41 protein-coding genes, 2 tRNA genes and 1 pseudogene are annotated in these 43,661 nt (G+C 58.8%); 27 read left to right on the top strand and 17 right to left on the bottom strand.

Going from position 1 to position 43,661, the window contains the following annotated elements; all coding sequences use genetic code 11:
* Positions 1 to 135 (top strand): annotated as a pseudogene (locus OKC40_RS07395) (IS5/IS1182 family transposase); the annotation flags it as partial.
* A gap of 37 nt (positions 136 to 172) precedes the next feature.
* Here OKC40_RS07395 and OKC40_RS07390 read toward each other — a convergent pair.
* Both OKC40_RS07390 and OKC40_RS07385 read right to left on the bottom strand, forming a co-directional pair.
* On the bottom strand, positions 173 to 550 hold the full coding sequence (locus OKC40_RS07390) for a hypothetical protein (RefSeq protein ID WP_270794657.1): 378 nt from the start codon (positions 548 to 550) through the stop codon (positions 173 to 175).
* Between the two features lie 212 nt (positions 551 to 762).
* A complete protein-coding gene (locus tag OKC40_RS07385) occupies positions 763 to 1,869 on the bottom strand; it encodes a site-specific integrase (protein WP_182938274.1) in 1,107 nt (368 codons plus the stop codon).
* An 88-nt stretch (positions 1,870 to 1,957) separates the two neighbouring features.
* Between OKC40_RS07385 and dusA the strand changes: the two genes are divergently transcribed.
* Entirely contained in the window at positions 1,958 to 3,010 is a 1,053-nt protein-coding gene (dusA, locus tag OKC40_RS07380; RefSeq protein ID WP_182938273.1) for a tRNA dihydrouridine(20/20a) synthase DusA, read from the top strand.
* A 70-nt stretch (positions 3,011 to 3,080) separates the two neighbouring features.
* Here the strand turns inward: dusA and OKC40_RS07375 are convergent, their stop codons facing one another.
* Both OKC40_RS07375 and OKC40_RS07370 read right to left on the bottom strand, forming a co-directional pair.
* On the bottom strand, positions 3,081 to 3,392 hold the full coding sequence (locus OKC40_RS07375) for a hypothetical protein (RefSeq protein ID WP_182938272.1): 312 nt from the start codon (positions 3,390 to 3,392) through the stop codon (positions 3,081 to 3,083).
* A gap of 130 nt (positions 3,393 to 3,522) precedes the next feature.
* The gene (locus OKC40_RS07370; protein ID WP_182938271.1) at positions 3,523 to 5,127 is read right to left on the bottom strand and encodes a peptide ABC transporter substrate-binding protein; all 1,605 of its coding nucleotides are present in this window, start codon (positions 5,125 to 5,127) and stop codon (positions 3,523 to 3,525) included.
* Positions 5,128 to 5,311: 184 nt separating this feature from the next.
* On the opposite strand from OKC40_RS07370, the gene OKC40_RS07365 reads away from it, so the two are divergent.
* Positions 5,312 to 6,019, top strand: coding sequence for a ParB-like protein (locus tag OKC40_RS07365; RefSeq protein WP_182938270.1), 708 nt, complete (start codon positions 5,312 to 5,314; stop codon positions 6,017 to 6,019).
* Positions 6,020 to 6,120: 101 nt separating this feature from the next.
* Here the strand turns inward: OKC40_RS07365 and OKC40_RS07360 are convergent, their stop codons facing one another.
* A complete protein-coding gene (locus OKC40_RS07360; RefSeq protein WP_234602181.1) occupies positions 6,121 to 6,780 on the bottom strand; it encodes a CatB-related O-acetyltransferase in 660 nt (219 codons plus the stop codon).
* Positions 6,781 to 7,064: 284 nt separating this feature from the next.
* On the opposite strand from OKC40_RS07360, the gene OKC40_RS07355 reads away from it, so the two are divergent.
* Positions 7,065 to 7,493: a DUF2753 family protein gene (locus OKC40_RS07355; protein WP_005335785.1), complete on the top strand. Its 429-nt coding sequence runs from the start codon at positions 7,065 to 7,067 to the stop codon at positions 7,491 to 7,493.
* Between the two features lie 17 nt (positions 7,494 to 7,510).
* Here the strand turns inward: OKC40_RS07355 and OKC40_RS07350 are convergent, their stop codons facing one another.
* Entirely contained in the window at positions 7,511 to 8,260 is a 750-nt protein-coding gene (locus tag OKC40_RS07350) for an enoyl-CoA hydratase-related protein (RefSeq protein ID WP_182938268.1), read from the bottom strand.
* A 90-nt stretch (positions 8,261 to 8,350) separates the two neighbouring features.
* On the opposite strand from OKC40_RS07350, the gene OKC40_RS07345 reads away from it, so the two are divergent.
* The 3 genes from OKC40_RS07345 to OKC40_RS07335 all read left to right on the top strand — a co-directional run bounded on the left by OKC40_RS07345 (position 8,351) and on the right by OKC40_RS07335 (position 10,322).
* Entirely contained in the window at positions 8,351 to 8,800 is a 450-nt protein-coding gene (locus OKC40_RS07345; protein WP_182938267.1) for a copper chaperone PCu(A)C, read from the top strand.
* A gap of 94 nt (positions 8,801 to 8,894) precedes the next feature.
* On the top strand, positions 8,895 to 9,524 hold the full coding sequence (locus OKC40_RS07340; RefSeq protein WP_182938266.1) for a TIGR04219 family outer membrane beta-barrel protein: 630 nt from the start codon (positions 8,895 to 8,897) through the stop codon (positions 9,522 to 9,524).
* A gap of 117 nt (positions 9,525 to 9,641) precedes the next feature.
* Positions 9,642 to 10,322, top strand: a complete 681-nt coding sequence (locus OKC40_RS07335; protein WP_042019464.1) for an SDR family oxidoreductase — start codon at positions 9,642 to 9,644, stop codon at positions 10,320 to 10,322.
* Between the two features lie 94 nt (positions 10,323 to 10,416).
* On the opposite strand, the gene OKC40_RS07330 is transcribed toward OKC40_RS07335, so the two are convergent.
* Positions 10,417 to 12,141, bottom strand: coding sequence for a proline--tRNA ligase (locus OKC40_RS07330; protein ID WP_182938265.1), 1,725 nt, complete (start codon positions 12,139 to 12,141; stop codon positions 10,417 to 10,419).
* A gap of 274 nt (positions 12,142 to 12,415) precedes the next feature.
* On the opposite strand from OKC40_RS07330, the gene rlmD reads away from it, so the two are divergent.
* On the top strand, positions 12,416 to 13,768 hold the full coding sequence (rlmD, locus tag OKC40_RS07325; protein WP_058052278.1) for a 23S rRNA (uracil(1939)-C(5))-methyltransferase RlmD: 1,353 nt from the start codon (positions 12,416 to 12,418) through the stop codon (positions 13,766 to 13,768).
* Between the two features lie 265 nt (positions 13,769 to 14,033).
* On the opposite strand, the gene OKC40_RS07320 is transcribed toward rlmD, so the two are convergent.
* From OKC40_RS07320 to OKC40_RS07310, 3 genes are read right to left on the bottom strand one after another with little or no spacing between them, the layout of a single operon-like run.
* Entirely contained in the window at positions 14,034 to 14,603 is a 570-nt protein-coding gene (locus OKC40_RS07320) for a PqiC family protein (protein WP_182938264.1), read from the bottom strand.
* Complete coding sequence (gene pqiB / locus OKC40_RS07315) at positions 14,600 to 16,249, bottom strand: intermembrane transport protein PqiB (protein WP_182938263.1); 1,650 nt, start codon at positions 16,247 to 16,249, stop codon at positions 14,600 to 14,602. The genes OKC40_RS07320 and pqiB overlap by 4 nt, the downstream gene beginning before the upstream one ends.
* Positions 16,242 to 17,513, bottom strand: a complete 1,272-nt coding sequence (locus tag OKC40_RS07310; RefSeq protein WP_182938262.1) for a PqiA/YebS family transporter subunit — start codon at positions 17,511 to 17,513, stop codon at positions 16,242 to 16,244. Before OKC40_RS07310 ends, pqiB begins: the two co-directional genes overlap by 8 nt.
* A 176-nt stretch (positions 17,514 to 17,689) precedes the next feature.
* On the opposite strand from OKC40_RS07310, the gene hfq reads away from it, so the two are divergent.
* The gene (gene hfq, locus OKC40_RS07305; RefSeq protein ID WP_005335772.1) at positions 17,690 to 18,049 is read left to right on the top strand and encodes an RNA chaperone Hfq; all 360 of its coding nucleotides are present in this window, start codon (positions 17,690 to 17,692) and stop codon (positions 18,047 to 18,049) included.
* 132 nt (positions 18,050 to 18,181) lie between these two features.
* Here hfq and OKC40_RS07300 read toward each other — a convergent pair whose 3' ends face one another.
* The 6 genes from OKC40_RS07300 to OKC40_RS07275 all read right to left on the bottom strand — a co-directional run bounded on the left by OKC40_RS07300 (position 18,182) and on the right by OKC40_RS07275 (position 25,729).
* Positions 18,182 to 18,772, bottom strand: a complete 591-nt coding sequence (locus OKC40_RS07300) for an HAD family hydrolase (RefSeq protein ID WP_182938261.1) — start codon at positions 18,770 to 18,772, stop codon at positions 18,182 to 18,184.
* 66 nt (positions 18,773 to 18,838) lie between these two features.
* On the bottom strand, positions 18,839 to 19,942 hold the full coding sequence (locus tag OKC40_RS07295; protein WP_064335439.1) for an EAL and HDOD domain-containing protein: 1,104 nt from the start codon (positions 19,940 to 19,942) through the stop codon (positions 18,839 to 18,841).
* A 4-nt stretch (positions 19,943 to 19,946) separates the two neighbouring features.
* Complete coding sequence (locus OKC40_RS07290) at positions 19,947 to 21,587, bottom strand: sensor domain-containing diguanylate cyclase (protein WP_182938260.1); 1,641 nt, start codon at positions 21,585 to 21,587, stop codon at positions 19,947 to 19,949.
* Positions 21,588 to 21,843: 256 nt separating this feature from the next.
* Positions 21,844 to 23,880: an exoribonuclease II gene (locus OKC40_RS07285; RefSeq protein WP_182938259.1), complete on the bottom strand. Its 2,037-nt coding sequence runs from the start codon at positions 23,878 to 23,880 to the stop codon at positions 21,844 to 21,846.
* 100 nt (positions 23,881 to 23,980) lie between these two features.
* Positions 23,981 to 24,880 carry a LysR family transcriptional regulator ArgP gene (locus OKC40_RS07280; protein WP_042656383.1) on the bottom strand — a complete coding sequence of 300 codons (900 nt, stop codon included), beginning with the start codon at positions 24,878 to 24,880 and terminating at the stop codon, positions 23,981 to 23,983.
* A gap of 198 nt (positions 24,881 to 25,078) precedes the next feature.
* The gene (locus tag OKC40_RS07275) at positions 25,079 to 25,729 is read right to left on the bottom strand and encodes an acyl-homoserine-lactone synthase (protein ID WP_182938258.1); all 651 of its coding nucleotides are present in this window, start codon (positions 25,727 to 25,729) and stop codon (positions 25,079 to 25,081) included.
* A gap of 62 nt (positions 25,730 to 25,791) precedes the next feature.
* Between OKC40_RS07275 and OKC40_RS07270 the strand changes: the two genes are divergently transcribed.
* The 3 genes from OKC40_RS07270 to OKC40_RS07260 all read left to right on the top strand — a co-directional run bounded on the left by OKC40_RS07270 (position 25,792) and on the right by OKC40_RS07260 (position 29,499).
* Positions 25,792 to 26,574: a LuxR family transcriptional regulator gene (locus tag OKC40_RS07270; protein WP_075113182.1), complete on the top strand. Its 783-nt coding sequence runs from the start codon at positions 25,792 to 25,794 to the stop codon at positions 26,572 to 26,574.
* A gap of 205 nt (positions 26,575 to 26,779) precedes the next feature.
* Positions 26,780 to 27,391, top strand: coding sequence for an L-lysine exporter (gene lysE, locus OKC40_RS07265; RefSeq protein WP_232093575.1), 612 nt, complete (start codon positions 26,780 to 26,782; stop codon positions 27,389 to 27,391).
* Positions 27,392 to 27,525: 134 nt separating this feature from the next.
* Positions 27,526 to 29,499, top strand: coding sequence for a bifunctional 2',3'-cyclic-nucleotide 2'-phosphodiesterase/3'-nucleotidase (locus tag OKC40_RS07260; protein ID WP_182939792.1), 1,974 nt, complete (start codon positions 27,526 to 27,528; stop codon positions 29,497 to 29,499).
* 101 nt (positions 29,500 to 29,600) lie between these two features.
* Here OKC40_RS07260 and OKC40_RS07255 read toward each other — a convergent pair whose 3' ends face one another.
* A complete protein-coding gene (locus tag OKC40_RS07255; RefSeq protein WP_182938257.1) occupies positions 29,601 to 31,610 on the bottom strand; it encodes a methyl-accepting chemotaxis protein in 2,010 nt (669 codons plus the stop codon).
* 260 nt (positions 31,611 to 31,870) lie between these two features.
* Here OKC40_RS07255 and ruvA point away from each other — a divergent pair, with 260 nt between their 5' ends.
* The 15 genes from ruvA (at position 31,871) to OKC40_RS07180 (ending at position 43,661) form a co-directional block, all read left to right on the top strand.
* Positions 31,871 to 32,485 (top strand): Holliday junction branch migration protein RuvA, encoded by a 615-nt coding sequence (gene ruvA / locus OKC40_RS07250; protein ID WP_075113179.1) that lies wholly within the window; start codon positions 31,871 to 31,873, stop codon positions 32,483 to 32,485.
* Between the two features lie 8 nt (positions 32,486 to 32,493).
* Positions 32,494 to 33,504, top strand: a complete 1,011-nt coding sequence (gene ruvB / locus OKC40_RS07245) for a Holliday junction branch migration DNA helicase RuvB (RefSeq protein WP_042063596.1) — start codon at positions 32,494 to 32,496, stop codon at positions 33,502 to 33,504.
* A 935-nt stretch (positions 33,505 to 34,439) separates the two neighbouring features.
* Positions 34,440 to 35,996 (top strand): cytochrome ubiquinol oxidase subunit I, encoded by a 1,557-nt coding sequence (locus OKC40_RS07240; protein ID WP_042656377.1) that lies wholly within the window; start codon positions 34,440 to 34,442, stop codon positions 35,994 to 35,996.
* Positions 35,997 to 36,007: 11 nt separating this feature from the next.
* The gene (gene cydB / locus OKC40_RS07235; RefSeq protein WP_182938256.1) at positions 36,008 to 37,144 is read left to right on the top strand and encodes a cytochrome d ubiquinol oxidase subunit II; all 1,137 of its coding nucleotides are present in this window, start codon (positions 36,008 to 36,010) and stop codon (positions 37,142 to 37,144) included.
* Positions 37,145 to 37,158: 14 nt separating this feature from the next.
* Entirely contained in the window at positions 37,159 to 37,275 is a 117-nt protein-coding gene (gene cydX / locus OKC40_RS07230) for a cytochrome bd-I oxidase subunit CydX (RefSeq protein WP_005304933.1), read from the top strand.
* Entirely contained in the window at positions 37,262 to 37,573 is a 312-nt protein-coding gene (locus OKC40_RS07225; RefSeq protein ID WP_075113178.1) for a cyd operon YbgE family protein, read from the top strand. The genes cydX and OKC40_RS07225 overlap by 14 nt, the downstream gene beginning before the upstream one ends.
* Positions 37,574 to 37,678: 105 nt before the next feature.
* Positions 37,679 to 38,086, top strand: a complete 408-nt coding sequence (ybgC, locus tag OKC40_RS07220) for a tol-pal system-associated acyl-CoA thioesterase (RefSeq protein WP_042063599.1) — start codon at positions 37,679 to 37,681, stop codon at positions 38,084 to 38,086.
* Positions 38,076 to 38,765, top strand: a complete 690-nt coding sequence (tolQ, locus tag OKC40_RS07215) for a protein TolQ (RefSeq protein ID WP_042063600.1) — start codon at positions 38,076 to 38,078, stop codon at positions 38,763 to 38,765. The genes ybgC and tolQ overlap by 11 nt, the downstream gene beginning before the upstream one ends.
* Positions 38,765 to 39,211 (top strand): protein TolR, encoded by a 447-nt coding sequence (gene tolR / locus OKC40_RS07210; protein ID WP_005335733.1) that lies wholly within the window; start codon positions 38,765 to 38,767, stop codon positions 39,209 to 39,211. The genes tolQ and tolR overlap by 1 nt, the downstream gene beginning before the upstream one ends.
* 5 nt (positions 39,212 to 39,216) lie before the next feature.
* Complete coding sequence (gene tolA / locus OKC40_RS07205) at positions 39,217 to 40,350, top strand: cell envelope integrity protein TolA (RefSeq protein ID WP_042063601.1); 1,134 nt, start codon at positions 39,217 to 39,219, stop codon at positions 40,348 to 40,350.
* Positions 40,351 to 40,445: 95 nt separating this feature from the next.
* A complete protein-coding gene (gene tolB, locus OKC40_RS07200) occupies positions 40,446 to 41,771 on the top strand; it encodes a Tol-Pal system beta propeller repeat protein TolB (protein ID WP_033135654.1) in 1,326 nt (441 codons plus the stop codon).
* Between the two features lie 49 nt (positions 41,772 to 41,820).
* A complete protein-coding gene (pal, locus tag OKC40_RS07195; protein WP_005304908.1) occupies positions 41,821 to 42,345 on the top strand; it encodes a peptidoglycan-associated lipoprotein Pal in 525 nt (174 codons plus the stop codon).
* 158 nt (positions 42,346 to 42,503) lie between these two features.
* The gene (ybgF, locus tag OKC40_RS07190) at positions 42,504 to 43,307 is read left to right on the top strand and encodes a tol-pal system protein YbgF (RefSeq protein WP_042063603.1); all 804 of its coding nucleotides are present in this window, start codon (positions 42,504 to 42,506) and stop codon (positions 43,305 to 43,307) included.
* A 174-nt stretch (positions 43,308 to 43,481) separates the two neighbouring features.
* Positions 43,482 to 43,557, top strand: a tRNA-Lys gene (locus OKC40_RS07185).
* Between the two features lie 31 nt (positions 43,558 to 43,588).
* Positions 43,589 to 43,661 (top strand) — tRNA-Val (locus tag OKC40_RS07180).

The raw sequence follows: 43,661 nt of genomic DNA, 5'->3' as shown, positions 1-43,661 counted from the left end.
AAGCGACAGTTCGGCTTCGTGAAAGCCAGATACAAGGGGTTGCTGAAAAACGATAACCAACTGGCGATGTTATTCACGCTGGCCAACCTGTTTCGGGCGGACCAAATGATACGTCAGTGGGAGAGATCTCACTAAAAACTGGGGATAACGCCTTAAATGGCGAAGAAACGGTCTAAATAGGCTGATTCAAGGCATTTACGGGAGAAAAAATCGGCTCAAACATGAAGAAATGAAATGACTGCGTCAGCCGAGAAGAATTTCCCCGCTTATTCGCACCTTCCTTAGGCCAAATAAGCTGGATTGGGCTGCGTTCAGTGACAAAACCACAGCTTTCGAGTTCTGAAAGAAATGATACGAGCCCCTCAATATTGACGGGTATCAGTTTCTCGTTCAGCATCGATTTGAAATTCGTGAAGCCCATATGTTTAGCAAACAGATCACCACAAACATGATGCCGCAGGAATGGATTATGCTCTGGCTGAATTTTAGAAATGTCGTGGTAGAAAGAATTGAAGAAGTCGTTGAGATCGCGTTCTGAAGAAAATGGCATATAAACTCCAATAAAATTAGTGGTGAACTAAATCACTATTCAAGGATAATTTTATTGGATTGTTTGTTGCCATTGGCATTAAGCCTGAGGCGCAGTCCAGATAAAGTCTGTTAAGCAATGCGAAATTATCATCTGCCGATACACCTTGTCAGACTTTAATGCCCATGTCAACAGGATGATAAATTGCCACTCATCATCCCATTTTTCCCACTTTATCTGGATCTGGCCTCTTCCACCACCTTAGCCTGTTGTAGCCGTTCAAACTTGGCGTGTACCCGGTTGGGGTAGAGGTCGGTGTAGATCTGCCAGAGGATATTGATGTTTCTATGGCCGGTAACCTGGGCGACTTCATCTATGACGAAGCCAGCCTCAAACAGACGGCAGGCACCTTCGCGGCGGAGGTCGTGCCAGCGTAAGTCTTCAATACCAAGCTCTGTTCTGACTCGCTGAAAACCGGCAGTGACGCTCTTGCCGTTGTAGGGGAAGACACGATCGTCGGTTCTGGGTTGACGCTTGAGGATCTCCCAAGCCTCACCCAGCAAGGGCACCAGCATATGGTTCCCTATCTTCTTTCTAGGGTCTTTACGGTCTTCAACCAGCACGGCCCGGTTTTTCTCATCTACGCCAGACCACTTGATCTTGCACACTTCGCTTATCCGCATGCAACTCAGGATGGCGAAGTTGAGAAGGTCTGTGTAGGGTATCTTGGCCATACCGTGACTCTGCCGTTTTTCTAACCCTTGGATGATCCTTTCCAGTTCATTGCTTACTGGACGGCGTGTGCGCTTCTGGGCTTTTCCCACCAGTTTCAGGTTGTTGAGGGTCTTGCGTGCTTCCAGGATGAGCTTGTTGTCGACCGGGATATTGAAAACGGGGTTGGCGGCTGCAAAAACAGAACCAAGGTAGCTGATGTCGTGAGCAATGGTGGCTGGAGACGCCCCTGCATCTCTTCTGGCTTGGCAGTGATCGACCAGGTCTTTGATGGTGAGCTCGTCGGCATTGAGCTTGGCGATATCGCAATCGGCAACCAGGTCGAGGCAATAAGCCTTAGTTCTGCCTATGGTTGGGCTGATGGCTGGATGGGCACGGTAGAGCGAAATGAGTTCGCGGATGGTGGGGGCGGGTTGTACCAGTCCAGGCAAACCATCCCTCTCGATCATCGCAACCATCTGCATTCCCCAGCTCTTGGCGTCGGACTGTCTGCCAAAGGTTCGGGATTCTCGGTATACTACCTCTTCGCCTTTATGTTCCCTGACGGTACAGCGATAGCGTAACTCGCCTTTGCTGGTCTTACGTTTTTCTATTGTGTAGCCGGCCATAGATACCTCGTGGAGTACACCTGCCCCATGAAATGGTGGGGCAGATATGGGGCAGGTTCAATCAACAAATGTCTGGAAACACCCGCAAATGACTCAGAAACAAATCAGTGAAAACCCCGTTAAATCAGGCTCTGAGGCCATATCTGGCAAGCCTGCCCACCGCCAGACATTCTCGATTGCCCCCATGCTGGACTGGACTGATCGGCATTGCCGTTATTTTCATCGACTGATGAGTCGCCAGACCTTGCTCTATACCGAAATGGTGACCACTGGCGCCATCATCCACGGCAAAGGGGATTATCTGGGTTACAGCGAGCAGGAGCACCCCATCTCCCTGCAACTGGGTGGCAGCAATCCGGCCGATCTGGCGCGTTGTGCCAAGCTGGCCGAGGAGCGTGGCTATGACGAGGTGAACATCAACGTCGGCTGCCCCTCCGATCGGGTGCAGAACGGCCGTTTTGGTGCCTGCCTGATGGGTGAACCGGCGCTGGTGGCTGACTGCGTCAAGGCAATGCGCGATGTGGTCGATATTCCGGTGACGGTGAAGACCCGTATCGGTATCGACGATCAGGACTCCTACGAATTTCTGCAGGCCTTTATCGAACAGGTGCGCGATGCCGGTTGCGACACCTTTATCGTCCATGCCCGTAAGGCGTGGCTGAGTGGCCTTAGCCCCAAAGAGAACCGCGAGATCCCGCCGCTCGATTATCCCCGCGTCTATCGGGTCAAGCAGGATTACCCTGATCTCACCATCGCCCTCAACGGCGGCGTCACCTCCATGGAGCAGACTCTCGAGCACCTGCAACACGTGGATGGCGTGATGATGGGGCGTGAAGCCTATCAGAACCCCTACATTCTGGCGCAGGTGGACAATCTGGTGTTCGGCCAGAATAACGCCGTGCCGAGTCGCCACGAGGTGGTGCGGATGATGCTGCCCTATATCGAGCAGGAGTTGGCCAAGGGCAACTACCTCTCCCATATGACCCGCCACATTTTGGGGCTGTTCCAGAATATGCAGGGTGCCCGCGCCTGGCGCCGTCACCTGAGCGAAAATGCCTGCAAGCCGGGCGCCGGTATTCAGGTGGTGCTGGATGCCATGGCCAAGGTGCCGGAGTTTGCCAGCCGCGAGACGGCCGAATAAGCCGCTGTGCCAGGGCAAGAACCACAAAAAGCGCGTCAGTTGACGCGCTTTTTCATTTCTGGGGTCCGGCTCAGCCAGATGTTTTGTCTGGCGCTGTGAAGTTGTGGATCTCCCCCGACCGAGGGCTAAAACGCGGATCGCCATCTTTGTAGCTGCGCACCAGCTGCATGGTCTTGCAGAAGCTGGCCTGCTTGTCGTACTCCTCTCGGGCCAGATCGATGGCTCGCTCGGCCCGGCGCCGCTCCATCTTGTCAGACTTGCGATCGCTGAACTGTTGCTGCTGTTGCAGCATCCAGCCGACAAACTCTTGCTGGCATTGGGATTCGCTATTGGCCTGCGCAGGCAGGGTCCACAACAGGGGGAGCAGTAACAGATAACGCATGTTCAACCGATAATAAAAGGGGGAGTTCACTAGAAGGGCGGCATTTTATGCCTAAAACTTGAGCATGAACAGTATCAATAAGAGGGCCGCCCGCAGGCGGCCCTCTTCGGTTTCAGCGTTGACGGCCAGTTCAGTGTTTGACGAGATAGAGCTGGCGGCTGTAGGCCACATCTTCCGGGTTGTTGATGGGATAGCCCTTGAGCCATGGCTTGATGAGACGGGCATTGGTGTACTGGTAGATGGGGGCGATGGGGGCCTGCTCCAGCAGGATTGCCTCCGCCTCGCCAAACAGCTTGCTGCGGCTGGCGGCATCCCGAGTGCTGGCCGCCTCTGCCAGTAGCTGGTCATAACGGGCATTGGCAAAGCCCGCCATATTGCCGCTGTGACGGGAGCCCCACAGGCCGAGGAATGCTGACGGGTCGTTGTAGTCCGCCACCCAGGAGGAGCGGATCACCTCGAACTGACCGCTCTGGCGGCTGTCGAGATAGGTTTTCCACTCCTGATTGGTCAAATCGACCTCGGCGCCCAGCTTCTGCTTCCACATGCTGGCAATCGCCAGTGCCATCTTCTTGTGAATTTCCGCGGTGTTGTAGAGCAGGGTCAGCTTGAGCGGCTTGCCCGGGCCGTAACCGGCCTCCTTGAGCAGGGCCTTGGCCTTGCTGTCCAGCACTGGCTGGCTGCTGGTGGAGAGCAGGTTGGCGGCCGGGGTGAAACTGGCGGTCACATCCGGGGTGAAGTGGTAGGCCGGTTTCTCGCCGGTGCCGAGCACCTTGTCGGCGATCAGGGCGCGATCGATGGTGTAGGAGAGCGCTTTGCGCACCCGCACATCGTCGAGCGGCGCCTGCTTGGTATTGAAGGCGTAGTAGTAGGTGCCGAGCTGATCCGGGGTGTAGACCTCATCCGGGATCTGCCGCTTCAGCTTGTCGTACTGCTCCTTGGGGAAGGATTCGGTGATATGCAGATCGCCCGCCAGATAGCGGTTGGTGGCCGCACTCTCCTGATTGATCGGCATGAAGATCACCTTGGTTAATACGGTATGGGCCCGATCCCAGTAATAAGGGTTGGGGATCAGCTCCAGCTTCTCGTTGACTACCCGGTTGTTCAGCACAAAGGCACCGTTGCCCACCAGCTTGCCGGGCTGGGTCCACTGGTTGCCGTACTGCTCGATGCTGGCCTGATGGAGCGGCGACAGGCTGGGGTGGCTCAGCAGGTTCAGGAAGTAGGGCACCGGCTGGGAGAGGGTCACCTGCAGGGTGTGGTCATCGAGGGCCTCGACCCCCAGCTCACTGGCAGGCAATTTGCCAGCGACTATCTCGTCCACCTTGTCGAAACGGGCCAGCTGGGCAAACCAGGCGAAGGTGGCCGCCTCTTTCGGGTCGACCAGCTTGCGCCAGCCGTAGACGAAGTCACTGGCCTTGACCGGATCGCCGTTGGACCAGCGCGCATCCGGGCGCAGATGGAAGGTAAAGAACTGGTTGCCCTTGTTCTCCCAGCTGGCCGCCACCCCGGCAACCGGTTTGCCATCCGCCCCCTGGGTCAGCAGCCCCTCGAACAGATCCCGCAGTACCTGCAACTCCGGCAGGCCGACCAGCTTGAGCGGGCTCAGGCTCGCAGGTTCATCCTTGAGGTGGCGAACGACAATCTGCTCGGCGGCGAGTTGTGTTCCGGCGGGAATATCGGCAGCCTGGACAGCAGCACAGCCCAGCAGGGCCAGCAAGGGGCTCCATCCTTTCATGGGTCGGATCCTTCAAATAGTGTGAAGCGGGGTGAAAACTCGGCGAGAAAATATCGCCGACAGATGGGAAATCATGATATCCCGTTTGCTGGTCTGACCGCCAGCATTCGACTCTCACGCCCAATCGGGGTAGCAGAGCGTTCTCGGCGTCTGTGCAGTTCAATGTGGTGAGGAGTGTCAAACGATGAAAGCATGGTTATTGCTGGCCTGTGTGTTGAGCCAGGGCGCCTGGGCGTTGGCCCCGTGCCAGAGCGACACTGCGGTAGGCAACTGGTGCGAGATCGGCATCGATGCCTTGCACCCGACGCAGGGGGGCGTCGGCCAGATCCAGGTCGATGAGACCCAGGCCACATTGGCGGGCATGAGCGCAAAGCAGCTCGACAAGTTGATGAAAAAGAAAGAGATCCCGGTGGTGATTGCGCCGGATGGTGGCTACTGGCTGGTGGACAGGCACCATCTCACCAAGGCGCTGTGGCAGCAAGGTATCACGGAGGCCCGGGTCAAGGTGATTGGCCGCCTGCAGGACAAGGCCAACTTCTGGAGCCAGATGCAGAACAACCACTGGGCCTGGCTCAAGGATGAGAAGGGACAGCCGCTGACCCCTGAGCAGTTGCCGACCCGTATCGACAAGTTGCCCGATTACCCTTATCGCACTCTGGCCGGACTGCTGCAGGATGCGGGCTATTTTCGCAAGGACAGACAGGTCTATTTCGTCGAATTTGCCTGGGCCAGCTGGCTCGGCAAGCAGATGCAGTGGATGCCTGTCGATAACTCCAATCTGGCCGCCCGGCTGCAACAGGCCAAACGGCTCGCCTGCGGCAGTGATGCCAGTGACCTGCCCGGTTATCCCGGCAAGCAGTGCAGCCTCAACCAGTCCAAAAGCGCACAGTGAGCGGATGGGCGATAACGGCATCCACAGCATGCCGGAGATAAAAGAGGGCGACCCCGGGGTCGCCCTCCTGCTGTCAGCTTGTTACTGCTGGTTGGCGGTGGTCACTCATGGCGCTCCGCCCAGCGGGCAGCCGCCTGCTCAAGCAGGGCGACTTCACCTTGCTGGATCAGCGGTAGCAAATCGTTGACCTGTTGATCCGGCCAATCCCACCAGGCGAGGGCCTGTAGCCGGGCAATCTCCTCCTCGCCAAAGCGCATCCGCATTACCTTCGCCGGGGTGCCCGCCACCATGGCATAGGGCGGCACATCCTGATTGACCAGCGAGCGGGCGGCGATGATGGCGCCATCGCCGATGGTGACGCCGGGCATGATCATTGCCTCCATGCCGATCCAGACATCGTTGCCGATGCGGGTATCGCCGGCGGGGCGGTAACTGCGCTTGAGCGCCGCCAGATCGGCGAACGGATAGGTGCTGATGAAGGCCGTGTTGTGGGTGTGGTTGCCCCCCATGATGATCTTCACCCCGGCGGCAAGCTGTACATAGTCGCCGATATGGAGCCGGTCGATATGCCAGAGTGGCTCCCAGCCGGTTTCCGGGCTGCGGCTAAAAGAATCGCCATGGAGGTAGCGCACCGCCACCTCTTCGAAGGGGCCATCCCAGGCGCCCGAGTAGTAGCTGTGCTGACCCTTGAGGCAGATATTGGGGTTGGTCACCGTCAGGTGCAGGTATTCGACCTGCGACCAGTGTTGGCAGGTGTTCATGTTGGTACTCCTTTGCTGAATGGATCGGATTGGTTGCGTTCGCGTGAGCGCAGCTAATAGATCCAGACCAGCATGCGGGGCACGCAGAGCAGGGAGCAGCCCAGCATCTGCGGGAGGCGTGGTCGCATTGTGGTGTGCTCCAAAGAAGGGGGAAGGGCACGATCATAAGGTCGGGCACTCGCTTTGCCAAGGTTGTGGAGAGATCCTGCACTAACCCTCTGGTTGATATTTATTCTCAATTAGCCATGATAACACTCCCACCATAACGGACTCGGGAGAGCGAGATGACACCGCAAAGTTGGCAACGATACATGCTGGAGGCGGAGCGAGCCTGGCAGGCCGGTTCGCTGGGGGCTGCGATCTGTTTTTATCAGCAGGCGCTGGGGGATGTTTACGAGATGACCCAGGTCGAATTGACCGAACTGGCCACAATGCGGGTCGCCACCTGTCACCGGCTGGCCGACTTCTGGCGGGCGATGGATGAGCCGACTTACGAGCTGCGCTACCTGAAGCTTGCCTCCGAGCTGGTGACTGCGCTGGTGCCACAATGCCCCAACCGGGAGTGCGAGGCACTGATCAGCGAGCTGGGTTGCTGTCGCGGTGCCCTGCTCGCGTTTCTCAAGCGCCACCCCAATCCGGAAATTGCCCGACTGATCCAGTTGCAGGACAAGGTGCAGGGCTGCGAGCTGATCGGCCGTTTTCGCCTCAACTGAGCGTATTTGGGCGCGGCTCAGCTCCGCCGTTTGAGTTTCTGGGCGATCCGTTGCTGCGCTTCTTCCCCTTGCAGCGCCTGCGCGAAGGCGCGCGCCTCCAGATCGATGACAAAGTGCACTGCCTGTTTAAGCTCCTGCTTGAGCAGTGCCTTGCTTTTTTGCAGCGCCCTGGGCGGCTTGGCCGCCAGCTTCAGCCCCTGCTCGCGGGCAAAGGAGAGCAATCTATCGGCCGCCACCACCTTGTTGGCCAGCCCGAGCCGCAGCGCCTCCTTGGCATCAATGGCTTCGGCCAGCAGCAACAGCTCGGCCGCCTTGAGGTGCCCCACCAGGCGCGGCAGCAGCAGGCTGGAGGCAAACTCCGGCACCAGCCCCAGCTCGACGAAGGGGAGCTGCAAGCGGGCGTTATCCGCCAGATAGACCAGATCGCAGTGCAGCAGAATGGTGGTGCCAATCCCCACCGCAGGGCCCGCAACGGCGGCGATCACAGGTTTGGGGAAATCGGCCAGGGTGTGGAGGAACTGCAGGATGGGGTCGTCGGGCTCCAGCGCGCTCTTGCCCATAAAGTCGGCCAGATCATTACCCGCGGTAAAGCAATCTTGCTGCCCCTGTAACAGCAGGACATGCACCTCCTCATCGGCCGCCGCCTCTCGCAGCGCCGCGACCAGTTGTTGATACAACTCGGTATTGAGGGCGTTGCGCTTGTCGGGGCGGTTGAGGGTCAGGGTGAGCAAGCCATCCTGCTGCTCAGCGATGAGAATGGGGGCCATGTCTAAATCCTTGTTATTGAAAGGTGCAAAAAAGGTTGCCGTTGGGGTAACCTCGGGGCCGTTTAACAACATCATAAAAGGATTTCAACCATGTTTAAACGTGCGTTTTATTCTCTGCTGGTTCTGGGTATGACGGCGCCGGCACTGGCCAAGGTCGAGGCCGTCGACGGCTATGTGCGCCTGCTGCCGCCGGGTTCCCCCAATACCGCCGCCTTTATGGTGCTCAAGAATGACGCCGACCAGCCGGTCAAGCTGGTGGCGGCCGCTTCTGCTGCGGCCGGGCGTGCCGAGCTGCACACTCACCTGCACGAAAATGGCGTGATGAAGATGCGTCAGGTCGAGAATATCGAGATCCCGGCCAAGGGCGAGGTGGTGCTGAAACCGGGCAGCCTGCACATCATGCTGTTCGAGGTGGGCACGCTCTCCGAGCAGACTCCTGTTCCGCTCACCCTCACCATGGACGATGGTCAGAAGCTGGATCTGTCGCTGCCGGTGAAGCCGATTGAGCCGATGGCAGAGATGGATCATATGAAGCACTGACATTTGTCGTCGCTTGTTCAGCATTCCCGCTGGGTATTTTGGCTGTGCCGAGTAAAATAGTGCCCTTTCCATGTATGCAAGAGGAAGTGAAGTGATGAAGAAGACACTGATTGCCGGTTTTGTGTTGGCTCTGTGCAGCCAGAGTGCCATGGCCGCTGACGACTGGCGTTTTGCCGCCGGTGCTGACGTATGGGCTTCTCAGGGCAGTGGTCAGGCATATGGCAAGAGTGCCAATCATTATGATGACAACTACAACTGGAACGGCTATCTGCAACTGGAACACGGCATCATCTTCCTGCCGAACGCCAAGTTTGAAGTCTCCGATTTCAGCACCTCCGGTGGTGCGTTCAAAAATGACCTGACCGCCTACGATCTGAGCCTCTACTACCGTCTGTTCAACAACGATCTGTTCAAGATCGATCTGGGTATGACCGGTCGTCACTACGATGGCGAGCAGGTTTACTGGGGCCGCCAGGGCTATAAAGAAGATACTCTGATGGCCTATGCCGGCAGCGAAGTTAAGATCCCAGGCACCGGTATCTCCTTCTTCGGCGACCTGCGTACCCACGATGCAGACAACTATGACTACCGTCTGGGTGGCGCATACAAGTTCTCCTCCATGCCGATCAAGCTGCGCGCTGGCTGGCGTGAAGCCAAAGTCGATTTCGACAATATCGATCAGTCAATCGACGGCTGGTTCATGGGTGGTGAATTCACTTTCTAATCTGACGGTGGTCTGACGACGCGTCATCAGCATCGAGCAGCGCATTGACGGTCGGCTGGTTTATGGATGGTGAGTTTACTGTCCAATCTGGCCATCAGCTGGCAACGAGGAGGGATAATGGGGCACATCATAGTCACTGGCGCCGGTTCCGGTCTGGGCCGGGCCCTGACCATAGGTCTGGTTGAGCGGGGCCATCAGGTTTCCATGATGGGGCGCCGTTATCAGCGACTGCAGGAGCAGGAGCAACTGCTCGGTAGCGCGGTGATCGGTATTGCTGCCGATCTGGCGCACCATGAAGAGGTCGATGTCGCCTTCGCCGCAGCGGTGGAGTGGGGCGGCTTGCCCGAGCTGGTGCTGCACTGCGCCGGGGTGGGCGAATTCGGCCCGGTCGGTGTCTACACCGCCGAGCAGATCCGCCGGGTGGTGGAGAGCAACCTCATCTCCACCATTCTGGTGGCCCAGCAGACGGTGCGGCTGATCGGCGAGAAAGGCGGAGTGCTGGCCAACGTGCTCTCCTCCGCCGCGCAGGTGGGCAAGGCCAACGAGAGCCTCTACTGCGCCTCCAAATGGGGGATGCGCGGCTTTCTTGAGTCGTTGCGTGCCGAGCTGAAAGGCTCGCCGCTGCGGCTGGTCAACCTCTACCCGAGCGGGATCCGCAGCGAATTCTGGGACAACTCGGATCATGTGGACCCGAGCGGTTTCATGACCCCGGAAGATGCGGCGGCCTATATGCTTGACGCACTGGAAGCCAGAAGCAGCTGCCACGTGACCGACCTCTTTATCGGTCGTAATCCTTGAGGCGAAGTCCGCCATCCGGTTGCCGTCGTCAGAACATACAGAAACAAAAAGCGCGCCAAATGGCGCGCTTTTCTATTCAGGCAAGGGGGCGGAATTAACGGCCCAGCTTGGCCTTGAGCATGGCGATGATGTCGCCAATGGCCACTTCCTGCTTCTCGCCGGAGCGGCGGCACTTGTACTCCACCACGCCGTTGTCCAGACCGCGATCGCCGATGACGATGGCGTGCGGGATGCCCAGCAGCTCCATGTCGGCGAACATCACGCCCGGGCGCTCTTTACGGTCGTCGAACAGCACATCGACACCTGCCGCTTTCAGCTCGGCGTAGAACTGCTGTGCCTGCTCGGCCACTCGCTCGGATTTGTGCATGTTCATCGGCACGATGGCCACTTCGAACGGAGCGATAGCATCCGGCCAGATGATACCGTACTGGTCGTTGTTCTGCTCGATGGCCGCAGCCACCAGACGGGAAACCCCGATACCGTAGCAACCCATCTCCATGGTGACGGATTTGCCGCCTTCGTTCAGCACGCTCGCCTTCATCGCTTCGGAGTACTTGGTACCCAGCTGGAAGATGTGGCCCACTTCGATACCGCGCTTGAGCAGCAGCTTGCCCTGGCCGCACGGGCTCGGGTCGCCTTCCACCACGTTGCGCAGGTCGGCAACTTCATAGGTAGCGATGTCACGATCCCAGTTGGCACCGGTCAGGTGGAAACCGGTCTCGTTGGCGCCGCAGACGAAGTCCGCCAGATGGGCAGCGCTGCGATCGACGATGATGCGACCGGCAAAGCCGACCGGGCCGATGGAGCCTGCATCGCAACCGGCGGCAGCTTTAATCTGCTCGTCGTTGGCGAAAGTCAGCGGGTTGGCCACGCCAGCCAGTTTCTCGGCCTTGATTTCGTTCAGCTCGTGGTCGCCACGCAGTACCAGCGCGATGACGGCCTGCTTGCCGTGTTCATCTTCCTCTGCCAGTACCAGCAGAGTCTTGGCGATGGCGGTCGGTGCCACGTTCAGGAAAGCGGCCACTTCGTCGATGGTGTGAACATTCGGGGTGGCAACCTTGGTCAGGGCCGCGCTGGCGGCAGCGCGTTCACCAGCCGGCGCCAGCGCTTCGGCCATCTCGATGTTGGCGGCGTAATCTGATGTATCGGAGAAGGCGATCAAGTCTTCACCGCTCTCGGCCAGTACCTGGAATTCGTGGGAACCGGTACCACCGATGGAGCCGGTATCGGCCTGCACCGGACGGAAGTTCAGACCCATGCGGGTGAACGCCTTGCAGTAGGCGGCGTGCATCTTCTCGTAGGTATCGACCAGAGACTCTTTGTCGATGTGGAAGGAGTAGGCATCCTTCATCAGGAATTCGCGGCCACGCATCACGCCGAAACGGGGGCGCACTTCATCGCGGAACTTGGTCTGGATCTGGTAGAGGTTGAGCGGCAGCTGTTTGTAGCTGTTCACTTCGTAACGTACCAGCGCGGTGATCACCTCTTCGTGGGTCGGGCCCAGCACGAAGGGACGGTTGTGGCGGTCGGTCAGACGGCACAGCTCGGGACCGTAGTCATCCCAGCGGCCGGACTCCTGCCACAGCTCGGCAGGCTGAACCACCGGCATGGAGACTTCGACGGCACCAGCATTGTTCATCTCTTCGCGAACAATGTTCTCGATTTTCTTCAGTACCCGCAGACCGGTTGGCAACCAGGCATACATGCCGGAGGCCAGTTTACGGATCATCCCGGCGCGCAGCATCAGCTGGTGGCTGACAACTTCAGCGTCGGAGGGGGTTTCCTTGAGAGTGGAAAGCAGATATTGGCTGGTACGCATCGCGGTAGACCTTAGCTAGAACGGGCGCGGGGCCCAGGATAATTTCAAGGGCGGAATTTTAACAGGCTGGGCGTTATGGCCCAAGGGCTAAATTTGCCGCAACCCGAAAGGTGGCAAGACCCGGCAGATGGCCAGGGGCAATGACCATTGTAATAAGCAGGCTTTTTATGCCTGCAATTTGGCCGGATCTCCGCTAAACTCTGCCACCTTTTCTCGATGGGCATGGCTTTGCCGCGTCCATCACCCCCATTTTTTAGTACTTTTGGAGCCGCTCATGCCGTTAGTGGGACATCAACACCAGATCGAGATCCTGGAACTGACCGACAAAGGAGATGGCAAAGGACGCCTGTTCGATCGCCCCCTGTTTGTCGAAGGTCTGCTGCCCGGTGAGCAGGCGCTGGTGGAGCTGACCGAGGTCAAGCCGAACTATCTGCACGGCAAGGTCGCCGAGCTGCTCCAGCCCTCTGCCGATCGGGTTGCCGATTTCTGCCCCAACACCGAGTGTGGTGGCTGTCAGGTGCGCCCGCTGGCCTATCCGGCCCAGCTCAAGCTCAAGCAGGCACTGGTGCAGAGCGCACTGGAGCAGGCCGGGCTGGGTGATACTCCGGTCAAGGATATCCTTGGCATGGAGAGCCCGTTTGCCTATCGCAACAAGGCGCAATATGCAGTGCGCAGTTGTGAAGCGGGTGCCGAGATCGGTTTTTATCGCAAGCACTCCCACGATCTCATCACCGCCGATGACTGCGCGGTGCAGGACTCACTGCACGTGGAGCTCAACGCCCGGGTACGCAACTGGATGCGCGAGCACGACATCGCGGCCTATGACGAAGTGAACCACACCGGCTGCGTGCGCAACCTGATGACCCGCAAGGGCTTCAAGAGCGGCGAGCTGATGGTGGTGCTGGTCACCCTGGGCGAGGAGCTGCCGTTCGAAGCCGAGCTGCTGGCGGCCCTGAGCGATCTGCCGGTCACTACCCTGGTACAGAACATCAACGATGAGCGCACCAACCGCATTCTGGGCGCTACCAACCGGGTGCTGCTGGGCGAAGGGGTGATCCGCGACAAGATCCACGAACTCGAGTTCGAGATCTCGCCGCTCTCCTTCTTCCAGAACAACCCGACCCAGACCGATGTGCTCTACTCCAGCGCCCTCGAGTATGCCGAACTGACCGGCAACGAGACGGTGTTCGACATCTATTGCGGTATCGGCACCATCTCCCTGTTCCTGGCAGGCAAGGCCGCCAAGGTCGTGGGGATCGAGTCGGTGGAGAGCGCCATCAGCGATGCCCGCCGCAACGCCGCCCTCAACGGCATCGAGCACACCGAATTCCACGTCGGCAAGGCCGAGCAGCTGATGCCCGAGCTGCACGCTCAGGGCGTGACCGCTGACGTGGTGGTCATGGATCCGCCGCGCAAGGGCTGTGACAAGGCGGTACTGCAGACCCTGGTCGCCATGGCGCCCCGTCGTCTGGTCTATGTCTCCTGCAACCCGCAGACCCTAGCTCGCGATCTTGCCTGGCTGGTCAAACAGGGCTTCGTGCTGGATGAGGTGCAGCCGGTCGATATGTTCCCGCACTCCATGCATGTGGAAGCGGTAGCCCGTCTGAGCCTACCAGCGAAAGCGTGATCGGACACTGGCGTGGAGGGATTTGCATGTTCCTCCTCCACGCCATGCATGTGGCAGCGGTTGCCCGTCTGAGCCTGCCAGCGAAAGCGTGATCGGATATTGGCGCGGAGCGATTGACATGTTCCTCCTCTACGCCATGCACGTCGAAGCGGTTGCTCGCCTGAGCCAGCCCGCTAAGGCGTGAGTCATCACCTGACACTCGCCCATAAAAAAACGACGCCAGCTGGCGTCGTTTTTTTATCTCTGCAATCGGGGGGATTGCCAGTTAGCTGGCGCTCTGGCGCACCTCGGCGGCGATCTGGTCGAGCAGCTGTTGCCAGCCCTGACCCAGTTCGTTCACCAGCGCGTTGTAGCCATCGGCCGGTAGCACCCGCTCCTGACGGAAGGGGGCATCGCGCAGCACGGTGCCATCTTCCGCCAGCAGGCGCCAGCGGCCGCTCAGCACGGCGCTGCCGTCATGACGGCCCTGAAAGCGCTCCACCAGAATGGTCAGCACCGGCCCCTTGCGGGCGCCATCCTGCCGCACCACCCAGCCCGGCAGGCGGGTGGAGAGGCCATTGAGGGTGAGCTGGTTGAGCTGATCGTCGAGCGCACCGGCCCAGCGATGGTACTCGGTGAAGTGCAGCTCTTGCCCTTCCAGTTGATAGACCAGACTGATCCGGTCGAGCTGGCTGGCCAGCGCCACCGATCGCAGCACCAGCTGGTGCTGCGGTTGGGCTGGGGCCGTTACGGGTTGCTGGCTGTCGGCATCGAGCGAGTAGTAGTGCAGGCTTGGCTGGCTGCTGCAACCCGCCAGCAGGCCCAGCAGGGCCAGCGTCAGGATCTCTTTTTTCATTGTTTGCCTCGCTTGGGCTCAGGGTCCGATGGATGCGCGCGATCGAAGATCAGCGAGCTGGGCTGCTCGTTGAGGGAGTGCACCAGCGGCTGCAGTTCGCGCATCAACTGATTGAGGGTCTGCACCGACTGACGCAGGTCCTGATTGGTCTGGGACTGGGCATCATAGGCCTGCAAGGTCTCCTGCAACTGCTTGAGGCTCTCGTTGAGCGAGGCCGGCAGCTGCTGGGTGGCGTCCTTGGCAGTGAGCTTGTTCAGGTTGGCGCTGACTGCACTGATGTTCTTCAGGGTGCCATCCAGAGTGGTGAGTGACCCGTTGACCTTGGTCAGGGTGGTCGCCATGTCCATGTCGACAAACTTGTCGAGGATGAGGTTCACCTTGCGCTCGATCTGATCCAGCCCGCCCTGCACGGTGGGGAAGACCTGATAACCGGCCAGCTTGGCCTGCTCGAAGCGCGGCGCGTCCGGATAGAAGTTGAGGTCGATGATCTTGCCGCCGGTCAGCAGGCTCGAGGTCTTGAGGCTGGCACGCAACCCCTCCTTGAACTGCTTGCCGAACAGGGCGCGCCACTGATCCTTCTCCGCCTTGGCATAGCGGTGGGAGAGGCGCTGCACTTCGATACGGGCCAGCACCGGGATCTGGCGGTTCTTGAAGATCTGCACTCCCTTGTCCTCGATGAGGTAGGGGGCGGAGATGACGGTACCGACCCGGATGCCGCGGTACTGCACGGCGGCGCCCGGGTGCAGGCCCCCCACGTTGTCATCGAACAGGAAGACGTAGTCGATGAACTGATCCAGGCTACCGGCCAGCACGCTCGCCTCATCCTGGAACAGGGTGAACCCTTCCATCTGTTTGACCGGGTCGCCAGGTGCCCAGCCGGGTGGCAGGCCCATGGTGATGCCGCCGTCGAGCAGGCTCTCCAGCGAATCCATCTTCACCTTCATCCCCTCGCTGCTCATGGAGACCTCGAAGCCCGGGGTCATCCAGAAGCGGGAGTTGCTGCTCACCAGAATGTCATAGGGGGCGTTGATGAAGATTTGATATTGCATCTCGCTCTTTTCTGGCAGGAACTTCGCCTCTTCCACCTGACCGATGGTGAAGCCCTGATAGTTGATGGGGGAGCCTTCCCCCAGCGCGCGGGTGTCGCGACTGCTGAGGGTGAGGCGCAGCCCCTTGGCATCCAGCGAGGCGAGCGGCGGCTTGTCCAGCATGGCGTACTCGTCCCGCGCCCGCCCTTTCTTGCCGGGAGCAAGCTCGATATAGGCGCCGGAGAGCAGGGTGCTTAGACCCGATACTCCTTCACGACCAACCCGGGGTTTTACCACCCAGAACTGGCTGTCACCGCGCAGCATACCGGAGGCGGCGTTGTTCAACCGCCCCTTCAGTACCGCGTGACTGTAGTCTTCGCTCAGCTCGACGGCCTCGATGCGGCCGACGTCCACTTCGCGGGAGCGGATTACTGTTTTGCCGGCAACGATGCCCTCGGCGGTGGCAACAGTCAGGGTGAAGCTCGGGCCCTGGGAGTACCAGTGCTGGAACAGCATCCAGATGCCAATGCACAGCGCCAGCAGGGGCACCATCCAGATTGCGGCGGCAGAGCTCAGAAAATCAGAGCCCGGTTTCCACCTTTTTTTACGCTCACTCACGTTCGCGTTCTCCTTGTTGTAAATCCCAGATCAGGCGGGAGTCGAAACTCATGGCGGCGACCATGGTGATCAGCACCACACCTGCAAATGCGACGGCCGCAGGGCCGGGGTAGATGGTCATCAGATTGTCGAGCCGGATCAGGCCCGCCAGAATGGCCACCACGAAGACGTCGATCATCGACCAGCGTCCGACAAATTCGGTCATGCGATAGAGTTTGAGCTTGCCGAGGGGGGAGGTGACATTGCCGCGCTGCACCATATAGCAAAGCCAGAATAGCGCGAGTATTTTCACCAGCGGCACCACCACACTGGCGAAAAAGATCACCGCCGCGATGGGGTAGGAGCCCATGGCCCACAGCAGCACCACGCCACCAAGGATGGTGGAGGGGCTGTCATCGCCGAGGAACACCGTATCCATGATGGGATAGAGGTTGGCGGGAACATAGAGAATGGCGGAGGTAAACAGCAGCGCCCAGGTACGGTTCAGGCCGCCCGGCTTGCGCGCATGCAGGTGACCGCCACAACGGGAGCAGCTGTGGCTGTCCACCTCGCAGAGGGCGCCACAGATGTGGCAGCCCACCAGACCGGATTCCAGTGCTCCCGCATCCGGATCGATCTCACGCGGTGCGGTGGGGCCGAACAGCCGCTGCCACAGCCACATCTGATCCAGCGAAGAGATCATCTTGATGAGCAGCACCGTGTAGCCGACGAAGGCCCAGAACGACAGCCCCATCTTGATGTCGGCCATCCCCATCAGTTTGACCAGCGAGATGAGTACCCCCACCAGAAAGACATCCACCATCAGCCAGGGTTTGATCCGGCAGAGCAGGCGGCCGAGGGAGCGCAGGGCATTGCTGTGCAGATCTTTATCGATCCGCCACAGCACCAGCATGATGGAGCCCATGTAGACCAGCGGCAGGCCGATCAGGGTCAGGCTCAGCACCGCGCCGAGAAACAGATAGCCCTCATCCACCAGGGTAGTGATGCTCTGCAGAAAGGTCATCTCCTGGCCTATCCCTTTGGCCGAGAAGGACATGAAGGTAAAGGCATTGGCGAGCACGAACATGATGAGTGCCGCGAAACCATAGGCGATCGGGCGCAACTCCTGCTGCGGCAGGTGGCGACTCAGGGTGTGTCCACAACGGGGACAGCAACTGGCCTGCCCCACCTCGAGCGGTGTGGCCGGTATCAGTAGATCACACTCTTCGCAGGCAGTGGCATCATGGACATAGGTGGTGTGGTGTTGGTGTGAAGCCGGATGCAAGATAAAACCCCAGATGAGGCCCGTGGTGGAGCCAGAGCTGGCGATTATCGCAGTTGTACTGGTCAGCGACCAGCCCCCGGAGGCCGCTATTGCTGGCGGGAGTGAGAATGACTTTGACAAGCCAGTGCCCATTTAGCACAATCAAACGCCACTTTTTTTCCGCGGGACAATAATTTATGACAACTGAATCCCCAAGCTACTCCACCATCGAGCAAGCCTTCTCCCTCGGGAACGGGCAAGATTCTGCCCTCAACTGGTTGCGCAAGAACCGCAGTCAGGTCGCTATTTTTCTGGTGAGCGGCATCAAGCTGGAAGGCACCATCAGCGGGTTCGACCAGTACAGCGTGCTGCTGACCGATGCTCATGGTAACCAGCAGCTGGTCTACAAGGCCAAGATCTCCACCATCGCCATGCACACCGGCCGTCCGCAGGTGAATATCCAGCGTGCTCGCAAGCCACGTGTCTCCATGGCGCCGCGCCCCCACGGTGCGCCGGGTCGTTATGACGACAATCAGGGCGGCGGCAACAACGAGTAATCGTCTGCCCCGCACTCCTCGTTGACGCGCCCTGCGTCAGCGGCTGACGGAACCTGCTCTCATTTTCATTCATGTCCCGTATGAGAGCCTGTTCCGGTTATCGCCCCTTGCAGGGCGATATTTTTTTCCGCACTACGCCGTTATGCCGACTGGTTGACCCTCTTTGACCATGCAGGTCTGCATACCCGCCGCTTTTCCGGCCTGTACCCCGATACCGGTATCTTCAAACACCAGACAGCCTGATGGCTCGACCCCCAGCTTGCTGGCGACCAGCAGGAAGGTGTCCGGATTGGGCTTGTGCTGCTCCACATCGTCTGCGGTGACCACCACAGAGAAGTAGCGATCCAGCCCGGTGTTGCGCAGCACCGCTTCGGCGTTGACGCGGGGCGAGCCGGTGCCAATCCCCATCGGGATGACACCATGATAGCGCTCGACCAGCGCCTGCATGGCCGGAAAGACGGTCGCCTTGTGCAGGTTGGCCACATAGTGGGCGGTCTTGCAGCGGGTGACTTCGAGAGGATCGAGGGGGATCTGCTGCTCCTGTGCGACCAGCAGGGCTATCTTGCGGCTCGGCATGCCACCCAGCTCATAGAACCAGTCGGCGTCGAAGTGAAAGCCAAACTCGCGGGCGGTATGTTCCCAAGCGGCGAGGTGCAGCGGCATGGAGTCGACCAGGGTGCCATCAAGGTCAAAGACCAGGCCTTGGAATCCGGAAAGAGTCATGGTGCGGGTGAGCCTCTGGCAAAAAGGGAGCCCATTCTAGCCAGTGACTCACCGTCCTGCCATCTCCTAACTGGTGAGAAACGCTTGCCCCCACATTTGTGACTGAAAATAGACGGGGGTGAGCTGGGCCGGATCGAGTTGATATTTGGGGGCAAGCTGTTCCAGCAGGGCCCAGTTGCCCTGTTCATAGGTGCTGACCAGCTGAAACAGATGAAAGAGTGGCCCTTCGTGCAGTTCGATGGCGCGCTGCACGCTCTTGGGCAGGTGGGCCATCAGCGGCTCCGACAGCAGGGAGCCATCGAGCACCAGGCCTACCAGAAAGGCCCAGCTGGCCTCCGCTTTACCGAGGGCGGTGAGGGCAATCAACTCGCAGAAGCGGCCGCGGGCGATGGCCATGCGGGTGCAGGCCTCCGGCATGTGCTGGCTCACCCGGGCCAGACCGTTGATCAGCACGAACTTGCGGATCTCCTGCTCCCCCAGATAGGAGAGGGCGCGGGGTACCGAGGTGATGGGGGCGGCATGATCGAAGCCGGGGGCGTTGACGTAGGTGAGCAGCAGGCCGGGCAGCCAGGCATCCTGCTCCAGCAGGCGAGCTACCTGGGCGAAGGAGAACTCCTCGTGGCAGATGAGCTGGAGGATCTGCTGTACCAGCGCCATATCGGGCTGGTTGGCCCGCTGATTGACCAGCTCGGGACGGGCGAGAAAGCCGCCGGCAAAGAAGTCGACCCCGGCCTCCCGCAGCGGGAGAAAATCCGCCCAGGTTTCGATGTTCAGCGCCATCCGCTTGTGTTCGGTGGGCTGGCAGATCCCCTCTTCCCCCATCCAGTACACCAGCAGGCGGCTGGCGCCGAGCCAGCGTGGATCCCGGTTGGCGCCATGTACCGCCAGTCTGCGCCGACTGTCGCGCCACTGCTCCAGCACCGGAAACGAGTTGGGCTGGCGTTCGCTGGAGGCTTCAACCAGCGGGATCGCGTCCTGATCCAGCAGCAGGGGACGCTGTTCATCGAGCTGTTCGTGGGTGAAGGGCACCAGATATTGACGCCCCTGCGCCAGCAGGCGGCAATGTTGCGCCAGTGAAGGCCATTCGGCCGGTGAGCTGAGCTGATAGTCGATGCCGTAGGCCACCAGAGCCAGGCGACGATTGAAGATAGGATAGCGACGCAACAGCATGGGATCACCGATAGGCCAGAGTGCGGGCCCTCCCTTGTGACTTGGCGTGGTAGAGCGCTTGGTCAGCCTGTTCGGTCAGGGTCTGCCATGCTCCGTCCTGGGAGGGAACCAGATAGCTAAAGCCTATGCTAACCGTAATGAAATCAGCAACCCGCGAGGCGGGATGGGGCATTTTCAAGCGGGCAAGACCATCGTGGATCCGCCCGGCCAGCTGTTCGGCCTCACCGGGTTGGGGGGCGCAGAGCAGAATGACGAACTCCTCGCCACCGTAACGGGCGACCAGATTGGTGCAGCGCCGCTCTGCATCCCGGAGCACATGGGCCACCTGTTGCAGGCAGAGATCCCCCTTGGCATGGCCGAAGTGGTCGTTGTAGGCCTTGAACTCGTCCACATCGATCATCAATACCGCCAGCAGGTTCTGGGTGCGTCGTGCCCACTCCCACTCCCGCTGCATGGTGATGTCCCACTGGCGCCGGTTGGCGATGCCGGTGAGGGGATCTTCCAGCGACAGCAGGGAGAGGCGGTGATTGGCCTCCTCCAGCGCCCGATTGGTCTCGGCCAGCTGCATGGTGCGTTCGGCGACCCGAGCCTCCAGCTGGCGGTTGAGGGTTTCCAGCTGCTCCTGGGTGCGCTGGCGGATCAGCAGTTGTGACAGAATGGCGGCGTACTGTTTGAAGATCTCGCTCTGATAGGCCTTGAGCGGACGGTGCCAGAGCAGGTTGTCAGCGGCGATCCAGCCGATAGGAGTGGTGCCATCCCATAGCGATACCATGGCGTTCCAGCCACGGCCTACCTGCTGCTTCTCGTAGTAGAGCGGGGTATCTTCCAGCACCAGCACGTAGTCTTTGCGTCTGAGCGCCTCCTGTACCGTGGGGTGATCCGGAATGGGGCTGATGAACCCATGTTCGTCGACCAGCTCGCCCTCTTCGCTGGTGCCCCAGGTGCCGCGCATGGTCTTGCCATCGGGCTCGATCAGGAAGATGGCGACCCGGTCGAACTGCAGCTCCTTGCGAGCCAGCAGCACGGCGTCCCGCAGCAGCTCGTTTTCGCTGCGGCTGCGGGAGAGGGTGACGCTGACCATGTGCAGTGCCTGCAGCATATTGAGGAAGGAGCCCTGCAGCGCCTGACTCTGCACCAGATCGGTCTGGGTATGGAGCCGTTGATCCCGCTCCTGATCCACCTGGCAAGAGAGCAGGTGATTGCTCAGTTCGGCAGTCAGATAGTGAATAAGCAGCTGGATGCCCTGACGCTGGCGAGAGGAGAGGCGGTCGATGCGGCGGTGGGTCTCCAGATAGATGACCCCTTCCAGTTTCATGTGCCGTTTGAGGGGGAAGCAGGCGCGCAGCCGCGGCTGGGCTGGCTCGACATTTTCACCGGAGTCTGGCGGCTGGTAGATCTGCTCGATCACCAGTTGCCCCTTGCCCATCGCCTTGTCGATCAGATGGTGGGGCAGGGTCAGCTGTTCGAGATGAGCGGGAGCCAGTCTGGTCAGCCCCTGATCGAGCTGAAAGCTGTAGAGTTGCGGTTCGGGGGCTTTCAGCCAGAGGTAAAGGCGTTCGGCATCGGTTTTTTCACGGATGGTGGCGAGGCTCACTTCGCATAACTGAGCGAAGTTGGTGAAGTGTTCCGGGTCCCATTCCTGCATACCAATATCCCTTGGGGTGTACCCAAGCGAGTATATAGTTATTTCTCTTTGATTAATATGTCAGAAAGGAGAGGTAGCGCACATAACGGTTGCATTCAGTGCGGCTCATAGAAACATTCACTGAGTTCTCCGCCCATCGCGGTGAAAACCGTGCCCCGTGGCGGTGGTTTTGGTCGCGGGTTGGGCAGAATGCGGAGCAAAAAAGAGAGCCCGCACGATGGCGGGCTCACGGGCAGATCAGATGACTCTGCGCGGCTTATTCTGCCTTGGTGGCCGCGTCCGCAGGCGTTTCACTGCTATCGGCTGGCGCACTCTCGGCCACCGGTGCTTCCGGTGCCGGGCCCGGTACCAGCGCGACCGCCGGCTTGGCGATGAGGGAGCGGGTCTCTTCCACCGCTTCGCTCAGCTTGACCTCGATGATCTGGCCCAGCTCATAGACCACTTCGGTCTTGTCCAGATAGACGCGGCCGTTGTCCCAGTTGCACTCCAGCCGATCCTTGTTGTCGAGGATATGACGGGCAGGCATGAAGACCACGGCGCCGTTCTCTTGCAGACGCAGCTTGAGACCGGCACGCATCACGTCGATGATCTCGGCGTTGAACAGCTGATCGGTGCCCGCGGCGGCTTTCAGGTAACGGACATAGAGCCAGTCACCGATGTCGCGCTCGACCATGCGGTGCAGGCGGCGGCAGGCGGTCAGATGCTCGGTGAGCTCTGTGCTCGGGCGCTCACCCGGGGTCTTGCCAGCGATGACCGCTTTGAGCAGACGATGGTTGACCATATCGCCGTATTTACGGATCGGGGAGGTCCAGGTGGCGTAGGCATCCAGACCCAGGCCGTAGTGGGCGCCCGGTTCGGAGGACATCAGCGCATAGCTCTGGAAGCGGCGGATCTTGCCATCCAGCCAGCGGGTATCGAGGTTGTCGATCCAGCGGCGTAGGGCGCAGAAGCCGGTCAGGCTGGCGATCTCGTCGCGCTCGAACGGGGCCTCGGCGCTTTTCAGCAGGTCGATGGCGCCGTCGAGGGACTCTTCGTCAAAGCCGGTGTGAACGTTGAAGATGCCGTAACCGACGCTCTTGCCCAGTACGCGACCGGCGCAGATGTTGGCGGCGATCATCGACTCTTCCACCATGCGGTTGGCGATGCGGCGCGGCTCGACGTGGATGGCAAGCACTTCGCCATTTTCGCCCAGCTCGAAGTCGTAGTCCGGGCGATCCGGGAATACCAGCGCGTGCTCGGTGCGCCATGCGATGCGCGCTTCGGTCATCGCCTTCATCAGCGGCAGCTGGGCCAGCACGCCAGCATCGATGGTCAGCGCTTTGCCATGCTCGGCCCAGTCGGAGACATCGTCATAGCTGAGGCGGGCGTGGGAGCAGATGCGGGCGGCGAAGAACTCGGTCTCCTCCATCAGCAGGCCATCTTCGGCGATGTGCAGACGGGCGCACAGGGTGTTGCGCTCCTCGCCCTCTTTCAGGGAGCAGAGTTCGTCGGAGAGGGTGCGCGGGATCATCGGCACGTTGCGGCCCGGCATGTAGACGGTAAAGGCGCGCTGGGCGGCCTCTTTGTCCAGCTCGCTCCCTTCGGCCACATAGGCGGTCGGGTCGGCGATGGCGACCAGCAGCTCCCAGCCGTTATCCAGCTTGCGGATTGCCAGGGCGTCATCCATGTCCTTGGTCTTGGCACCGTCGATGGTGAAGAAGGGGACATCGGTCAGATCTGTGCGTGGCAGCTCCTCTTCCTCGATGACCTTCCACTCCGGCAAGTCAGCCGGTTCGATCTGGGCCAGATTGTGGCGCGCCAGCACCACCCACCAGGGCACATTGTGATCTTCCTGGGCGGCGATCTTCTGGATGATCTCGGCAGAGAAGTTGCCGTCAACCAGCGCATGGCGCTTGAGGGTGGCCACCACCCAGTCCCCTTCCTTGAACTCTTTCTCATCTAGGCCCTTCTTGACGCGGGCCTTGATGGCATCCTTGATCAGCGGGTGATCGGCGACCACGTTGAGGCGGTCACGGAACATCTTGACCCGGGCCACGAAGCGGGTAACGGACTGCTCCAGCAGGGTATCCGGCTCGGCCACTTCCTTCTCTTTTTCGGTGCGGATCAGGGCGGTCACCCGGTCACCGTGCATCACCTTCTTCATGTAGGGAGGCGGCACGAAATAGCTGGTCTTCTCATCGACTTCCAGAAAGCCGAAGCCCCGGTCCGAGGCGCGGATCACACCCTCTTTCTTCGGAATGTTTTCGCGGATTTGTTGCTTGAGCTGGGCCAGCAGCGGATTGTCTTGGAACATAAGTGAGGAACCTGAAGTGGAAAACCTGGGTGGAGACCTGATGAAGGATCGCCCAGCACTATACGTTTTTACCCCTCCAAAGCCAAGGTGAATGGCCTGCTCAGCGTGGTTTCAACTGCGATCTGGCGTGGTCAATGAGCCGCAGGGAGAGCTGTTTGTGCACCCCTTTTTCCAGTACCCAGCGGTGCCAGTAGAGTCGTTCCATCAAGATGTGGTCGGGGCTGAGGTTGACCAGTGTTCCGGCTTGCAGCTGCGATCTGATCTGCAATTCGGGGATCAGACAGTAGGCCAGCCCCTGTTCGGCCATGGCGACGAAGGCTTCTGACGAGTGAACGGTATGACAGGGATAACCGCCGGGCTCCAGCCCGAAGTGACGGCGCATGAAGCTGATATGCATATCATCGCGCTGATCGAACGCCACCGCCGGTGTCCTGGCCAGCGCCTCCCGAGTCAGACCGTGGGGAAAGTGGCGCGCCACGAAGGCGGGGCTGGCGGTGAGCAGGTAGTTCATCTCCCCCAGCTCGTCGACGCAGCAACCCGCCAGCGGCCGGGGCTGCAGGCTGACCGCGCCAAAGGCCTGCCCCTCGCGCACCTTGTCGAGGGTACGGCTCTCGTCATCGACCAGCAGGTTGAGTTCGATGGGGTGCAGTTCCAGCAGCGGGGCGATGGCGGGCAGGAACCAGGTGGCCAGGCTATCAGCGTTGACGGCGATACTGATCCGGATCGGCCCCTGCGGCTCGTCGGGGGTCAGATCCCCCGCCAGTTCAAGCTCTAGCTGGTGTACCTGACGGTAGTGGGCCAGCAGTTTCTGGCCGAGCGGGGTGGCCTGCAGCGGCTGGCTGCGAATGAGCAGCGGCTCGGCAAATTGCTGCTCCAACTGCTTGATCCGTTGGGAGATGGCCGACTGGGTGATATGGAGCGACTTGGCCGCCCGATCGAAGTTCTGCTCCTGCAGCACTGCATCCAGTGCCCGCAGCAGTTTGTAATCCAGCTCTTTCATTGCGTCCCTCCCGTTGTATCAGGGCTGACTCTACGTCAGCCGGGCCGGGACAACAATGGTGGCTGAAACGGGGGCGGCGCTGTGATTTTTGACAGTAGTGGTCAGGTCACTGAGGGAGGATACTCTCTGGTGCCGTATGGGGTAGCCCTGCGGAATCATAGCGATCTGTTTATCCCGGGTCTGTTTTCCCGGGATTTTTTATGAGTGGACTGCCAGCGCCAGTGACGGCTGCTGCAGTGGATAATGACTGGTTTGATAATGGCCCAGCAGAGGTTGGGAGACCGCCTGCGCGAAGCGTTCATCCAGATGAAAGCGGATGCCAACGCCCCGCACCGCGCCCAGATCGACCGCCTGACGGTGGCCGAGTCGTTCGATGGGCAGGCCGAGGCGGCGGAAGATGCGCTCCACCGGCAGGCTGACGACGGCGACCAGCTCGCGGATCCCGTGGGCCTGGGCGAAGGCATGGACCTCGCGGAAGATGACGCAAGTGAGTTCGCTGACGCCGTTATTCATGCGCGGAGCGCGCTGGGCATCGATAGCCAGACGGGTCAGTTCCCAGACATCGGGGCTGCGTGGTGCGCGTTCACCGGCAAGGGCGGTGGGGAAGATGGTGGGCAGCATATAGGCATCGGCACAGTTGAGCAGCCGGATGCAGCCACACACGCCTTGCTCGTCTTCGATCAGCACCCAGTGGGTATCTGGCGTGTCAAAGTTGTCGCGCTCCAGGCCACGATGTGACTCCACATCCCAGCCGAGCCGGTCGGAAAAGACGCGATTTCGAAAGCGATAGAGTTCATTTTCCACCTCATTTCGTGGGTGTTCTCTCAATTTTCCTTTGAAAACCAACATTTTGGACCCTCTATCTTGCTATTCGCCGTTATAATCACATGTCTGGCCAAGGGGGCTTTCATATGAACAGAGACCAACTGCTTGAGTACCTCGAACATTTCACTTCGGTGACAGATGGCAATTGTCTGGCCGAACTGATTGGTCGCTTTACGCTCGGGATGGGCTACGACTACTACCGCTTTGCCCTGATCCTGCCGATGTCGATGCAAAGGCCCAAGGTGGTGCTGTTCAACCGCTGCCCCGACTCCTGGGTGCAGGCCTATACCGAGAACAACATGCTGGCGTGCGATCCGGTGATCCAGCTGGCGCGCAAGCAGACGCTGCCCATCTACTGGAATCGCCTCGATGAGCGAGCCAGCTTTCTGCAAGAGGGGAGCATGGATGTGATGGGGTTGGCAGCCGAGTTCGGCTTGCGCAACGGCATCTCCTTCCCCCTGCACGGCGCAGCCGGGGAGAACGGCATTCTCTCCTTCATCACGGCCGAGCGGGCCTCGAGCGATCTGCTGCTGGAGTCCTCGCCGATCCTCTCCTGGATGTCCAATTACATCTTTGATGCGGCCATTCGGGTGGTGCGGTTCAGCATGATGGACAGTGCGGGCAAAGAGCCCCTGACCGAGCGCGAGACCGAGTGCCTGTTCTGGGCAAGTGAAGGGAAGACCTCCAGCGAGATCGCCTGCATCCTCGGGATCACCGAGCGCACGGTCAATTACCACCTCAATCAGGTCACCCGCAAAACCGGCTCCATGAACCGCTATCAGGCCATTGCCAAGGGCGTTGGCACCGGGCTGTTGTTACCCAATCTGGAGCAGGTTGTGGTCACCAACTTCCCCAGCGTGCTGCAGTAGGTCGGAGCTCGACAGACACAACCGATTCTCCTGCCGCACTCCGAGGGTCACAATTGTCAGATCCGGTAATTGACAAGGGATTGAATAGCGGATTGCTGTGGCGGCCATCATTAGCAAAATGAATCAATCAGTAAATCAACGCATTTCTCTGGATGCTTCCCCCTCGCTATAGTGCCGTTCATTCATCACTTCGGACGGTACTCTCATGCTGCTCGCTACGACGTTGCAAGGCTTCACCATCGGCCTTGCCATGATCATCCCCATCGGTGCCCAGAATGCCTTTGTGCTGAGCCGGGGCATCCATCGCAATCACCATCTGCTGAGCGCCACGCTCTGCAGCGGCTGCGATCTCGTCCTGATTGCCATCGGCGTATTTGGCGGAGCCAATCTGCTGGCCGCCAGCCCCCTCGGCATGGCGCTGCTCACCTGGGGCGGGGTGCTGTTTCTCAGCTGGTTTGGCGGCCGCTCCCTGCTCAGCGCCTGGCGCGGTAAGGGGGAGGGATTGGCCGACTCAGCCCGGCGGATGGGGGCCAAGAGCGTGCTGGCGATGACGCTGGGGGTCACGCTGCTCAACCCGCACGTCTATCTCGATACCCTGATGCTGCTCGGCTCGCTGGGTAGTCAGGTAAATGAGTCCCTGCGCCCGGCTTTTGCGGCGGGGGCCATGTTGGCCTCGCTGGTGTGGTTCTACTCGCTGGCGCTGGGGGCGGCGGCACTGGCGCCCTGGTTGGCACGCAGCCGGGTGCAGCGGGGGATCGACCTGCTGGTCGGCATCATCATGCTGACGCTGGCACTGCAACTCGCCCTGGGGGGTTAGCAGGGGACCGGGCATTGTGCTGCCCGGTTTCATAAAAATTAATCAAGACGCCAGTTTGTGGCATATTCTCCGGTGAAATTTTCCATCCTTGTGACTTGCTAGATAAAAATAAGGAAAATCCAGTGAATAGAACCATGAAGCTGGGCGTCATTGCCTCCATCATGCTGCTGTCTGCCTGTGGCGCAGAAAAGCAGGATCAGCCCGGTGCCGTCTCGCTGCGGCTGATCCAGACCTCCGATATCCACTCCAATGTGCTGGGCTATGACTACTACCAGAACAAGGAGGATCGCAAATTCGGTCTCTCCCGTACCGCCTTGCTGATCCGCGCCGCCCGCGCCGAGAACCCCAACAACCTGCTGCTGGACAACGGTGACCTGATCCAGGGCTCGCCGCTGGCGGACTACATTTTCGAGCAATCGGGTGCCGGTTACCTCGACAAGCAGGCCCATCCCGCCATCAAGGCACTGAATGAGCTGGGTTATGACGTGGGCAACCTCGGCAACCACGAGTTCAACTACGGCCTCGATTATCTGGGCAAGATCCTTAAAGGGGCCAACTTCCCCTACGTCAACGCCAACGTGTTTGAGGGGGATGCCTTCAAGCGTGATAGCAATGGCAAGATCGACTGGAGCGGCAACAAGTTCACCCCCTATCTGCTGCTGGATCGTCAGGTGAAGGATGACAAGGGGCAGTCGCAGACCGTCAAGGTTGGTATTCTGGGGCTGACGCCGCCGCAGGTGCTGCAGTGGGACAAGCGTCATCTGGAAGGCAAGGTGGTGGTGGCCGACATGGTCGAAACCGCCAACCACTATGTGCCCGAACTGCGCGCCAAGGGGGCCGACGTGGTGGTGGTGGTCGCTCACTCCGGCATCAATGCCGGCAGCTATGAAGCCATGATGGAGAACGCGGCCTGGCATCTGGCCAAGGTCGAGGGGATCGATGCCCTGATGCTGGGCCATGCCCACAAGAACTTCCCCGGCGACTTCCCGGATCTGCCGTTGGTGGATAATCAGGCGGGCACCCTGAATGGGATTCCCACCGTGATGCCGGGCTTCTGGGGTAACCATCTGGGGATCATCGATCTCAAGCTGGAGCAGGTGGCTGGCAAGTGGCAGGTGAAGCAGAGCCAATCAGCCTTGCGCCAGATCGATTCCAGCGAAGGGAGCAAGGTAGACGAGCAGGTAGTGGCTCTGGTCAAGGCGGACCACGACGCGACCAACCAGTGGCTGGATCGCCCGCTCGGCAAGATCACCTCATCCATCCACAGCTTCTTTGCGTTGGTGCAGGATGACCCCTCGGTGCAGCTGGTGAGCGATGCCCAGCGCCAGCATGCCGAGCAGTTGCAAAAGGATGGCCTGCTCAAGGAGTCCTATCCGATCCTCTCTGCCGCCGCCCCGTTCCGTGGTGGTCGCAACGGCATTACCGATTTCACCTATGTGACGGCGGGGGATATCTCCCTGCGCAACGTCTCGGACCTCTACATCTACCCGAACACCCTGCAGGTGGTCGAGGTGAACGGCGCCACCGTCAAGGAGTGGCTGGAGATGAGTGCCGGTCAGTTCAACTGGGTTGACTCGGCCAAGGGCGAGGTGCAATGGCTGGTGAACGAGAAGTTCCCCACCTACAACTTCGATGTGATCGACGGAGTGAACTACGAGGTGGATATCACCCAGCCCGCCCGTTACAACAAGGAGGGGGAGAAGGTGAGCGAGGGTCAGCGGATCAGCAACCTGACCTTCAACGGCCAGCCCATCGATCCGGCCCAGAAGTTCTATGTGGTGACCAACAACTACCGCGCCAGCGGGGGCGGCCACTTCCCGGGTGTGGATGGCAGCAATATCGTGCATGAAGATCCCTTCGAGACGCGCGAGATCGTCGCCCAATATCTGAAATCCCGTTCCGCCAGCAATCCGCAAGGATTCAGCCCGGCCGCCGACAACAACTGGCACATGAAGGCGCTGCCTGCCGGGGTGGATGTCCGTCTCTACTCATCGCCCCGTGAAGAGGCCAAGGCGCTGGCAGGCAAGGATCTGGCCTATCAGTCCACCTTGCCGATGGATGACGAGAAGCACCCGGGCTACGCCATCTACCGTCTGGTTCGCCAGTAACTCGCCGATGGCCGGACGGTGTGTCCGGTCCGCAGAAAAGCAAATGCCAGTCCGTTCACGCGGACTGGCATTTTTTCTGCGCCGGGCTCGGCGGGAGATGGCTACACCCGGAACTGGGAGAGCAGGCGCTGCTGCAGCAGGCTGGCTTGATGGAGCGAGGAGGCGAGCTGCAGGCACTCCTGCGCCTCCTGTTCGCCGGTTCTGGCTTGCAGACTGATACCGGAGACCTTGTCGGAGGAGTGGCTCAGGGTGTGTGACAGCTGCCCGGTGGCATCGGCCACCTGCTGTACCATGTCGGCCAGCTGGTCGATGGCCCCTTCCACCTTGAACAGGATCTGCTTGGTGTTCTCGGAGTCCTGCATGCCGGACTCCACCGTCTTGAGGTTGCGTTGCATCATCAGGTAGGCGGTCTCGGTCTGCTGCTGGATGCTGCTGATCACCTGGCTGATCTCGGCGCTGGAGGTGGCGGTGCGATTGGCCAGGGTGCGCACCTCGTCAGCCACCACCGCAAAGCCGCGCCCCATTTCGCCCGCCCGGGCCGCTTCGATGGCCGCATTGAGGGCCAGCAGGTTGGTCTGCTCCGAGATGCCGCTGATGGTGGAGATGATCTGGCCAATCTGGCTCGCCTGCTCCTTGAGGGAGTTGATGGCGACGGCGCACTCGCCCACCTCCTGCACCACCCGCTGCATGCCCGCGCTGGCCGAGGCGACGTACTGGCTGCTCTCGGTGGTCAGCTGGCGCACCTCGTTGGCATTCTGGGCCGCCATGCTGCAGTTGTCCGATATGGTGGTCGCTACCTGCACCATCTGTTCGCTGTCGTGGTGCAGGGCCTGGGCGTGTTCGGCGGTCTGGCGGCTGCTCTGGCTGATCGCTTCCACCCGGTTGACCGAGGTGTGGACGTGTTCGCTGATGTGCTGATTGTTGTCCATGGTGGAGCTGATCATCTTCTGCAATTTTTCGATGAAGCGATCCACGCTGTTGGCCAGCGAACCGATCTCGTCATCCCGTTGCAGGTTGATGCGTGCGTTGAGATCCCCCTCGCCGGCGGCGATATCCTGCATCCGTTTGTCCACTTGCAGCAGCGGCGTCACCAGCTTGCGGGTCAGCCAGAAGCCGCAGAGAGTGACCATGATCAGGCTCAGCAACAGGCCACCGAGCAACAGGGCGCGGGTCTGGCTGATGATGCCGTTGAGTTGGGTGACCTGATCCTCGACGGTGGCATCACCGCTCGCCTCGATGGCAACCAGTTGTTGTTTCAGCTGGTCGGCACTGGCCTCATAGAGAGCCTGCTGGGCCTGATAGCTGCCGAGTGCCTCGATCCACTGCCCCATCAATTGCTGATGTCGGGTCTGCAGGGCGCGATACTCTGCCGACAGTGTCTTGCCAGCAAATTCGCCGGTTCCCTCGATATCGAACAGCCCGGTGCCGAGCATGCTGTCGATCGCTTCGTGGTAGAAATCGGTCGCCTCTTTCAGCTCGGCCTTGATCGCCGCCGTGACCCCCTGTCTGCGCATCTTCTCCAGCGCATAGAGCTGGCGCAAAAAGCCGATGTTGGACTCCATCCCCCCGTCGGCCGCTTCCCAGCGGGTAGAGAGGCCGCTGTTCCAGCTGATGGTCTGGTCGGGGGATTGGGTCAGCGCCTCTACCGCGCCATCGCCGATCACCTCCAGCTGGGTCGAGAGACGGGCCATCAGGTCGGCGTTCTGATGCAGCGCCTGATCCGCCTCGGTATAGGCCTGATAAAGCGCCAGCAGCTTCTCTTGCTGCTGTTGATAGCCCTGTTTCTGCTGATCCATGGTGGCAAGGGCCGCGCTATCGATCAGCTGGCCCTGGCTGACCCGGGCCAGCGCATCATCGGTTGCAGCCTTGGCAGCATCGAGTTCGGCCCGATTGAGCGGCGCGCCGTTTTGCATCTTCTGGATATAGAGCTGCTGATTGCCCAGCTCTATCGAACCCTCCATGGCGCCATCGGCGGTCTGCCAGGCGGCGCCCAGCACATAGGAGAGCAGGTCGGCAAGCCGCTGGCTGCCATACCAGCCCACGATCCCCATGCCCAGCGTGCAGCCGAGCAAGATGGCAAGACCCAGATTGGCGGTGGTAACAATTTTCATGTGATGGCCTTCCTTGGTATCGACATTGGCACCATGTTCGGTTCCGAACGGGTTTAGTGTAGTGGTTTATCCCCCGGTCAGGGTCCGCTGCGGTGTTGAAACATCCCGTGCACTGGCTGCACCCGATCAAGCATGGTGGCTAATTGAATAAAAAGCCTCTCTGACGACGCTCCTGTCACGGCCCTATGCTGGATACTTATCCAGTTATTCTTTATGCTATGAGCCAATTTACGAATAGCTGTATTGGTGAGGAGAGAGCCGTGATTGGTCGCTTGAGAGGCATTGTCATTGAAAAGCAGCCCCCCGAGGTCTTGCTGGAAGTGGGCGGGGTCGGCTACGAGGTGCAGATGCCGATGAGCTGCTTCTATGATTTGCCGGAGATCGGCAAGGAGGCGGCCATCCATACTCACTTCGTGGTGCGCGAAGATGCCCAGCTGCTTTATGGTTTCAACCACAAGCAGGAGCGGGCGCTGTTCCGCGAGCTGATCAAGACCAACGGGGTCGGCCCCAAGCTGGCGCTGGCCATTCTCTCCGGTATGACCGCTACCCAGTTCGTGCTGAGTGTCGAACGCGAAGAGATAAGCTCCCTGGTCAAACTGCCGGGTGTCGGCAAGAAGACCGCCGAGCGGCTGGTGGTGGAGATGAAAGATCGGCTCAAGGGCTGGGTCAGCCACGATCTCTTCTCTCCGGCCCTAGTCACCTTGCCAGCCAGTGAGCCCGAATTGCGTGCGCCGGATGTGACCGAAGAGGCGGCCAGTGCGCTGGTGGCTCTCGGTTACAAGCCGCAGCAGGCGAGCCAGATTGTCAGCAAGATCGCCAAAGAGGGGATGTCGGTGGAAGAGATCATCCGTGAATCCCTGCGTAGCCTGGTGTGAGGTAGTTGATGATTGAAGCAGACCGTCTTATCTCATCAAGCGCCGCGCGCGAGGATGAGATTATCGATCGGGCCATCCGCCCCAAGAAGCTGGCTGACTACACCGGTCAGGATACCGTCTGCGAGCAGATGGAGATCTTTATCGAAGCGGCGCGCCAGCGGGGCGAGGCGCTCGATCACCTGCTGATCTTTGGCCCGCCGGGTCTGGGCAAGACCACCCTCGCCAACATCGTCGCCAACGAGATGGGGGTCAATATCAAGACCACCTCCGGCCCGGTGCTGGAGAAAGCGGGGGATCTGGCGGCGCTGCTCACCAACCTCGAACCGAACGATGTGCTGTTCATCGACGAGATCCACCGCCTCAGTCCGGTGGTGGAGGAGGTGCTCTATCCGGCGATGGAGGATTACCAGCTCGACATCATGATCGGGGAGGGGCCTGCGGCCCGCTCCATCAAGCTGGATCTGCCTCCCTTCACCCTGATTGGCGCCACCACCCGGGCCGGTTCACTCACCAGCCCGCTGCGGGATCGCTTCGGCATCGTCCAGCGGCTGGAGTTCTACAACGTCAAGGATCTGACCGATATCGTCTCCCGCAGTGCCCGCTGCCTGGGACTCGAGATGACGGAAGATGGTGCCATTGAGGTCGCACGTCGCTCTCGCGGCACGCCGCGGATTGCTAACCGTTTGTTAAGGCGGGTGCGCGATTTTGCCCAGGTGAAATCCGATGGCCGCATCGATGGCCCCATCGCGGCCCGCGCCATGGACATGCTGGATGTCGATAACGAAGGGTTTGACTTCATGGACCGCAAGTTATTGTTGGCTGTGATAGACAAGTTTATGGGGGGCCCGGTGGGTCTCGATAATCTGGCCGCCGCGATCGGGGAAGAGAAAGATACTATCGAAGATGTGCTGGAGCCTTATCTGATCCAGCAGGGGTATCTGCAACGTACACCCAGAGGACGGATTGCGACCACACGAGCCTACGCTCATTTCGGTCTTCAGCGACCAGATGAGAAGTAAAAACAGTCGTTTGAATATGAAACCGCCGTCAAAGGCGGTTTTTTATTATCCGGGCAAAAAAAAAGCCCACGGCGGATGCGGTGGGCAAAGACAATTCAGGATGGATGTTCACAGACAGTGAGTGCGTCTGGACACAGACCGGAAAATAAACAGTTGAGCCGTCGCGAGCTCTCAGAGTCGGTTCATTTGATAGAGCTGAACAAAGGAAAGCTTGTAGTAACGGATGGTTTTAGCAACAAACTTTTTCATCTTCGATTCCAATAGACAGGTTCAAATTGATCGTCGAATACGTACCGTGAACCCAGATTAACCGGCCTGTATCCAAGGGTATGCCCTCACTGCGAGGCGCATTGTAGGAGTTCGAACCGACCCGGGCAAACAAGAAAAATTGCACTTTTCAAATTAGTTTATCTAATGTCTTGATTGATGAAATTGGTTCGCATGAGTATGCATTCTTTGCAGTTTTAAATTGAGTTTTCGAATCAGATCGCCTGACCCGGATAACATGGGAAAAGGCGCGTCATCCACGCTTTTCAAATTTAACGGGGTGGCGGGATGTTAAATTCTTAAATTGATTTAAATCAATGTTTTACGATTTGTCATGTTTTGTGATCCGGCTCGCGTCAATAATCGTGAAATAGATTAAAAATGCCTTTTAAAGCCATGTATGGCGGGTCCTTTTACATTGATTTCAATCAAATAAAGGTGATATAAAAACCCGGTCATCATGGGCGAGAATAAATTCAGGCTGATTGTTTTGTAATTGTTAAACATTAGCTTTGTTTGTGTTCTCGTATTGCCTTGTTGTTAATGCCAGTGGTTACTGAACGCGTTTTGTTGTGACATGTCTCAATGAGGCTCATTCGATAACCTCCAACGGAAGCTTTGTGCTTAAAACTTAAAATAGCCGTGCCAATAATCGGTGAGGAAACATCATGATTGCTGAGCATGTGGTAGACCTATCGCGGTTCCAGTTCGCTGCGACGGCCCTTTATCACTTTTTGTTTGTACCCCTGACGCTGGGAATGGCTTTTCTCCTGGCGATCATGGAATCCGTCTATGTGATGACCAACAACACCATCTACCGGGACATGACCAAATTCTGGGGTAAGTTGTTTGGTATCAACTTTGCCTTGGGGGTCACCACAGGCCTGGCCATGGAGTTCCAGTTCGGGACGAACTGGGCGTACTACTCCCATTATGTCGGCGATATCTTCGGGGCCCCGCTGGCCATCGAGGGGCTGATGGCCTTCTTCCTGGAGTCCACCTTCGTCGGTATGTTCTTCTTTGGTTGGGATCGTCTGAGCAAGCAGCAGCATCTGGTTGCCACCTGGTTGATGGCGCTGGGTACCAACCTCTCCGCCCTCTGGATCCTGGTCGCCAACGGCTGGATGCAGAACCCGGTTGGTGCCGAGTTCAACTTCGAATCCATGCGGATGGAGATGATGAGCTTCGCTGACGTGGTGCTCAACCCGGTTGCCCAGGTCAAGTTCGTCCACACTGTGGCGGCTGGCTATACCTGTGGCGCCATGTTTGTGCTGGGTATCTCCTCCTACTACCTGCTGAAGAATCGTGATGTGGCGTTTGCCCGTCGCTCCTTCGCCATTGCCGCCGCGTTCGGTATGGCTTCCATCGTGTCCGTGCTGATCCTCGGTGACGAATCCGGTTACGAGACCGGTGAAGTGCAGAAGGTGAAACTGGCCGCTATCGAAGCCGAGTGGGAAACTGAACCTGCTCCGGCCGCCTTTACCCTGTTCGGTATTCCGAATCAGGAAGAGATGCGCACCGACTACGCCATCAAGATCCCCTATGCACTGGGCATTATCGCGACCCGTTCTCTGGACGGTCAGGTAACCGGTCTGAAGGATCTGAAGAGCGAGCACGAACTGCGCGTCCGCAATGGTATGACCGCTTACGACCTGCTGACCAAGCTGCAATCCGGTGACAAGTCTGACGAGACCCGCGCTCGCTTCGACGAAGTGAAGCAGGATCTGGGCTACGGTCTGCTGCTCAAGCGCTACACCAGCAACGTGACCGACGCGACTGACGATCAGATCAAGGCCGCGGTGGATGACTCCATCCCGCAGGTACTGCCGCTGTTCTTCGCCTTCCGCATCATGGTTGCCGTCGGCATGCTGATGCTGGTGCTGATCGGTATGGCCTTCTATGACAGTGCCCGTCACCAGATCGGCCAGCGCAAGTGGCTGCTCAAGGGTCTGCTGTGGGGTATCCCGCTGCCGTGGATCGCGATCGAAGCCGGCTGGTTTGTGGCTGAATATGGTCGCCAACCGTGGACCATTGCAGAGGTGTTGCCGACTTCCCTGTCTGCATCCAACTTGCCTGCAGCTGAAATCTGGTTCTCTCTGATCGGTATCTGCCTGTTCTATACCGTACTTCTGGTTATCGAGATGTACCTGATGTTCAAGTATGCCCGTCTTGGCCCCAGCAGCCTGAAGACTGGCAAGTATCACTTTGAACAGCTCAAGGCATAAGGAGAGCGACCATGTTTGATTACGAAACTCTGCGTGTCATCTGGTGGGCTCTGGTCGGCGTACTGCTGATCGGTTTTGCCATCACTGACGGCTTCGACATGGGGGTAGGCGCACTGCTCCCGTTCGTCGGCAAGAAAGATGTCGAGCGCCGCGTGATGCTCAACACCATGGGGCCGCACTGGGAAGGAAACCAGGTTTGGCTGGTCACTGCCGGTGGTGCCTTGTTCGCTGCCTGGCCGATGGTGTATGCCGCGACATTCTCCGGCTTCTACATCGCCATGATCCTGACGCTGATGGCGCTGTTCCTGCGTCCGGTCGGTTTCAAGTACCGTTCGCTGCGTGCTGATGCCAAATGGCGCAGCAACTGGGATTGGGCCTTGTTCGCCGGTAGCGCCGTGCCGCCCATCGTCTTTGGTGTGGCCTTTGGCAACCTGCTGCAAGGTGTTCCGTTCGAGTTTAACCAGTTCATGATGTTGACCTACCACGGCAACTTCTTTGGCCTGCTTAACCCGTTCGGCATCCTGGCTGGTCTGGTGAGCCTGTTCATGCTGCTCACCCAGGGCGCAACCTGGCTGATGATGAAGACCGATGGTGAAGTGCTGGCGCGTTCCCGCACTGCCGCCATGATCTGCTCACTGGTGACCCTGGTGCTGTTTGCTGCCGCGGGTTGGTGGGTAAGCGGTATGGAAGGGTATGTCATCGTCAAGGCTGCCGCGACCGACGCAGTATCCAACCCGATGAACAAGGAAGTTGTCCTGCAGGCTGGCGCCTGGATGAACAACTACACCCTCTATCCGTGGATGGTGGCCGCTCCTGTACTGGGTCTGGCCATGAGCCTGCTGACTGGGCTGTTTGCCCGCATGAACATCGGCTGGCTGGCGTTTACCAGCTCCTCGCTGGCGATTGCCGGGGTCATCCTCACCGCCGGTTTCTCCATGTTCCCGTTCGTGATGCCCTCAAGCCTTGAGCCGTCACTGAGCCTGACCATGTGGGATGCTACCGCCTCCTTCAACACCTTGCAGGTGATGACTGTGGCTGCAGCGATCTTCGTACCGATTGTGCTGGGTTACACCCTCTGGACTTACATCAAGATGTTTGGCCGGGTAACCAACAAGCACATCGAAGATAACCAACAATCTCTCTATTAAGAGGTGCGCTGACAATGTGGTATTTCACCTGGATCCTGGGGCTGTTGCTGGCCTGTGCATTTGGCATCATCAATGCGCTGTGGCTGGAACACACCGAGAACATGGATCGTCAGATCGATGAAAACAAGTGATCGACTCGCCAGGCTGGCCGCTCCACTGGAGCGCCAGCCGTGGCAGGGGTTGATGTTACTCGCGGCGGCCTTGTTGGCCGTCGCTATTTTACAGGCCCCCAATCTGATCGCGGCCAACACCAGCGAGCATGGCCACTGGCTTGCTCCCTGGCTGATGTGGGCCGTCTGTTGTGGCGTACTTAACGGGCTTGGCTTTCATCTGAAAAGCCTGCCCGGACGTGTGCTGTTCAACCCCTGGCTCGCCTGGCCCAGTTTGTTGTATGGCCTCTGGCTGACACATTCATATTTCCTTTCATAAAAAACGGGGGGAGGCAGGATTTCCCTGTCTCCCCCTGCTTCTTTCCTATTCAGCCCTGCGCTATGATAGCCCCCCATCTGACTGTCGAATGGATCACAGATTGTTATGGGGGAAGTCTTTGAGTTTCCGGTGCGTGTCTACTACGAAGACACCGACGCCGGGGGCATCGTCTACAACGCCAATTATCTCAAGTTTATGGAACGCGCTCGCACCGAGTTTCTTCGTGCCAAAGGGGTCGAACAGGACGTCTGGCTGCAGGAGGGATATGCCTTCGTGGTGAGCCGAACTGAGATCGATTTCCGCTCGGCGGCCCGTTTTAATGAACTTTTAACTGTATTAACGCAAGTGATTGAAGTGAAACGCGCATCCCTGCGTTTTTCGCAGCAGATCCTGGCGGCTGATGGACGACTGATCACCCAGGCCATGGTACAGATAGCCTGTGTCAGTCATCCGCAAATGAAACCTGTAGCTATACCTGAAAAAATCAAGGGAGTGCTGTTAAGTGCACGCTGAAATTTCGTTTATTGGCCTGTTTTGGCAAGCCAGCCTGTTGGTAAAACTGGTCATGATGACCCTGATGAGCATGTCTATTGTCTCGTGGGCGCTGATTATCCAGCGCTCCAAGGCGATCAAGGCGGCCAATCTCGCATCGGAACAGTTTGAAGATCGCTTCTGGTCAGGGGTCGATCTCAATCGCCTCTATCAGGAGTCCTCTTCCCGCCGCGATGATATCGAAGGCATGGAAGATATCTTCTACTCCGGCTTCAAGGAGTATGCCCGCTTGCTCAAGGCCGGTGCCCGTGGTCAGGATGCGGTGATGGACGGTACCTACCGCGCCATGCGCGTCTCCCTCTCCCGTGCGGTGGATGAACTTGAATCCAACCTGCCGGTGCTGGCGACCATCGGTTCCATCAGCCCCTATATCGGTCTGTTCGGTACCGTATGGGGGATCATGAACGCCTTTATCGCCCTGGGTCAGGTGCAGCAGGCCACCCTGCAGATGGTGGCACCGGGTATCGCGGAAGCGCTGATCGCCACCGCAATGGGTCTGTTTGCCGCGATCCCGGCGGTCATCTTCTACAACCGCTTCTCCAACAAGGTCGAGCGGCTGGAAAACGCCTACGCCAACTTCATGGACGAGTTCACCACCATTCTGAACCGTCAAATTGCACAGCAGCAGGGTGATCAGTAATGCAAACCTATCAGCGGATCCGGCGCAAGAAGGTGGCCGAGATCAACGTGGTTCCCTATATCGACGTCATGCTGGTGCTGCTTATCATCTTTATGGCGGTCACGCCGGTGATCACGCAAGGGGTCAAGGTGGATCTGCCACAGGCTGAGTCCGAGCAGTTGCCGGAAGATGCCAAGCCGCCCTTCATCGTCAGCGTCAATACCGAAGGCGAGTATGTCATCAAGGCTGGCGAAGCCGATGATGAGCCGGTGCCAAGCGGCACGCCAGAGGCGATGCAGCAATACATCACCGAAAAAGCCATGGGCTATCTGGCGATCAACCAGAATGCCCCCGTGGTGGTCGCGGGTGACAAGGCCGTGCGCTACGAAGAGGTGATCCTGTTGATGGTGGCCCTCAAGAATGCGGGCGTGCCTCAGGTTGGCCTGATGACAGATCCGGTGAACTAACGGAGATGGATGTGAAGCGTGGTATTTCCGGTTATCTCATCGCGTCGTTTCTGCTGCACCTGATCATCGGCATCATCCTGTTTGTCGGGCTCGATTTCAGCAAACCGAAGCGACCCGAATCGAAGGGGCAGATCGTCAATGCCGTCATGCTCGATGAGAATTTCCTCAACGAACAGGCCAAGCAGATCCAGCAGCAGAAATCTCAGCCCAAGCCTCAGAAGGTAGAGAAAGAGAAGGATAAGGAAGACACGGATCTCGCCAAGCGCGAGCTGGCTCAGAAACAGGAGCAGCTTCGTATCGCCGAGACCAAGCGCAAGCAGGCCGAAGAGGCCACCCGTAAGGCTGAGGCCGAGAAGCAGAAGAAAGTGGCCGAGCAGAAGCAGGCGGAAGAGAAGGCCCAAAAAGCCGAGGAAGCCCGCAAGCTGGAAGAGCAGAAGACCAAGAAGGCCGAAGCCGAGCGTAAAGCGGCGGAAGCCGAAAGCAAGGCGCTGGCGCTGAAGAAGAAAAAGGAACAAGAGAAGAAAGAGGCCGAGGAGAAGGCCAAGGCGGCAGAAGCCAAGGCCAAGAAAGCGGAAGCTGACAAGAAAGCCAAGGCCGAAGCCGAGAAGAAAGCCAAGGCAGAGGCTGAGAAAAAAGCCAAAGCCGACGCCGAGAAGAAGGCCAAGGAAGAGGCTGACAAAAAGGCAAAAGCTGACGCAGAGAAGAAAGCCAAGGCAGAGGCCGACAAACAGGCCAAGATCGCGGCTGAGCGCAAGCGTAAAGCAGCCGAGCAGGCCAAGCTGCAAAAAGAGATGGAAGAGATGATGCAGCAGCAGCTGGCGGCTGAGGCGAATGCCCGCAGTCAGGCAGCATCGGCAGCAGCGCAGGGTGAAGTCGACAAGTATGCGGCGCTCATCAAGGCCACTGTTGAGCGGTATATGATTTTGGATCCCACCATGCGGGGCAAAACATGTACTATCGGCGTACGTCTTGCGAGCAGTGGCTTTGTCATATCGGTAGATAACGGCCAGGGTGACCCGGCGGTCTGTCGCTCCGGTAAGGCAGCTGTCCTGAAAGCCAATCAACTGCCAGTGCCGAAGGATCCTGCGGCATTCGAGATGTTGAAGGAATTTAACCTGAAGTTAGAACCGAGTATCTAAGCGTGATAAAACGAGGTTGTTTACAAGTGGTTGGCAGCGTCTCGCAGAGAAAGGAATTTAACCGCTCATTTTTATTGGAACCGAGTATTTAAGCCATGATCAGAAAAGTATTTTTTGCTTTGGTTGGCTGTTTGTTGCTGGGCCAGAGTGCCCAGGCGGCCCTGGACATCGTCATCACCGGCGGTATTGATAGCGCACGCCCCATTGCCGTCGCCCCCTTCAAGTGGGAAGGCAACGGGCAGCTGCCGCAGGACATCGCGGAAGTGGTCTCCAACGACCTGATGCGCAGCGGCAAGTTCAAGCCGCTGGCCCGCGGCCAGATGCCGCAGACCCCGAGCAGCAGCAGCGAGATCAACTTCGCGCCCTGGGCTTCCCAAGGGGTTGAAGCCGTGGTGGTGGGTTCCATTTCGGCAGTCGGTGACGGCACTTACAAGATCAACTTCGAGCTGGTCGATGTGCTGAAAGGCCAGCTGGCCAAGGCGCAAGGTGGCGAGAGCAACGGTTACATTCTGGATAGCCGTATGGCGACCATCCCGGGTGCCCAGATGCGCCAGTTTGCTCACCGCATCTCCGACATCGTCTATGAGCGTCTGACTGGCGAGCGTGGTGCCTTCCTGACCCGTCTGGCTTACGTCTCCGTACAGCAGGGTACCCAGTTCCCGTACCAGCTGCGTATTTCTGATTACGACGGCTACAACGAGAAAACCCTGCTGCGCTCCCGTGAGCCGCTGATGTCTCCCTCCTGGTCGCCGGATGGCAGCAAGCTGGCTTACGTGAGCTTCGAGAACCAGAAATCCGAAATCTACGTGCAGGATATCTACACCCAGCAGCGCAGCCTGATCACCAGTTTCCGTGGTATCAACGGGGCGCCGGAGTGGTCTCCGGATGGTCGTCGTCTGGCTATCGTTCTCTCCAAAGATGGGTCACCGAACCTCTATGTGGTTGATGTCGCTAGCAAGCAGCTGACCAGGGTGACTACCAGCCGGGTGATCGACACCGAACCCTCCTGGCTGCCGGACGGGCAAAATTTGTTGTTCACCTCTGAACGTGGTGGCAAACCCCAGATTTATAGCGTAAATTTGGCGACTGGTATGACTCGCCGGATGACTTGGGAAGGTGAATCCAACCAGGGTGCATCCATTACTCCTGATGGCAAAATCATGGTGATGGTAACCCGTGTTCAGGGGCAATACCGTATTGCCCGTCAGGACATGGAAAACAATGCCCAGTTGGTCCTGACTCAGAGCGCACTTGACGAGTCCCCAAGTGTGGCACCCAATGGCAGCATGATCATTTATGCCACCATCTATCAGGGTCGTAAGAGTCTCGCGTTGGTGTCGACTGATGGTCGCTTCAAGGCTGTGCTTCCGACCAGTAGCGGTGAAATTCGTGCACCAGCTTGGTCGCCCTTCTTGAATTGATAAAAATCCAATTGTTTTTTGTTTTGTTATAAAGGTTTAAGGAAATAGCATGCAACTCAATAAACTGCTCAAGGGTTTGGCCATCGCACTGCCACTGTTCACCCTGGCCGCTTGTAGTTCTTCTTCTGATTCTGACGCCGCTGGCGCTGAGTCAGGTATGACCGACGGCATGGGCGGTGTACAAACCGGCGGCGCCAACGGCATGTTGTCCCCGGAAGAGCAGATGCGTCAGAAGTTCGAAGCACTGCAACGTGACAACGTGATCTACTTCCCGTTCGACGGTTACGATATCCAGGGTCAGTACGCTGATCTGCTGGATGCCCACGCCAGCTACCTGCGCGAGCGCCCGAGCGTTAAAGTCCTGATCGAAGGTCACGCCGATGAGCGCGGTACTCCGGAGTACAACATCGCCCTGGGCGAGCGTCGTGCCAAGGCTGTCGCCAAGTATCTGCAAACCCTGGGTGTGCAGGCCGAGCAGCTCTCCATCGTCAGCTATGGCGAAGAGAAGCCGCTGGACATGTCCCACACCGAGGATGCCTTTGCCAAAAACCGCCGCGCGGTTCTGGTTTACTAAGGTTTGAACCGAACGAAGTTCGTTTATATGCAAGCGGCCATTTCGATGGCCGTTTTATTTGCACTAAACGCCAAGGTTTGATCCGAATGAAATCTGTATAAGCGAGCGACGATGGCGCTGGCCGTTTTATTTGCACTAAACGCTAAGGTTTGATCCGAATGAAATCTGTGTACAAGCAAGCTGTTGTTGCGCTGGCCGTATTGGTTGCTCTGAATGCGCATGCGGCGGCTCCTGTCAGCGATCTGGGTGGTGACTCGGGTGGCGGGGTTGTCCTTAGCGGCAACAACGGCGCCATCGTGCCCACCGGTAGCCTGGAAGATCGGGTTGCCCTGCTGGAGCGCACCCTCAATGCCCGTCTGCGGCTGCAAGCTGAATTGCAGCAACAGGTCGACTCCCTGCAAGGGGAGGTCTCCGAGCTGCGTGGTCAGCTGGAGCAGCAGACTTACCAGATGGAACAATCGCAAGAGCGCCAGCGTCAGCTCTATCAGGAGCTCGACAAGGTTGCCAGCAGCCAGCAGGCTGCTCCAGCTGCTGCGGCCCCTGCTGCTGCCGCTACACCGGCTGCCGCAGCCAATTACTCAACCAATCAGGATGAGAATCAGGCTTACGATGCCGCGGTCAACATGGTGCTCAAAGAGAAGAACTATGACAAAGCCATTCCGGCTTTCCAGGGCTTCATCAAGCAGTACCCCAATTCGGGCTATGTCCCCAATGCACACTACTGGCTCGGCCAGTTGCTGTTCAACAAGGGTGACAGAGCCGGCGCCTCGGCCCAGTTCTCGACCGTGGCCAACAAATACAGCAAATCCCCCAAGCGTGCCGATGCGCTGCTGAAGCTGGGTATGCTGGCGCAGCTGGATGGCAAGAAGGCGGAAGCCAAAACCTTCTATGAGCAGGTGATCAAGGGCTATCCCAACACCTCGCCGGCCCAGTTGGCCAAACAGAGTCTGGCCAAGCTGTAACATTGCTGTATGTCACTGTTTTCGTAACGCTACTGTAAAAACAGCCCACATTTGTACGCACAGTGAGCAAACGGATTTAAATTACGAATTTTCTGTTGCACCGGAAATTTAAATCCGTAATATAGGCCGCCGTCAGAGCCGAAGCAGTAATGCAGTCGGAACTGGTCGTGGTGAGGGTCGTTAGCTCAGTCGGTAGAGCAGTTGACTTTTAATCAATTGGTCGCTGGTTCGAATCCAGCACGACCCACCATTTTCTCCACTCGGTGGAGACAGAATTCCCAGGTCGTTTAGCTCAGCTGGGAGAGCACCTCCCTTACAAGGAGGGGGTCACTGGTTCGATCCCAGTAACGACCA

It is taken from the genome of Aeromonas sp. QDB11 (assembly GCF_027705265.1).
Lineage (GTDB): Bacteria > Pseudomonadota > Gammaproteobacteria > Enterobacterales > Aeromonadaceae > Aeromonas > Aeromonas allosaccharophila.
Note: the sequence above shows the minus strand (reverse complement) of the source record. Positions and strands in the feature narration are given on the sequence as shown.

What these genes read in the sequence shown, in the direction of transcription:
- OKC40_RS07390 (WP_270794657.1), bottom strand. Translation starts at nt 550, where the DNA reads ATGCCATTTTCTTCAGAACGCGATCTCAACGACTTCTTCAATTCTTTC.
- OKC40_RS07385 (WP_182938274.1), bottom strand. Translation starts at nt 1,869, where the DNA reads ATGGCCGGCTACACAATAGAAAAACGTAAGACCAGCAAAGGCGAGTTA.
- dusA (WP_182938273.1), top strand. Translation starts at nt 1,958, where the DNA reads ATGACTCAGAAACAAATCAGTGAAAACCCCGTTAAATCAGGCTCTGAG.
- OKC40_RS07375 (WP_182938272.1), bottom strand. Translation starts at nt 3,392, where the DNA reads ATGCGTTATCTGTTACTGCTCCCCCTGTTGTGGACCCTGCCTGCGCAG.
- OKC40_RS07370 (WP_182938271.1), bottom strand. Translation starts at nt 5,127, where the DNA reads ATGAAAGGATGGAGCCCCTTGCTGGCCCTGCTGGGCTGTGCTGCTGTC.
- OKC40_RS07365 (WP_182938270.1), top strand. Translation starts at nt 5,312, where the DNA reads ATGAAAGCATGGTTATTGCTGGCCTGTGTGTTGAGCCAGGGCGCCTGG.
- OKC40_RS07360 (WP_234602181.1), bottom strand. Translation starts at nt 6,780, where the DNA reads ATGAACACCTGCCAACACTGGTCGCAGGTCGAATACCTGCACCTGACG.
- OKC40_RS07355 (WP_005335785.1), top strand. Translation starts at nt 7,065, where the DNA reads ATGACACCGCAAAGTTGGCAACGATACATGCTGGAGGCGGAGCGAGCC.
- OKC40_RS07350 (WP_182938268.1), bottom strand. Translation starts at nt 8,260, where the DNA reads ATGGCCCCCATTCTCATCGCTGAGCAGCAGGATGGCTTGCTCACCCTG.
- OKC40_RS07345 (WP_182938267.1), top strand. Translation starts at nt 8,351, where the DNA reads ATGTTTAAACGTGCGTTTTATTCTCTGCTGGTTCTGGGTATGACGGCG.
- OKC40_RS07340 (WP_182938266.1), top strand. Translation starts at nt 8,895, where the DNA reads ATGAAGAAGACACTGATTGCCGGTTTTGTGTTGGCTCTGTGCAGCCAG.
- OKC40_RS07335 (WP_042019464.1), top strand. Translation starts at nt 9,642, where the DNA reads ATGGGGCACATCATAGTCACTGGCGCCGGTTCCGGTCTGGGCCGGGCC.
- OKC40_RS07330 (WP_182938265.1), bottom strand. Translation starts at nt 12,141, where the DNA reads ATGCGTACCAGCCAATATCTGCTTTCCACTCTCAAGGAAACCCCCTCC.
- rlmD (WP_058052278.1), top strand. Translation starts at nt 12,416, where the DNA reads ATGCCGTTAGTGGGACATCAACACCAGATCGAGATCCTGGAACTGACC.
- OKC40_RS07320 (WP_182938264.1), bottom strand. Translation starts at nt 14,603, where the DNA reads ATGAAAAAAGAGATCCTGACGCTGGCCCTGCTGGGCCTGCTGGCGGGT.
- hfq (WP_005335772.1), top strand. Translation starts at nt 17,690, where the DNA reads ATGACAACTGAATCCCCAAGCTACTCCACCATCGAGCAAGCCTTCTCC.
- OKC40_RS07300 (WP_182938261.1), bottom strand. Translation starts at nt 18,772, where the DNA reads ATGACTCTTTCCGGATTCCAAGGCCTGGTCTTTGACCTTGATGGCACC.
- OKC40_RS07295 (WP_064335439.1), bottom strand. Translation starts at nt 19,942, where the DNA reads ATGCTGTTGCGTCGCTATCCTATCTTCAATCGTCGCCTGGCTCTGGTG.
- OKC40_RS07290 (WP_182938260.1), bottom strand. Translation starts at nt 21,587, where the DNA reads ATGCAGGAATGGGACCCGGAACACTTCACCAACTTCGCTCAGTTATGC.
- OKC40_RS07285 (WP_182938259.1), bottom strand. Translation starts at nt 23,880, where the DNA reads ATGTTCCAAGACAATCCGCTGCTGGCCCAGCTCAAGCAACAAATCCGC.
- OKC40_RS07280 (WP_042656383.1), bottom strand. Translation starts at nt 24,880, where the DNA reads ATGAAAGAGCTGGATTACAAACTGCTGCGGGCACTGGATGCAGTGCTG.
- OKC40_RS07275 (WP_182938258.1), bottom strand. Translation starts at nt 25,729, where the DNA reads ATGTTGGTTTTCAAAGGAAAATTGAGAGAACACCCACGAAATGAGGTG.
- OKC40_RS07270 (WP_075113182.1), top strand. Translation starts at nt 25,792, where the DNA reads ATGAACAGAGACCAACTGCTTGAGTACCTCGAACATTTCACTTCGGTG.
- lysE (WP_232093575.1), top strand. Translation starts at nt 26,780, where the DNA reads ATGCTGCTCGCTACGACGTTGCAAGGCTTCACCATCGGCCTTGCCATG.
- OKC40_RS07260 (WP_182939792.1), top strand. Translation starts at nt 27,526, where the DNA reads ATGAAGCTGGGCGTCATTGCCTCCATCATGCTGCTGTCTGCCTGTGGC.
- OKC40_RS07255 (WP_182938257.1), bottom strand. Translation starts at nt 31,610, where the DNA reads ATGAAAATTGTTACCACCGCCAATCTGGGTCTTGCCATCTTGCTCGGC.
- ruvB (WP_042063596.1), top strand. Translation starts at nt 32,494, where the DNA reads ATGATTGAAGCAGACCGTCTTATCTCATCAAGCGCCGCGCGCGAGGAT.
- OKC40_RS07240 (WP_042656377.1), top strand. Translation starts at nt 34,440, where the DNA reads ATGATTGCTGAGCATGTGGTAGACCTATCGCGGTTCCAGTTCGCTGCG.
- cydB (WP_182938256.1), top strand. Translation starts at nt 36,008, where the DNA reads ATGTTTGATTACGAAACTCTGCGTGTCATCTGGTGGGCTCTGGTCGGC.
- cydX (WP_005304933.1), top strand. Translation starts at nt 37,159, where the DNA reads ATGTGGTATTTCACCTGGATCCTGGGGCTGTTGCTGGCCTGTGCATTT.
- OKC40_RS07225 (WP_075113178.1), top strand. Translation starts at nt 37,262, where the DNA reads ATGAAAACAAGTGATCGACTCGCCAGGCTGGCCGCTCCACTGGAGCGC.
- ybgC (WP_042063599.1), top strand. Translation starts at nt 37,679, where the DNA reads ATGGGGGAAGTCTTTGAGTTTCCGGTGCGTGTCTACTACGAAGACACC.
- tolR (WP_005335733.1), top strand. Translation starts at nt 38,765, where the DNA reads ATGCAAACCTATCAGCGGATCCGGCGCAAGAAGGTGGCCGAGATCAAC.
- tolA (WP_042063601.1), top strand. Translation starts at nt 39,217, where the DNA reads ATGGATGTGAAGCGTGGTATTTCCGGTTATCTCATCGCGTCGTTTCTG.
- tolB (WP_033135654.1), top strand. Translation starts at nt 40,446, where the DNA reads ATGATCAGAAAAGTATTTTTTGCTTTGGTTGGCTGTTTGTTGCTGGGC.
- pal (WP_005304908.1), top strand. Translation starts at nt 41,821, where the DNA reads ATGCAACTCAATAAACTGCTCAAGGGTTTGGCCATCGCACTGCCACTG.
- ybgF (WP_042063603.1), top strand. Translation starts at nt 42,504, where the DNA reads ATGAAATCTGTGTACAAGCAAGCTGTTGTTGCGCTGGCCGTATTGGTT.